The sequence below is a fragment of the Vibrio porteresiae DSM 19223 genome (assembly GCF_024347055.1).
GTDB lineage: Bacteria > Pseudomonadota > Gammaproteobacteria > Enterobacterales > Vibrionaceae > Vibrio > Vibrio porteresiae.
In genome coordinates, this window is sequence record NZ_AP024895.1 from 230,686 (window position 1) to 288,356 (window position 57,671).

At 45.4% G+C, this 57,671-nt stretch carries 44 protein-coding genes and 2 pseudogenes (2 of these 46 only partly in view); 16 read left to right on the top strand and 30 right to left on the bottom strand.

Annotated elements, in window-relative coordinates; all coding sequences use genetic code 11:
- From OCV11_RS01045 to OCV11_RS01075, 7 genes are all read right to left on the bottom strand, one after another.
- Window positions 1-25, bottom strand: partial view of a hypothetical protein gene (locus OCV11_RS01045; RefSeq protein WP_261894443.1) — the 5' portion only. Its footprint begins 158 nt before the window's first position; only the first 25 of its 183 coding nucleotides appear in the window; its start codon is at window positions 23-25; the stop codon falls past the left edge of the window.
- A gap of 52 nt (window positions 26-77) precedes the next feature.
- Window positions 78-1,622, bottom strand: coding sequence for a transglycosylase SLT domain-containing protein (locus OCV11_RS01050; RefSeq protein ID WP_261896201.1), 1,545 nt, complete (start codon window positions 1,620-1,622; stop codon window positions 78-80).
- 162 nt (window positions 1,623-1,784) lie between these two features.
- Entirely contained in the window at window positions 1,785-2,390 is a 606-nt protein-coding gene (locus OCV11_RS01055) for an LPP20 family lipoprotein (protein WP_261894444.1), read from the bottom strand.
- Between the two features lies 1 nt (window position 2,391).
- The gene (locus tag OCV11_RS01060) at window positions 2,392-3,381 is read right to left on the bottom strand and encodes a hypothetical protein (RefSeq protein ID WP_261894445.1); all 990 of its coding nucleotides are present in this window, start codon (window positions 3,379-3,381) and stop codon (window positions 2,392-2,394) included.
- Between the two features lie 66 nt (window positions 3,382-3,447).
- Window positions 3,448-4,395: an LPP20 family lipoprotein gene (locus OCV11_RS01065; RefSeq protein WP_261894446.1), complete on the bottom strand. Its 948-nt coding sequence runs from the start codon at window positions 4,393-4,395 to the stop codon at window positions 3,448-3,450.
- A gap of 277 nt (window positions 4,396-4,672) precedes the next feature.
- A complete protein-coding gene (locus tag OCV11_RS01070) occupies window positions 4,673-5,260 on the bottom strand; it encodes a uracil-DNA glycosylase family protein (RefSeq protein ID WP_261894447.1) in 588 nt (195 codons plus the stop codon).
- Window positions 5,260-6,186, bottom strand: coding sequence for a D-2-hydroxyacid dehydrogenase (locus OCV11_RS01075; RefSeq protein WP_261894448.1), 927 nt, complete (start codon window positions 6,184-6,186; stop codon window positions 5,260-5,262). Before OCV11_RS01075 ends, OCV11_RS01070 begins: the two co-directional genes overlap by 1 nt.
- A gap of 71 nt (window positions 6,187-6,257) precedes the next feature.
- Between OCV11_RS01075 and OCV11_RS01080 the strand changes: the two genes are divergently transcribed.
- Window positions 6,258-6,845 carry a YjaG family protein gene (locus tag OCV11_RS01080; RefSeq protein WP_261894450.1) on the top strand — a complete coding sequence of 196 codons (588 nt, stop codon included), beginning with the start codon at window positions 6,258-6,260 and terminating at the stop codon, window positions 6,843-6,845.
- A 360-nt stretch (window positions 6,846-7,205) separates the two neighbouring features.
- On the opposite strand, the gene OCV11_RS01085 is transcribed toward OCV11_RS01080, so the two are convergent.
- The 4 genes from OCV11_RS01085 to OCV11_RS01100 form a co-directional block, all read right to left on the bottom strand.
- Window positions 7,206-8,582, bottom strand: a complete 1,377-nt coding sequence (locus tag OCV11_RS01085; protein ID WP_261892255.1) for an IS4 family transposase — start codon at window positions 8,580-8,582, stop codon at window positions 7,206-7,208.
- A gap of 283 nt (window positions 8,583-8,865) precedes the next feature.
- Entirely contained in the window at window positions 8,866-10,818 is a 1,953-nt protein-coding gene (locus OCV11_RS01090) for a beta-glucoside-specific PTS transporter subunit IIABC (protein WP_261894452.1), read from the bottom strand.
- Between the two features lie 313 nt (window positions 10,819-11,131).
- Window positions 11,132-11,974, bottom strand: coding sequence for a BglG family transcription antiterminator LicT (gene licT, locus OCV11_RS01095; protein ID WP_261894453.1), 843 nt, complete (start codon window positions 11,972-11,974; stop codon window positions 11,132-11,134).
- A 396-nt stretch (window positions 11,975-12,370) separates the two neighbouring features.
- Window positions 12,371-13,579: an IS4 family transposase gene (locus OCV11_RS01100; RefSeq protein WP_261894455.1), complete on the bottom strand. Its 1,209-nt coding sequence runs from the start codon at window positions 13,577-13,579 to the stop codon at window positions 12,371-12,373.
- Window positions 13,580-13,973: 394 nt separating this feature from the next.
- On the opposite strand from OCV11_RS01100, the gene OCV11_RS01105 reads away from it, so the two are divergent.
- From OCV11_RS01105 to OCV11_RS01120, 4 genes are all read left to right on the top strand, one after another.
- Window positions 13,974-15,395, top strand: a complete 1,422-nt coding sequence (locus tag OCV11_RS01105; RefSeq protein ID WP_261894457.1) for a PTS transporter subunit EIIC — start codon at window positions 13,974-13,976, stop codon at window positions 15,393-15,395.
- A 17-nt stretch (window positions 15,396-15,412) separates the two neighbouring features.
- Window positions 15,413-16,816: a glycoside hydrolase family 1 protein gene (locus OCV11_RS01110; protein ID WP_261894459.1), complete on the top strand. Its 1,404-nt coding sequence runs from the start codon at window positions 15,413-15,415 to the stop codon at window positions 16,814-16,816.
- A gap of 111 nt (window positions 16,817-16,927) precedes the next feature.
- Window positions 16,928-18,499: a carbohydrate porin gene (locus OCV11_RS01115; protein ID WP_261894461.1), complete on the top strand. Its 1,572-nt coding sequence runs from the start codon at window positions 16,928-16,930 to the stop codon at window positions 18,497-18,499.
- Window positions 18,500-18,636: 137 nt separating this feature from the next.
- Window positions 18,637-20,223: a carboxylesterase/lipase family protein gene (locus tag OCV11_RS01120; protein ID WP_261896202.1), complete on the top strand. Its 1,587-nt coding sequence runs from the start codon at window positions 18,637-18,639 to the stop codon at window positions 20,221-20,223.
- Between the two features lie 142 nt (window positions 20,224-20,365).
- Here the strand turns inward: OCV11_RS01120 and OCV11_RS01125 are convergent, their stop codons facing one another.
- On the bottom strand, window positions 20,366-21,502 hold the full coding sequence (locus tag OCV11_RS01125) for a CNNM domain-containing protein (RefSeq protein ID WP_261894463.1): 1,137 nt from the start codon (window positions 21,500-21,502) through the stop codon (window positions 20,366-20,368).
- Between the two features lie 447 nt (window positions 21,503-21,949).
- Here OCV11_RS01125 and hupA point away from each other — a divergent pair, with 447 nt between their 5' ends.
- Window positions 21,950-22,222 carry a nucleoid-associated protein HU-alpha gene (hupA, locus tag OCV11_RS01130; RefSeq protein WP_068711629.1) on the top strand — a complete coding sequence of 91 codons (273 nt, stop codon included), beginning with the start codon at window positions 21,950-21,952 and terminating at the stop codon, window positions 22,220-22,222.
- A gap of 50 nt (window positions 22,223-22,272) precedes the next feature.
- Window positions 22,273-22,965, top strand: a complete 693-nt coding sequence (locus OCV11_RS01135; protein ID WP_261894466.1) for a DUF1481 domain-containing protein — start codon at window positions 22,273-22,275, stop codon at window positions 22,963-22,965.
- 97 nt (window positions 22,966-23,062) lie between these two features.
- On the opposite strand, the gene purD is transcribed toward OCV11_RS01135, so the two are convergent.
- The 3 genes and pseudogenes from purD to OCV11_RS01150 form a co-directional block, all read right to left on the bottom strand.
- Entirely contained in the window at window positions 23,063-24,352 is a 1,290-nt protein-coding gene (gene purD / locus OCV11_RS01140) for a phosphoribosylamine--glycine ligase (protein ID WP_261894468.1), read from the bottom strand.
- 104 nt (window positions 24,353-24,456) lie between these two features.
- Window positions 24,457-26,049, bottom strand: coding sequence for a bifunctional phosphoribosylaminoimidazolecarboxamide formyltransferase/IMP cyclohydrolase (purH, locus tag OCV11_RS01145; RefSeq protein WP_261894470.1), 1,593 nt, complete (start codon window positions 26,047-26,049; stop codon window positions 24,457-24,459).
- A gap of 105 nt (window positions 26,050-26,154) precedes the next feature.
- Window positions 26,155-26,262, bottom strand: a pseudogene (locus OCV11_RS01150) (phosphoribosylamine--glycine ligase); the annotation flags it as partial.
- A gap of 21 nt (window positions 26,263-26,283) precedes the next feature.
- Here OCV11_RS01150 and zntR point away from each other — a divergent pair.
- Window positions 26,284-26,682, top strand: coding sequence for a Zn(2+)-responsive transcriptional regulator (gene zntR, locus OCV11_RS01155; protein WP_261894472.1), 399 nt, complete (start codon window positions 26,284-26,286; stop codon window positions 26,680-26,682).
- A gap of 44 nt (window positions 26,683-26,726) precedes the next feature.
- On the opposite strand, the gene OCV11_RS01160 is transcribed toward zntR, so the two are convergent.
- The gene (locus OCV11_RS01160; protein ID WP_261894473.1) at window positions 26,727-28,376 is read right to left on the bottom strand and encodes a methyl-accepting chemotaxis protein; all 1,650 of its coding nucleotides are present in this window, start codon (window positions 28,374-28,376) and stop codon (window positions 26,727-26,729) included.
- 191 nt (window positions 28,377-28,567) lie between these two features.
- Here OCV11_RS01160 and OCV11_RS01165 point away from each other — a divergent pair, with 191 nt between their 5' ends.
- Together OCV11_RS01165 and OCV11_RS01170 are read left to right on the top strand one after the other, a co-directional pair.
- Window positions 28,568-29,932 carry an ABC transporter substrate-binding protein gene (locus OCV11_RS01165; RefSeq protein ID WP_261894475.1) on the top strand — a complete coding sequence of 455 codons (1,365 nt, stop codon included), beginning with the start codon at window positions 28,568-28,570 and terminating at the stop codon, window positions 29,930-29,932.
- 250 nt (window positions 29,933-30,182) lie between these two features.
- The gene (locus tag OCV11_RS01170) at window positions 30,183-31,604 is read left to right on the top strand and encodes a sugar porter family MFS transporter (protein WP_261894476.1); all 1,422 of its coding nucleotides are present in this window, start codon (window positions 30,183-30,185) and stop codon (window positions 31,602-31,604) included.
- A gap of 81 nt (window positions 31,605-31,685) precedes the next feature.
- On the opposite strand, the gene OCV11_RS01175 is transcribed toward OCV11_RS01170, so the two are convergent.
- The 12 genes from OCV11_RS01175 to OCV11_RS01230 all read right to left on the bottom strand — a co-directional run bounded on the left by OCV11_RS01175 (window position 31,686) and on the right by OCV11_RS01230 (window position 45,962).
- A complete protein-coding gene (locus OCV11_RS01175; RefSeq protein WP_261894478.1) occupies window positions 31,686-33,776 on the bottom strand; it encodes a TonB-dependent receptor domain-containing protein in 2,091 nt (696 codons plus the stop codon).
- A gap of 558 nt (window positions 33,777-34,334) precedes the next feature.
- On the bottom strand, window positions 34,335-34,631 hold the full coding sequence (gene fis / locus OCV11_RS01180; protein ID WP_000462885.1) for a DNA-binding transcriptional regulator Fis: 297 nt from the start codon (window positions 34,629-34,631) through the stop codon (window positions 34,335-34,337).
- Window positions 34,632-34,650: 19 nt separating this feature from the next.
- A complete protein-coding gene (gene dusB, locus OCV11_RS01185) occupies window positions 34,651-35,622 on the bottom strand; it encodes a tRNA dihydrouridine synthase DusB (protein ID WP_261894480.1) in 972 nt (323 codons plus the stop codon).
- 139 nt (window positions 35,623-35,761) lie between these two features.
- Window positions 35,762-36,649 carry a 50S ribosomal protein L11 methyltransferase gene (gene prmA / locus OCV11_RS01190; protein ID WP_261894482.1) on the bottom strand — a complete coding sequence of 296 codons (888 nt, stop codon included), beginning with the start codon at window positions 36,647-36,649 and terminating at the stop codon, window positions 35,762-35,764.
- Between the two features lie 128 nt (window positions 36,650-36,777).
- Complete coding sequence (panF, locus tag OCV11_RS01195) at window positions 36,778-38,238, bottom strand: sodium/pantothenate symporter (RefSeq protein WP_261894484.1); 1,461 nt, start codon at window positions 38,236-38,238, stop codon at window positions 36,778-36,780.
- Entirely contained in the window at window positions 38,231-38,515 is a 285-nt protein-coding gene (locus OCV11_RS01200) for a YhdT family protein (RefSeq protein ID WP_261894486.1), read from the bottom strand. The genes panF and OCV11_RS01200 overlap by 8 nt, the downstream gene beginning before the upstream one ends.
- A gap of 79 nt (window positions 38,516-38,594) precedes the next feature.
- A complete protein-coding gene (accC, locus tag OCV11_RS01205; protein ID WP_261894488.1) occupies window positions 38,595-39,938 on the bottom strand; it encodes an acetyl-CoA carboxylase biotin carboxylase subunit in 1,344 nt (447 codons plus the stop codon).
- A gap of 14 nt (window positions 39,939-39,952) precedes the next feature.
- A complete protein-coding gene (gene accB / locus OCV11_RS01210; protein WP_261894490.1) occupies window positions 39,953-40,417 on the bottom strand; it encodes an acetyl-CoA carboxylase biotin carboxyl carrier protein in 465 nt (154 codons plus the stop codon).
- 60 nt (window positions 40,418-40,477) lie between these two features.
- Window positions 40,478-40,927, bottom strand: a complete 450-nt coding sequence (aroQ, locus tag OCV11_RS01215) for a type II 3-dehydroquinate dehydratase (protein ID WP_261894492.1) — start codon at window positions 40,925-40,927, stop codon at window positions 40,478-40,480.
- A gap of 353 nt (window positions 40,928-41,280) precedes the next feature.
- Window positions 41,281-43,233 (bottom strand): acetate--CoA ligase, encoded by a 1,953-nt coding sequence (gene acs, locus OCV11_RS01220; protein WP_261894494.1) that lies wholly within the window; start codon window positions 43,231-43,233, stop codon window positions 41,281-41,283.
- Window positions 43,234-43,490: 257 nt separating this feature from the next.
- Window positions 43,491-44,141, bottom strand: a complete 651-nt coding sequence (locus OCV11_RS01225; protein ID WP_261894495.1) for a 3'-5' exonuclease — start codon at window positions 44,139-44,141, stop codon at window positions 43,491-43,493.
- A gap of 12 nt (window positions 44,142-44,153) precedes the next feature.
- A complete protein-coding gene (locus OCV11_RS01230; RefSeq protein WP_261894497.1) occupies window positions 44,154-45,962 on the bottom strand; it encodes a DUF294 nucleotidyltransferase-like domain-containing protein in 1,809 nt (602 codons plus the stop codon).
- A 249-nt stretch (window positions 45,963-46,211) separates the two neighbouring features.
- Here OCV11_RS01230 and OCV11_RS01235 point away from each other — a divergent pair, with 249 nt between their 5' ends.
- Together OCV11_RS01235 and OCV11_RS01240 are read left to right on the top strand one after the other, a co-directional pair.
- Window positions 46,212-47,411 (top strand): 3-phenylpropionate MFS transporter, encoded by a 1,200-nt coding sequence (locus OCV11_RS01235; protein WP_261894499.1) that lies wholly within the window; start codon window positions 46,212-46,214, stop codon window positions 47,409-47,411.
- Window positions 47,412-47,553: 142 nt separating this feature from the next.
- Window positions 47,554-50,985, top strand: coding sequence for a hybrid sensor histidine kinase/response regulator (locus tag OCV11_RS01240; RefSeq protein ID WP_261894501.1), 3,432 nt, complete (start codon window positions 47,554-47,556; stop codon window positions 50,983-50,985).
- A 69-nt stretch (window positions 50,986-51,054) separates the two neighbouring features.
- On the opposite strand, the gene gppA is transcribed toward OCV11_RS01240, so the two are convergent.
- Together gppA and rhlB are read right to left on the bottom strand one after the other, a co-directional pair.
- Window positions 51,055-52,548: a guanosine-5'-triphosphate,3'-diphosphate diphosphatase gene (gene gppA / locus OCV11_RS01245; protein WP_261894503.1), complete on the bottom strand. Its 1,494-nt coding sequence runs from the start codon at window positions 52,546-52,548 to the stop codon at window positions 51,055-51,057.
- A 7-nt stretch (window positions 52,549-52,555) separates the two neighbouring features.
- A complete protein-coding gene (gene rhlB / locus OCV11_RS01250; RefSeq protein WP_261894505.1) occupies window positions 52,556-53,857 on the bottom strand; it encodes an ATP-dependent RNA helicase RhlB in 1,302 nt (433 codons plus the stop codon).
- Window positions 53,858-53,968: 111 nt separating this feature from the next.
- On the opposite strand from rhlB, the gene trxA reads away from it, so the two are divergent.
- The 4 genes and pseudogenes from trxA to ubiD all read left to right on the top strand — a co-directional run.
- A complete protein-coding gene (gene trxA / locus OCV11_RS01255; protein WP_261894506.1) occupies window positions 53,969-54,295 on the top strand; it encodes a thioredoxin TrxA in 327 nt (108 codons plus the stop codon).
- Window positions 54,296-54,496: 201 nt separating this feature from the next.
- Window positions 54,497-55,756, top strand: coding sequence for a transcription termination factor Rho (gene rho, locus OCV11_RS01260; RefSeq protein WP_261896203.1), 1,260 nt, complete (start codon window positions 54,497-54,499; stop codon window positions 55,754-55,756).
- Window positions 55,757-55,857: 101 nt separating this feature from the next.
- On the top strand, window positions 55,858-56,841 hold the full coding sequence (locus OCV11_RS01265; RefSeq protein ID WP_261894508.1) for a hypothetical protein: 984 nt from the start codon (window positions 55,858-55,860) through the stop codon (window positions 56,839-56,841).
- Between the two features lie 116 nt (window positions 56,842-56,957).
- Window positions 56,958-57,671: pseudogene (ubiD, locus tag OCV11_RS01270) on the top strand (4-hydroxy-3-polyprenylbenzoate decarboxylase) (its annotated part continues 667 nt past the right edge of the window); the annotation flags it as partial.

The following is a 57,671-nucleotide window of genomic DNA, read 5'->3' on the forward strand; positions in this document are numbered from 1 at the left end:
GAATCAAAGCTATATACTTAAACATAACGTGCTTCCTGTGATGTTAGGCAGAGGCATCACGCCTCTGCATGTCATGATTACTGATAAAGAGCCATGCGAGAGCTGACTTTTTTCAGATAGTTCTTTGTTTCATCATAAGGCAGATTATCAATCAGATGTTGATAAACCTCATCTGAACTCATGGAGTTAATGATGTCCGCCGCTTGACGAATATTTGTTGAGTGATCTGGGTTGAAGGCTCTAGCTACGTTCCCAGCCCCCGTATTGTAAGCCGCGATAGTACAGAAAGTGCGACTCTTATCGTCTTTAATCGCGCTCAGATACTTATCATTCAAAATATGCAGATAAGCCGTACCTGTCTCAACGTTAACTGGTGGTTGATACAATTCATCCGCTTCCATTGGGGCATCGATGTTACGAATGGTGCGGTTCACATCATAACCAGCACTGCTAGGCACTACCTGCATCAAACCATACGCCGGTACATGAGAAGTCGCATCTGGACGGAAGGAAGATTCGCTATGCATAATTGCCATCACCAGCGCTGGGTTGACATCAAATTGCTTACTCTCTGTTTCTGCCATTGGACGATATTGTTCAGCCCGTTTTTTCAATGAACCTTCAGGTAGCTTAATGGTGTAGCTAACCACTTTCATTGGCTTAGGTGTGGTGGTTGGCTTAGGTGCGGCTTGAGCCGTTTGTTTTGGTTCAATCTCTGCAGGTTTAGCAGATTCTTGCTCAGCAGGTGCGGGTATCTTTGCTGTTTGCTCATCAGGTGCGGGTATCTTTGCTGTTTGCTCATCAGTCTGTTCTGCCACTGGGCTTGCTGGAAGTGCTGCCGTTTGTTGCTCTTCAGATGGGCTTACTTGAGCTGGAGCTTGTGCGGTTTGTTCTGTTGTCTCTAGTGCTTGCTCTGAGGCGGTAGATTGAGCTGACTCTGCAACAGGTTCAGGAATACCTAGCTCTGCTCGTTTTGCTTTGTAGAGCGCGCGAAGTTTTTTGACGCGTTCTTGAGCATCGGTAACCAGTGCCATTTTTTTCTTATACGCGCGTTCGTAGATAAAAGAATCTGGAATGCCGGTATTCGTGTGAATCAAGCGTTCTGCTTGGTTATCCAGTTCGTTCATTTGAGCTTCAGTTTGCTCAACGATAAAGTTGTACTCTTTCCGCTCTTGTTCGGCTGAGTAGTCCACTTCTTGTTGCGATATTTGTGCATCTGTCATAGCTAGTTTATCGCCATCGAGATCGACAGAGAGAGTGTCTAGCTGTTTTTCTGCTTCAGCATCTGAGGTATCCGCTGGCACTAAAACGGAAATTGTTGCGGTATTATTTTCGTAGTCGATGACTTTTTTTACTGCATCATTGTCACTGTATTCCACTGATGTGGTTTGGTCTGAAACGTCTCCAGTCCCCCAGTTCTCAATGTGCTTAGCTTTTTCTGCGTCAAGCTTGGCGGTGTATTCATCACGCCACTGTTCATATTCGTCTAGGTATTGATTCACGTAGGCATAAAACTCTTCGAGCTTTTGCTCATGAGTTTGATGCGATTGTGCAACCACTGAGTCTAGTTCAGCGAAAGGATCGGTCGCTGACCATGAAGTCGGGCTGACCATAGCGGTCATAAGTGCAAGAGTGATTGCAGAGAGTTTTGTTTTTTTCACAGTGCTTTCCCAGCCAGAGAGAGTCCAAAGAGAAAGAGACCACGAAATCGCAGTCTCTTTGATACCCAACCTAGAGGAGATCACCTATTCGGCACAACGCATCTAGGTGGGTACACCAGCTAATTACATTTTTTTCAATGAAGTCAGAGCGTTTTGTAGATCTTTAGCTGCTTTGTCATCATTGAATTGTTTCCAAAGGGTGGTGTCGCTATTGGCGGCATCAACTACTTTGTTTACGTTAGCATCGAAGGCTGTCTGGTCCATACCGACTAACACATATAGGCCACCAGCAGGGCTCGCTTGACTAACGATCAAGCGGCTGTTGGTCAGTGAGCGAGTCACGATGTTTTTCGTTGCACTTTCAAACGATTCAACGATATTTTCGTCAGCGCCCGCTTCCGTGGTGGTTTTGGTAGTGCTTTCAATCGCCTGTTTAAACATGTTGTTCACGTCAGTTTGGAACTCTGCCGCTAGGTTAACACGAGCATCATTAATCGCGATTTTACGCATGACGGACATTCCCGCAGCGCTTTTTTTCGCATAACCTGTTGCGCCGATAGCAAGGTCTTTAGGCATGACATCACAGATCCATGATGGAGCTTCAACGGTAGGTGAATCAGGGAAAGTACATGGAGCAAAGTTTTGCGCTTCTTCAGTAGTTTCCGTATTCACTGTTTTACAACCCGCTAGGGCGAGCGTGATTACGCTCAGTGCGATTAATTTTTTCATTTTATAGACCTACATTTTTTGCGGTACATTTGAGATCCCATATTGGGCATGGTTCAAATTTTAGTTTAGCTGAATCACCTTTCTTGATTTTTTGGGCAAGGTCTTCATCGATAGAAACCCATGAATAATCAGGTTTTACAGCATCAGAAGCATTATTTACGACGTAACCTTTACCAATTTCAAAGGTTTCGATACCCGCGTCACTCTTCATTTGACTAGAGAATACGATATCGGCTTTAGGAGTAACGTTACGTTTAGAACCGACACCGATTCGAACCATTGAACCAACTTCACATTGACGTAGTTCTTGAACTGGAGCACTTGCGGCTAGCATTTCTTGAAGTTCATGAGACTCTTTAACTGCTTCTTCAGATGCTTTTACAGCCATGCTGATATAAGTTGCATTATTAATTGGGCAGCGAGAGTTTCCAGTTTCAGTGGATAAGTTGTCATCACCTTTCAGTTCAACACGTTTTACCAACTGCATATCTGGAAGTGAGTACACTTTCATTACACCTTTTACATCAGCTTCAAATTTACATTTAGAAGGAACGTGATGTACTTTTCCTTTCTTGTCTTTATAGCTATACGCTTTTTCGAATTTGTAGCTCAAATCTGAAGAGGTGAGCTGTGTGACTACTGCATAGTCTGCAATTGCGACCCCTTTGCTATTGTAACGGCCGCTTTGTTCTGCCAATTTAATTTCACTAGTTAGTTTCTTCGCAATTTTGCGATCTACGAGAACAGTACCAGTCTCAACAACTTGACCTTCGATGGCATCAAGCATTGTTCCTTGAATACGTTTTACCGCAGGGTCTTTAAAATCAACGTCTACTGGTAGAACTATGACTTTACTTGATGTACTGGTTTTGGTTGGTACATCTGAATTGGTCAAAGGAACAGTAGTATCAGGTGTGCATACCTTATCTACGGTGACACAGCCAGAAAGTAAAGCAACCACACCAAGGGCCACTGCGGTTTGTTTAAACATAATAGACAACTCCATATTGTATTTATTACCCGCTATGCGTCGGGCCATTTGTGTTTTTTAATATTTTTAATTAGTTAGACCAAGCGCCGACCAAATGCCTTTCTCATTGATGATGTCTGAGAAATTGCGTTCGGAGCCTTCATTGGCCAAATCATAGCCAGACATTGAGTTACCCGTAGAGATGATCTCTTGGGTAGCAATGACATGGCGATTTTGATTATTGGTCAGACTCAGAGTGGTAACCTTGGTTGAGATGTACGATGACGCCATAAAGGCACGCCGAAACTCTGAGGTCATTTTTAAGGTGTGAGTGGCCCTGCTATTGGCCCCCATGGTGGTCGCTATCCCTTGTTCATTGAGACTGCGCGCGAGAAATTCAGCGCTCTTTTTATCGTGGGAAGAGTGCACGATACGCACCAATAAACGAGATTGCATGACAGACACTTTTTCGAGCAGTGTTTTTACTGCAGGCGCATTAGGTATGCTTTGCTCTGGAGTAAGGGCTGCTAACATTGCCATACGGACGATAACTGAATCTCGATATTCACTGGCATTTTGGTTGGCCATCCACCAAATAAGTGGATCTTGATGTGTTAGCGCGTCTAGCTGTATTTTCGCTTGCTCATTGGTATTGCGAATATCAGTTTTCAGCTGCTGGATAACGGTTGGTTTTTTAATTCTGGCTTGAACAAAGTAGGCAATATCGTTTTTTTCACTCTTGGTATATTCAATACTAGTAAAGGTAACGTTTGCCGTTTCGCTATTTATGTTGTTATCAATAACAGAATAATTATTGGATTTGTCATTAAAGCTTTTCGCCACTTCACGCATGGAGAAGGACGAATTGACTTGAGTCCAAAGGTCAGAGTTAATTTGGCTTAGGGCTGATTGTTTCGCGGAATTTAAACTGCGCCCTTGTCCAACGGCTTGAATGTAGTCGCTGTTGGTTTCTTCAGGGGCTGAATACCAGCTTGGTGGCGTGGTCGACTGACACGCACTAAGCACTAGCATCATCAATGAAGATGCTATTAACCTTTTGATTTTTTTCATATTGAATAGACAACACTTAAGCCAAATAATAGTTTTATCTGCCCGAACGCTCTTATAACTAGAGTCTTTCCCTGTTCGAACAGTGCGCAGAACGATGGCAAACCCACCAGCTCTTTACATTTATTTACTGGTAGAATGCTAACTATCAATGTAGCCAAATTAAATCTAAATTTTAGATCCATATCTAAAAATATGAACTTGATCAGATAATCGGTGTCTGAAAAGTGGAACTAACCCTAATTTATTTGAAATTTAGGGTTGTTATTCGTTCTGAAATATGACGTCGAATAAATGGCGTCAATTCTTTGTCAAACCAAGAGTTACGTTTTAGCCAAATATTGTTGCGTGGAGAGGGATGAGGTAAGGGAATATAACGAGGTGCCCAACGTTGCCACTGTTTTACTGTCTCCGTTAGAGTGGCGGGTTTGTTGGGTAAATAATAACCTTGCGCATAATTTCCCACTAATAAAGTCATTTCTATATTAGGAAGGTAATTAAGGATCTTCTCGTGCCACAAGGGAGCACACTCTTTACGTGGTGGTTTATCGCCACTGTAGCCTTTCCCTGGGTAACAAAAGCCCATGGGCATAATCGCGATTTGTGTTTCGTCGTAAAAGGTCTCTTTATTCAGTCCCATCCACATGCGTAAACGTTCACCACTGGGGTCATTCCAAGGAATAGAGGTTGCGTGTACGCGAGTCCCTGGCGCCTGACCAATAATTAAAATCCGAGCACTAGAGTGTGCCCGAATCACAGGATTTGCACCTAAAGGTAGGTGAGGTTCGCAAACACGACATTGGCGAACCTCTTGTAATATCTGCTCTAACATCAGTAGCCTTTGCTAAAGTCGACCGTGTTATCCAGTTGAAAGCCGTCATTCCATAGCGCATAGTTGTGAGCAAATTGCTCGACCACTTGGCTTGGGAAACTTAAGGCAGCAATGTGTGGAGTCACGGTTATCGAGTGGTGATGCCAGAATGGATGTTCTGGATCTAACGGCTCTTTATCAAACACATCCAAGAACGCATGCTGAATATGACCTTGTGCAATCGCATCGATTAAGTCTGGCTCAACCAAGGTTTTGCCACGCCCCACGTTAAACAGCAACGCATTTTGGCAATTCGACAAGGTATCGAGATTGAGTAAGCCGCGAGTGTGTTCGGTGTTTGGTAGGGTGTTGACCACGATATCGGCGTTGGCAAATGCCGTCGCTAACTCACTACGATGATAAATCTGACTAAATTGCCCCTCTTTCGGTGGAATGCCGGTGCTGTTTACTCCCACCACTTTGAGACCCATGCTGGTGGCGACACGACTTAAGTATCCACCGATAGAACCCGTACCCAAAATCACCATCTCTTTACCTATGATGGAGTCGTAGAGATGCGGAGTCCACTGTGCCGCTTCTTGCTGTTGACGATAGAGTGGAAAATGGCGGTAGTGGCTGATGAGGTAACCGATCACATATTCGGAAATTAATTGACCAAAAATACCTTTGATATTGGTGAGCACATAATCACTGCGTTTAGGCTCGATAACCAGTGCATCAACACCGGCATATACTGACTGTAACCACTCAAGTTTAGGAAACTCATCAAGACAACGCGCTGCCATTGGTGGGGCTGCAAGCAGAATGGTCGCTTGCGATCTGTCATCGGTGATGTGTAGATCTTCAAGTTGCAAACGCTCGACCGATTGACGGTACATTTCGTCGTGCTCAGTCAAAATATAGAGTTGATGTTGAAAATTGTTCATAAGCGTGACTTTTTTCCCTGCTGGTTATCCAGTACACTTCCGCTGTCTTTTTCTGCAACGATTGAGTGACTATGCTACAAAACCCTCTACAGCTTCGCCTTGAGAAGTTTGAACCTTGGCAACAGATTACCTTTATGGCGTGCTTATGTGAACGTATGTATCCTAATTACGCTGTTTTTTGTGAACACACTGAGTTTGCCGAGGCTCGTGGCTATCGTGAAATTCTCGATAGCGTGTGGGAGTTAATGACGGTAAAAAATGCCAAAATTAACTTTGAGCGTCAGTTAGAAAAGTTGGAGGAGCTGATTCCTAGTTCTCAAGACTATGAATTCTATGGCGTCTATCCAGCAATCGATGCATGTGAAGCATTAGCCACATTGCTCCATGGCTTACTTGACCGTGAAGGTCTATTTGAATCGATGATTGATGTTAGCCAAGTGTCTGTTCGTACTGTCGCTCAACTTGAAGAAGCGCAAGGTGCAGAAGAGATCACGAACGCCAATCAAAAAGAGAATGAAGCTGTTTGTGCTGAATGGGATGTGCAGTGGGCTATCTACCGTCCATTAAAAGACGCGCAAGAGCGTGACATTCAATTGATTAAAGATTTGCGCCAAGAGCTGCGTGAAGAAGCGATCAGTAATATCGGCATGAGCCTATAAACTCAGCGATGTTTAAGGCATGCATTGCCGTGAACATGATAAAAACGGCCTCAGATAATCTTCTGAGGCCGTTTTTTTATGTTTTAAAACTATTAACTAGATGATTGTATTGGCATCTGCGCGCGCGAGCTCCCTCCCCCCCCCTCCCTCTAAAGAAGGAGGGGGCCGATCGAGATCGTTGTGGCCTATGCGCTGGAGTCGTGGGTTTTATCGCGGTGGTCGAACATGCAGCAAATACAAAAATAACCGCGAGCTCGATCCGGTCTTCGAGCATGCGGTGATCACCAAAATCACGGCGCACGCGGTCTGGTTCTCCCCCTTGTTTTTTAGGGGGAGTTAGAGCTGTCTCTTGATCACATCTCAAAGATCTAGAGACTTGGCAAGCAAGTAACCTTCAAGGATGGTTTGCAAAATAAACCATCCTTCCCAAAGCCGTTCCCAGCCAACTCGCCCGTTGCGTTTAGAATCATACCAACCGGCTAATTTCCCAAGATTAATGTATGCCCAATAGAGACTCGGTGCTTTCTTTGGCGGCTTTCTCTTTTCCTGTTTTGACCACAGGATCTTCCAGCTTTGAGGACTCAATATCATTTCACAACTCTGTTTCTCGGCTTCTTCTTTGTTCAGCCCAAGATAACGAAGTTGGTGCAACCGAACGGCAATGAAAGCCAGTATGACAACCATTCGCTCCAAGTTTTCTTTGCTTTGCATTCGTAAGTTTTCAACCTGAGTTCCACCACTCTTCCACGCTTTGTGGAACTCCTCAATTAGCCACCGCTTTTCGTAATAATCTAATATTCGTTCGGCCTCTTCTTTTGAGCGGACTGGCTCTGATGTGAGAATATGCCAGTTGAGACCTTTTTCCTGTTCACGCTCCTGACAGCCTACATAATAAAGCTCTACAGGTTCTCCCTTTTTGTTGGATGGAACCTTCACTGTAATGGGGGCGTAGCGAACTTCACACACAGCTCGTCGTGCCTTACGGCCGCCTTTTTGTCTGACCTGAACTGTTCTCATACCTGCATCAGTTAAGGACGCGCTGTACTGATAAAGTTTATCTTCACTCTCCAATATGCAGCGACTTTGCATCGAACGAACGACAAAACGTTGTTGATTAGATGTTTTGTAAGCCAAATATTCAATAAGGTCGGCTTCTCGGTCACACACGGAGATAATCTTGCTCATCCCTTCGCCAAGGCGAGTTTCCATAGCTCGAGATGCGCGTTCCCATTTGTAGCTCTCTTTTTCAAGATACGGTCTTTTCGCATGATTCTGACTCTTGCCGTAATCTTTGATATTTCGAGTCCAGCGCTCTTGTTCAATAAGACCAACGACATGCTGCTCGTGTGGTGCAAAAAGAAGGACGGAGTGGGCGAACATCCCTCGGGAGTAATTATTCGAGGTCGTATGCCCCATGTCTCCCCGGACAGTTGAATGGGAAAATTCAAGTGAAGTGGTATCTTCCAACGCCAGTAAGCACTCATAGTGCTTCGTATTTTCGACCGTTGCGGCAAAACCAGCCTCGGCAATGGCTTGAGGGTCAATGGCTTGATTGCGAGTAAAGCGATAAGCAGCTTCAATATCAGCGGGAGATTTCAAAGATTGCACAAGTGATTGTCCTAAATGATTAGCCAAAGAAGAGGCAAGTTGTACTAGGCGCTTGGAGCGACGGCGATCGCCTAACTCGGAGTGGTGAAAGGTATCTCTGGCCCATTGCTCTGTATCTGCTGAAAACATAGTAACCTACCTCAACTTGTCAGTTTTTGTTGAGATCAATCAGTGAGATAAAAGTTCAAAAAAATCCCTCAATTTTTATCGAGGGATTTGTGTAGGAAAGTCAGGAGTTAGAGGGGGATCATACGCAGAAGTCAGAGATGACCACCAAAATCACCAAACCAAAAAATAGAAAATATATTCACTACAATGAGTTAATTAAAAAAGCCCCCAACCTCTAAAGAGTAAGGGAGCCGATCGAGATCGTTGTGGCTTATGCGCTCAAGCCGCTGACCCGTAGAGCGTCTTACACCAATGACAACACTGGTGCTTGCGCATTCGCGTGATGCTCTTTACTTGATGGCAACACATCCAAGTAATCTTCTGTATTGGTGATGATCATTGGTGTTGTCACGTCATAGCCTTTAGCGCGGATAGCATCGATATCAAAGTTCATCAAAATGTCGCCTTTGTGAACCTTTTGACCTTCCTCAACCACAGGAGAGAAGAACTCACCATTCAGTTGTACGGTATCAATACCAACGTGAATCAACACTTCTGCACCATGGTCGCTTTTCAAACCGAAAGCATGTTTGGTTTTAAAGATAGACTCAACCACACCGTCAACAGGGGAATAGAGAACGCCATTATCAGGGACAAAAGCAATACCTTTCCCCATTAACTCACTGGCAAAGGTTTCGTCTGGAACTTGGCTAAGTGCCAACACCTCGCCATTAAATGGGCTGCCTAATGTCTCTTTTTCGGGTTTGCTTGAGGTCGTACTGGTTGCCGCTGGTGTATCAGAGGCTGGCGTTGCAGAAGGTGTACCTACTTGAGGTGCTGTGCTTTCCGCTTCCACATTTTCTTCCACTTCACGGTAGAACATCACCACGAGAATCGCTGGTACAACGATACCGATTAATGCACCAATCATCGCACCGTATACCGTCATATCAATGCCTGTGCTTGGTATGTACTGTGCAATACTAAAGATGGCAGGGATACCCATTGAAAAGACTTTAGTACCGAAGAAACCAATGACCGCGCCACCGACTGCACCACCGATACAAGCGAAGATGAAAGGCTTCTTACGTGGAAGGTTTAAACCATATACCGCAGGTTCCGTGATACCGAAGAAGCCACTGATGGCCACTGAGCCTGCCAAAGCACGTGTTTTTTGGCTTTTTGCAATCAACAAGATACCGATAGCTGCACCGACTTGACCAAATACCGCAGGCAGTGTCATTGGCGAGAACACATCGAAGCCATTTACACTTAGGTTATTGATGAATACAGGTGCCATCGCCCAGTGTAGACCGAAGATAACCAGAACTTGCCAAAATGCGCCCATGACCGCACCAGCCAAAATAGGACTCATGTTGTAAACGAACATAAAGGCAGCTGAAAGACCGTGACCAATCATGGTTGCAATAGGGCCGATCACTAAGAATGTGAGTGGGACGGTAATCAGTAAACATAGGAATGGGGTAAATAGGTTTTTCACTGCATCAGGTAACCAGCGATCAAAACGTTTTTCTAAGATAACGTTGAACCAGGCAGCCAAAATAATAGGAATAACGGATGAGGTGTAGTTCATGTAGCTGATTGGAATGCCCAAGAAGTATTCAGGCGCAACCGCTGGGCCACCTAAACTTGCCGCGAAGATAGCATTGAAGTGGTTAGCCACATCTGGGTGTACGAGTGCTGCACCAATCACCATACCGATGAAGGGTTTACCACCAAATTTTTTCGCTGATGTATAGCCAAGGAAAATAGGCAGGAAGTAGAACATACCATCGGCCGCCGCATTAATGATGCGGTGTGTACCACTGGCGGTATCTAACCACCCCATTGCGACACAGAGAGCGATTAAGCCTTTTAAAATACCAGCGCCGGCCATAATGCCAAGTATTGGCGCGAAGATACTGGAGATAGCATCGATAACGCGGTTTAAAATAGTTTGGTCAGTGTTGTCGACACTGTCAGCGCTGGCATTGGTTGCCCCGCCTACAAAAGGAGTGATTGCGTCAAAAACTTGGCCAACATGGTTACCGATCACCACTTGGAACTGACCACCACTTTTGACCACCGTAATGACTTCTGGGTTTTTCTTTAGTGTTTCCACTTGACCCAAAGACATGTCTTTTAACTGGAAGCGTAGGCGAGTAGCGCAGTGAATTACACTGTTGACGTTATCGGCGCCACCGACTTTTTCAACGATCTCTTTGGCTAATTCGTCGTAGTTTTTCGTTTTGCTCATATAGATTGTCCTTTATGGCAGCATATATCGATTCATTGACATGGATCGAGCGCAGCATGTTTGGCATGTCTACTATGCTAGGAGGCTGTAAAGCGCATCCTTGAAGCAGGTCCCTAGTAAGTGAATGCCATTATGACGTTGCGCCGCATAATGATTTTCATAAGTCCGGGTCTTGCCTGCTTCACCAGTAACAATCCTCATTAAAATAAGAAAGAGTAGAAGTAGAAATTAAATAGATACTCTTATTGGTTTCAACACCAACATTTGGCCTTGAAACATGTCATACCCCGAGTGAGTCGCTCGGAGTATGACCTCAAATCGCACGTCGTAAACGTTCGATGTGAATAGTTAAAAACATCATCTCTTCCTGCGTCATGTTGTGACGGAATTTTTCTTCCACATAGAGATAGATCTTTTGTGTGCAGGAAAATGATTGTGGGTACTGCAAACGTACCGATTGAAACAGAGCGTCATCATCACTGGTGACCGATGAACTATGCATTAAACGGTGCGCAAAAAATTTTAAATGCGTCACTAAACGTTGGTAATTTAAACTCTCTTCGTCCATCTCAATGCGCAATTGGTATTTGATGATCTGAATAATGTCGCGAATCAGATTAGTGATACCAATGGTGTTGTGCATGTCTTCACTCAGTTGAGCATTAACTAAGTGCAGCGCGATAAACCCAGCTTCATCTTCAGGAAAAGTAATCCCAGACGCTTTCTTGATGATCTCTAAGGCTTCCAAACCTAATACATACTCTTGTGGGTAAAGTTTTTTAATTTCCCACAGCATGGCGTTTTGAATTTCTTTACCTTGCACACAACGTTCGAGAGCAAAAAACAGGTGATCCGCTAAAGAGATACGAATACTGGGGTGCAGTTCACCGGGCAATTTTTTCTGCGCTGTTTCCACAATGGTTTCTGTTGCAAGCAACAGATCGATTGGGATTTCAGCAAGGAGCTGATGGTAACGAGCATCAATGTTGCCATCGTTGGTTCTTTCTAAGCTGAATACCTTCTCTACTTTCGTTTGATCAATTGGCATCCCCGGCTTCATTTGAAAACCGAGCCCTTTCCCCATGACAACAATTTCATTGTTATCCGTGTCTTTGGAGATGATGACGTTATTGTTTAGGACTTTTTCAATTAGCATGATCACGCACTTTTATTCTTAAATGAATGGATACAAAAAAACCTAGCTCGTGAAAGCTTCTGGAGGCTCTCATCGTCTAGGTTTCGCCTGCTTATTTGCAGTAACAATCCAAATACGAGCCTATTAAACTGAAACCGCTTTCACTGTGCAAGTACCAAAGCGTTTAAGTGTGAGTTCGCTCTCTTTCGTTTTTGTTACGCGAGTGAACTTAAATAACCTTTTACTAAATAACCCATACATATCAATTGGATATGTCCAAATGATACTGATGTTCTAAAAAAACCTTGGTGATGATTATCACAGCTTTTTATATTTTTTATTGCGCCGACTCTAAGCGTTGCTTTACAGTTTGCGCCAGACAAGCGGATTGTTACTGCTTAGCACTGAGGGATCCCCTCATAATTTCCCCAAGGCGCAACCATATTTGAATAGATTTTGAGCAAGCAGGGTTGCAGCTGCGAGCAAGTCTTCCCTCGTTATTGTGTAGCCAGAATGCCGCAATACTTCCATGCCTAAGCGTACTGTTGAGAGTACATTTCGATTTTTAACAGTGTTCGCTTGGAAGTGCTTATCCCAACCTTGTTTCTGAGCATGAACTCCAGCAAGCCAAGAGGTCAGTTGAAGCATTAGGGTGATTAGCAGCATGATATCAAAGCGCTCTGAGCTGCTAGTTCGGCTATGACGGAGGCCTAATCCATACGCAGGGCTTTTCAAGTCTCGGAATGTTTCTTCAATCTGCATACGCTTCGAGTAGAGCCTAACAAGTTGCTTTGGCGTTCGAGTGTCAGCGGGTAAGTTAGTGGCAAGAACCCATGCTTCTTTTGCCGAAGCAGAGTAAACTTTATGAGACGGATGATGACAATTCGTCCGTGTCGAACGCTGATTTTTTCGGCCTTTAGAACGAGATTTATACAGTGTAATTTGACATGAGATTGGATTGCTCTTGGTCAACCTCTTATAGCCTAACGTCTTTGAACGACTTGAGGATGTGTCATGTAAGTTACTGATAGGTTGCCAGTTTTCTGCGCCAATATCGGCATATTGCACTTTCCCTCTTACTCGACTTAACCAGTACCAACCCAATTTCTCAACGGATTTATACCATGGCACTTTAAAGCCTGCATCACTGACAATGAGCGGTGTAGTGTTACTCGGTAGAATGCTTGCAAGGTCGGCTAGAAATTGGTCATGAGCCTTCTTTGAACATTGCTCTGAAAGCGGAAACGCTTTCTCATAAAGAGTAATAGAACGGCCCTGTAGCGCCACTGAAGCTCGCAATACCATAAGCCGTTTTTGCTCACGAATATCAGACCAGTCAACAAGAACAATGGGCATCGAATTACCCGAACAGATAAAGCTAGCATGCCAACGGTATACCGCGAGTCGCTCTTTGTGCAAGTGACGATTAGCTAACAATCGGTCGATTCGTTTGATGTTATGTTTTGTTCTAGCTTTCGTTGGCAGGTTACGACCAAGCTCGGTAAGAGTGAGCGTTTTACATTCAAGTAATGCGTGGCAAGCTAGCGTTAAACTGTTAAGTCGTTTTAAGTGCAATTCAGGGCAGAATTGGTAAAGAGAGTCGTGTAAAATATCGAGTTCGCACATCTTGTTGTCTGGTTATTGATTTTTCGCAGAACCATTTGATCACATGACAAGATGTGCATCTACCTTAACTTAATGATTTTTATCAAAATCATTAGGGGATTCCTCAGTGCTTAGCAGGCAAGACCTTATATCTATGATGAAATTATCGAGTTTCGTTATGGATATAAGGTTTTTTTTTTGGGTTTTTTTTTAGTCCTTTTTTATTGACTAATTTGATGTTTTTTTAGTTTAGGATTGTTACCGCTGCTGCGGGCAAAACCTAGATAAGATTTCCAACGTGTGGGGGAATTTTGTCTAGGTTTTTTTTTACTCAAAAATCAGTTCCTTTAACGAATATTTTGAACATGAGTGTGGTGCAGCCACGAGATTGAGTTTGGCATTCAGAGTAATCACTATGGCGTATGAACAGTTAGCAAAAGAGATTCTTGGTGGAGTGGGCGGCAAAGCAAACGTCCAAAGTTTGGTGCATTGTGCAACACGTCTGCGTTTCAAATTGAATAGCATAGAAAAGGCTGATAAAGAGCAAGTCAAAGCGCTTGATGGGGTGATTGCTGCGGTGGAAAGTGGTGGTCAATTCCAAGTGGTGATTGGTAACCACGTAGGCCAAGTATTCCAAGCCGTACAAGCTGAAATGGGTGGGCTAGTTGCCGCTAAAGAGGCTGATGCACTTAAAGATAAACAAAATGCACTGAGTGTATTTATCGACATCATCTCCGGAATTTTCACCCCGATGATCGGCATTATGGCGGCGACCGGTATTTTAAAAGGGTTGCTAGCACTCTCTTTAGCCTGTGGTTGGTTAACGGCTCAATCGGGCACTTATCAAATCTTGTTTGCTACCAGTGACTCGCTGTTCTATTTCTTCCCACTGGCTTTGGGCTACACAGCGGGGACTAAGTTTGGTTGTAATCCATTTTTGTCTCTCGCGATTGGTGGTGCGTTGGTACATCCAACGATGATGGCCGCGTTTAATGCTTCGCATGCTGCGGATTATCAAGGTCTGGATTTCTTCGGTATTCCTGTGACCTTCATGAATTATGCGTCATCCGTTATTCCTATTATTTTCGCGACTTGGCTGTGCTCGATTCTGGAAAAACGTTTCAACCAATGGCTACCAAGTGCCATTCGTAATTTCGTGACTCCACTGATTTGTTTGGTGATTGTGGTGCCTTTGACCTTCTTGGTGATCGGTCCTATCTCTACTGACATCAGTGAAATGTTAGCGAGTGCATATCAATTTGTTTATGGTGCTAGCCCTGTTATAGCTGGTGTCGTCATGGGGGCGTGTTGGCAAATCTTTGTTATTTTTGGTTTGCATTGGGGCTTTGTACCTATTTTTATGAATAACCTGAGCGTGTTAGGTGCTGACTCTATGGTTCCATTGCTGCTACCTGCTGTATTTGGACAAGCAGGGGCGGCACTGGGTGTGTTCCTTTACATCCGCGATCAGAAAGCAAAAGCGATTGCTGGTTCTGCCTTTATCGCAGGCCTATTTGGTATCACTGAACCTGCTATTTACGGGGTGAACTTACCACGTAAAAAACCGTTCGCGATTGGCTGTATCAGCGGTGCAATCGGTGGGGCGGTGGTCGGCTTCTATCAAGCGCATGTCTACTCTTTTGGTTTCCCAAGTGTTTTGGCTTTCCCGCAATTTATTCCACCAACAGGTGTTGATGTGTCTGTATGGGCGGTTATTGGCGGCGGCTTCTTAGCCATGATCTTGGCAACCGTGTTGACCTTCCTGTTTGCTCGGGATAAGTCGGCAAATCAAGCCGTTCATTCTTCACAACGCACCGCTGGTGTAACAGCAAAATAAGCAACAGGAGTTTTAGTATGAGTTTTCAATTTCCCAAGTCATTTTTATGGGGTGGTGCCATTGCTGCGAACCAGGTTGAAGGTGCGTATTTAACCGATGGTAAAGGGCTGTCTACATCAGATGTTCAACCACATGGCGCGTTTGGCGAACTAGTAGAACGCCAAGCGGGTGACTTCAATATCAAAGACGTGGCGATCGATTTTTACCATCGCTACCCAGAAGATATCGCACTGTTCTCTGAAATGGGCTTTACCTGTTTGCGTCTGTCTATTGCATGGTCACGTATTTACCCGAATGGTAATGATGCAGAGCCAAACGAGGCGGGTCTTGCCTATTACGACAAAGTGTTTGATGAGTTAGAAAAACACAACATCACCCCATTAGTGACGCTTTCCCACTATGAAATGCCGCTGAATTTGGCGCAAAAATACCATGGTTGGGCAAGTCGTGAGGTGATTGGTTTCTTTACTCAATACGCCGAAACCGTATTCAAACGTTTCGGTCATCGTGTGAAACGTTGGCTGACGTTTAACGAAATCAACGTGACATTACATGAACCCTTTACTGGTTCTGGCTTACCTCGTGATTGTACTGAACAAACGCGTTTCCAAGCCATTCACCACCAATTGGTTGCCAGTGCGAAAGCGGTGAAATTATGTCATGACATGATTCCAGATGCGCAAATCGGCAACATGATTTTGGGGGCGATGCTTTACCCATTGACTTGTAACCCGAATGACATGATGCAAACACTGAAACAAAACCGCGAATGGTTGATGTTTGGTGATATTCAAACTCGTGGTTACTACCCAAGTTACATGACTCGTAAATTTAAGGAGATGGGCGTAGAGCTCAACATCACTGAAGATGACAAAGAGTCACTCAAAGAAACCATCGACTTTGTTTCTTTCAGCTACTACATGACGGGTTGTGCGAGTGCCGATCCAGCTGAAGCAGCGAAAGCAGATGCAAACATGCTGCAAATGCTATCGAACCCTTATCTAAAAGCATCGGAATGGGGCTGGCAAATCGACCCTGTCGGTTTGCGCTACCTACTGAACTTCCTCTATGACCGTTACCAAAAACCACTATTTATTGTGGAAAACGGTTTAGGTGCAAAAGACGTGGTAAATGCAAATGGTGACATTGAAGATGATTACCGCATCGCTTACCTAAATGATCACTTATATCAAGTGGGTGAAGCGATTCAAGATGGTGTCGAAGTGATGGGGTACACCTCTTGGGGACCTATCGATTTAGTCAGCGCTTCTACTGCTCAATTATCAAAACGTTATGGTTTCATCTATGTCGATCGTAACGATGACAATGAAGGAACTTTGGCCCGCAAACCGAAGAAAAGTTTCTACTGGTACAAAGACGTGATTCAGTCTCGTGGCGCAAATTTAGCGGCACCTGAATAAAAGATAAAAAGGTCAGAAAGGCCTTACCTTAACACCCTACAAACGAACATCCCCCATTAAGTTTTCCTGAGCTTAATGTGGGTTTGTTCGTCCCTAATAAGGATAATAATCATGAAAAGCGTGACTCATAGAAACAGTGGTAGAACAATTAAACCCCTATGTCTTGCTGTATTATTAGCGTTGAGTGGGGCTGCAAATGCAGAAGATCTAACTGTTCAACAGCAGATCAAACAATTGCAGCAACAAATACAGCAAGCTCAGGATTTACTCAAACAACTCGCCGCACAAAATCCAAGTGCGATAGACCCTAAAACAGCGCATACCACACCGGAATTGGATGCCACTCAATCTGTCGCACAGACGGTTGCAGATGATGGTAAACAGAACAAAGCAGATTTGCCTACCTATACCAAACAAGTTCCTGTGGAGAGTGGTTTTACTTTCACCGGTTATTTCCGTGGTGGCTGGGCTACCGGGGGAGAAGGTTCTCCTGAGTCTTATGCCATTGGTTCATTGGGTCGTTTTGGTAACGAATTCGGTGGTTGGTACGATCTGAACTTGAATCAGCGTGTATATCAGGAAAATGGCCGTGAGGTCAGTGCACATATTCAATTGGATGGTAACGAAACACAAAGTCGTACATCAGGCTTATTTGGTGAAGATGACAGTTATCTGCAATTCTCTGAGTTGTATGTTCGTACCAAAGGTTTTATCCCTGGTGCGCCTGATGCTGAATTTTGGGTCGGTCGTCATGCCATTCCTGTGTATGAAATTCAAATGCTGGACTGGAAAGGATACAAAGCTGCTTCTGCTGCAGGGGTTGGTTTTGACAAGCTTGCGTTGGGTAAAGGGAACGTGAGTATCGCTTTGCTGCGTGAAGACTTTGACTATCTGACTAAAACCAGAACCGATAGTGATGTTGATATGAACAGCAACACTTTGGATGTTCGTTATAAGAACATTCCAGTAACGGATGGTTTAACTCTTGAGTTGGATGGTAAATACCAGTTTGCAAATAAATCTTCTAGTGTCGATGATGCCGAAGACTCAAGTGATTACTACAAGATTAAAGACGCTTACATGCTAGGTGCTCGCTTGCATCAAGCTTATGGTGACGGTGGCTTTGACGATATTAGCTTGCAGTATGCGAATAACTCATTTGCGAGTAACTTTGCCAACATCAGTGGTGCAAACGCCGATTATGGTCATGGGACCAACTCTTACTATGGTCACCACACCGATGGTTATGCATTCCGTGTGATGACTCAAGGTGAGAACTACTTCTTTGATAAGAACATGATCATGGCGCACGCGTTTGTCTATGCACAAGGTGATGATCTGTATGACTATCAACTTAATGATGATCATATGGACTTTAAATCAATGCGTGCAGTGGTTCGTCCTGCCTATATTTGGGACCAATACAACCAGACCGGTGTTGAGCTAGGTTACTTTACTCAAACCAACACGATTGATTCGAAAGACTACGATGAGAGCGGCTATAAAGCGACGCTGTTCCACAGCTTTAAAGTGGCAACGAGTATGCTGCAATCTCGTCCAGAAATTCGTTTCTACAGCACCTACATTAAAGCCGAAGACAATGATATTACTGATTTCACCTTCGATAGTAATCGTAAAGATCAATGGAGCTTTGGTGTTCAAGCCGAACTGTGGTGGCTGTAATCCACAACAAGGGATGGCTTAGCCATCCCTTTTTTGTATTTGCCAGATCTTATCGAGAGTTTTTATTTTTCAATGGATTATTCTTGAGCCAAGGATAAACGTCTTCCTATTAAACCCCAAAAAAGAGGGCCGTTGTGATGAAACAGAAGTTGCTCAGTCGTTGTATTGTCGGTTTGTTATGTTCACTTGGTAGCTATGCCGTATTCGCGGGGCCAGTGGTCCAGACCGCTGCTGGCGAAGTTGAAGGTGTTAGCGCGAATAAAATCGATTCGTTTAAGGGAATTCCGTTTGCTAAGCCGCCAGTGGGCGAATTACGTTGGCGTGCACCACAACCTGTTTCGCCTTGGAAAGGTGTTTTTCAAGCTAATCAATATGGTCATGACTGTATGCAAAAGCCTTTTCCAAGCGATGCTGCGCCACTAGGTACAACACCAGCAGAGGATTGTTTGGTGCTTAATGTGTGGAAACCCACTCAAGCTTCAGAGCAATTACGACCTGTCATGGTGTGGATTTATGGTGGTGGTTTTGTCAATGGTGGGGCATCTCCTGCTGTTTACGATGCCAGTGAGTTTGCTCAACAAGGGATTGTGGCGGTGAGCTTTAACTATCGCCTCGGACGATTTGGCTTTTTTGCACACCCGGCATTGGTGGCCGAAGGGAAACTGCATCCGCAAGAAGCTTTAGGCAACTATGGTTTTATGGATCAAATTGCCGCGCTTAAATGGGTGAAAGAGAACATTAAGCAGTTTGGTGGCGACCCTGAGAAAGTAACTATTGTGGGGGAATCTGCTGGTGGTTTTTCTAATCATGTCTTACTCAATTCTCCTTTAGCGAAGGGATTATTTAGCCAAGCCATTATTCAATCCGGTTTGGGTCGACAATGGGAAAATTCGAAACGCCTAGATGCTCCTTTAACCGATGTTGCTCACTCTGCTCAAGCCAATGGTGTCGCTTTTGCTGAGAAATGGCACATCAAAGGGGACGACAGTAAGGCACTGGCTCAGTTGCGAGCTTTACCCGCATCAAGCGTGGTGGATGACATGAACATGATGAACATGAACAATCCCACATATTCAGGTCCAATGATTGATGGCAAAGTGATGGTTAAGCAGCCGCAGTCCTATTATTCAGCGGGTCAAAATTTGGATGTGCCGATTATGGTCGGCGCGAACAATGCGGATATCGGCTTTGCTCCAGTCGTGAAAACCACGCAAGAAGCACTCGCTGCTTTTGGCTCAGACCACTATCAAGCTGCCCTCGCTGCTTATGAATCCAATGGAATCAAAGCACCACAGGCGATAGCTCAAGCATTAGCGAGCGACAAATTGATGGTTGAACCTGCTCGTTACGTCGCTCAGCAGGCCGCGAATCAAGGTGGTCGTGCCTATCTTTATCGTTTCTCTTATGTCGCAGACGAGATGAAGTCACAGTGGCCAGGGGCGTTTCATGCCACCGATATCCCTTATACATTCAATACAGTGAAAGCGAAATATGGTGATCAACTGACCGCGAACGACCAAGCGATGGCGAAAATGGTGAATCACTACTGGGTTAATTTTATAAAAACCGGTTCACCCAATAGTGCCGATCTCCCTACGTGGGATGCTTTCGATCCTAATATCGATAATTTAATGGTCTTTTCAGGTAAAGGTGTTAAGCAGACTCAAATGATGATTGACCCTTGGAAAGCGCGTCTAGATTTGGTGCAAGCGATTCAGCCATAAGCTGCGTTTCTTCTGCCGTAAGCACACACAATCACAGCGTGCTCGATCTGGTTCTCCCCCTTGGTGTTAAGGGGGAGTTAGCGCGCAATCGCCGCGGCTAATATGCTCGAGCTCGCGGTGCGCCTACAGCATGAGTTCGATGTTATGGACTCTCGTCACTGCCTTCCAATATCGGCTGTTTTGGTTTCTCAGGTTTGGTTTTATCTGTAGCTGGCTCGGCTTCTGGTTCATCGTCACGACTTTCAATCACGCCGTGAGTTTTCTTCCACGCTTCCCATTTTTCTGAGGCGAGCTTTTGCATATCCATGGTGTTGTCGGCTTCATCGACAATCTCTTCACCGAGTAAGTATTCGAAGATATCTTCTACGGTCACAATCCCGACCACTGTCCCGTATTCATCGACAACTAAAGAGAGCTGCTGACGGCGTTTGATCATTTGCTCGAAGGTTTTTGGCAAGCTGAAGGTTTTTAGCACCGTATAGATAGGGCGCATCACCGAACCTAAAGTTTTACCGCCAAGCCCTGATTGTTGCAGTTTAAACAGCTCTAAGCGATGGACAAAACCAACGATGTTTTCGCGTGTTTCGCTATAAACCAAGGGCCTTGAGAACGGGGTGTCTTTGTGGAGTTTAAGAAACTCATCAATGGTTAGGGATTCATTAACTCGAAACAGTACCGTTCTTGGCGTGATCACATGAGTAATTGGCACGCTCTGTAGCGCAAGCAAGTTATTAAGAATACGAGACTCACCTTCATCCATTTCACCACTTTCGTTGGCGAGTAACGCCATAGCGGACATCTCTTCACGGTATTTAGGATGTTCCGCTTTACGTGATAAGCGGCTGGTGATCTGCTGTGAGAACCAAACAAATGGGGTAAGAAACCACACCATCCATTTGAGAATTCGAGCGGTTGTTGGAGCGAGTTCGCGCCAATATGAGGCACCGATGGTTTTTGGCAATATTTCAGACAGCACCAAAATACCAAAAGTGAGGGCAGCAGAAAACACACCTAACCATTCACTGCCAAATACCACTGCAGCTTGCGCGCCTGCACTGGCTGCACCTATGGTGTGGGCTATGGTATTGAGCGTTAAAATCGATGCAAGTGGACGGTCAATGTCCGCTTTGAGATCGGTAAGGCGCTGGGCAGCTGGGTCGCCTTTTTGACGTAGCTGGGCAATGTAGCTTGGGGTAATACAAAGTAGAACGGCTTCAAGTACCGAACAGATGAATGAAACGCCAATCGCTACACTAATGTAGACGGTAAGCAGAAACATGGTGGATCCTTATGATGTGTCCAATCTTAGCTGATGGCCCATTGCCATGCACCGATTGTAACTGAGTTAAAGTATAACCAAATAACTTCAAAGCAGAGGTGCTTAATTGCTCACTCGTTAACCGACAAAGTTATTTGGGTATCACTTTTTAGCTGTTTCTCTTTATGGTTGAGTTGGTTGCTTTTTGCCAAAAACTCCCATAAAAGCAGGGACAAACACCGTTTGTGCTCTGTATTTAAGCGTCTCTCTCGCTATAAAATGAGGCCATTTTAGTGTCAAAACAAGCGTGAATAACCGGTCAAAGAGTAACAAATTGTGAGCTCTTACTCATATTATGGTTAAAAGTGCGTCAGAGTAACTCATCTTGCACGACAAACCTTTGCCATACGGACTATTTATGCTTTAGAGTGAAGTGAATTCGATAACCTATTTAAGAAGGGAAACCTAATGAACAAGACCCAATTGATCGACTTTATCGCAGAGAAAGCTGACCTATCAAAAGCTCAAGCTAAAGCTGCTCTTGAAGCTACTCTAGGTGCGGTAGAAGGCGCGCTAAAAGAGGGTGACCAAGTTCAACTAATTGGTTTTGGTACATTTAAAGTAAATCATCGTGCAGCTCGCACTGGCCGTAACCCTAAAACTGGTGACGAGATCCAAATCGCAGCAGCAAATGTACCAGCATTCGTCGCTGGTAAAGCTCTGAAAGATTCAGTGAAATAAGTGTTCTGTAACGCCGGGTTCGCCCGGCGTTCTTTATTCAAGCCATAATTATGAAGTTACGTATCGTTCCTTTTCTTCTGGCCGCTGTTCTTGCTGGCTGTTCTTCTTCTATTCCAACGCCTAAATTGGTGAATACCCATCATTACACTGGTGGTGAACGCATTGGTGATGAAGCGCGTTATTATTGGTTTACTGAGAAAAACAACGTACCAGAGCAAGCATCGGATTACGTGGTCGCAGGCGCTTATAACTGGTACAAAACCACCTATCGTTGGGAAGATGGTTTTGTACGAGAAATTTCTCGCGTAGGGGAACGCCTACAAAATGAGGAAGTTGCCCCCTTTGAAACCTTGCTGCGTTTTGATAGCCATGGGGAAGCCATCTATCAACGTTATCGACTGGACGGTAAGGTGCTGCCTTTGTCGACCGAGCAGATCGATCAATACGTCAAACAAGCGCGTTATGCCACTAAAGTGACTCAAGATCAGCAGAAACAAGGTTTGGAGTTGATTCAAGGTGTTTGGAATGGGCAGGAGTTCGAGAGCTGCAACGATACCAAATATCAAAAACTGCAATTTAATGACACCTTGCCGAGTTTGGTTATTAACCGCTTAGCGTCCTTAGATAGTTATATCGCGTTTATCGGTAAAGTGAACAAAGACACCGTCTACATCGATACGCTGCTGACGTTAGCCGAAGGTTCTCACGACTGTATGCAAGCCCCCGATTTATTGGCTAAGTAATTCGGATGTGACCATTTCAATGGCTGCAAAATAGATATAAATAAAAAAAGCGCTGAATCATCAGCGCTTTTTCAATTTTGTTTATCGCAAAGAGCGATTATTTTTCTGCTTGTTCACGAGCAATCGCACGGTAGCCGATGTCGTTGCGGTAGAACATGCCGTTCCAGCTGACTTGTTTAGCAAGCGCATAAGCACGTTGCTGTGCTTCAGAAACCGTGTTGCCTAGTGCGGTTGCACACAGTACACGACCACCGTTAGTCACAACGTTGCCTTGTTTTTCAGAAGTACCTGCGTGGAAGATTTTTTGACCTTCAGCTTCAGCTGTAGGTAGAGTGATTACGTCGCCTTTGTTGTAGTCGCCAGGGTAACCACCCGCCGCTAGAACGATACCGATAGACGCACGAGGATCCCATTTCGATTCTACTTGGTCTAGCTTGCCTTCTAGCGCTGCTTGGCAAAGTTCAACCAAATCTGATTGCATGCGCATCATGATAGGTTGAGTTTCTGGATCACCAAAGCGGCAGTTGTACTCGATCACTTTTGGTGTGCCTTCGCTGTCGATCATCAGACCTGCGTATAGGAAACCAGTGTAAGGGTGACCTTCTGCTTCCATACCGCGCACAGTAGGGTAGATCACTTCTTCCATAATGCGATTATGGATGTCTGGAGTCACTACAGGTGCTGGAGAGTAAGCACCCATACCGCCAGTGTTAGGGCCAGTATCCTTGTCACCAACACGTTTGTGGTCTTGGCTAGTTGCCATAGGCAGAACGTTTTTACCGTCAACCATCACGATGAAGCTGGCTTCTTCGCCATCAAGGAACTCTTCGATAACCACGCGGCTACCTGCATCGCCAAAGGCATTGCCTGCTAGCATGTCTTTGATCGCGTCTTCTGCTTCTTCAAGAGTCATCGCAACGATAACGCCTTTACCTGCAGCAAGACCGTCAGCTTTAACTACGATTGGTGCACCTTGTTCACGAACGTAAGCAAGCGCTGCGTCCATATCAGTGAAGTTCGCGTAAGCCGCCGTTGGAATGTTGTGGCGCGCAAGGAAATCTTTCGTAAACGCTTTTGAGCCTTCAAGCTGCGCAGCGCCTTTGGTTGGGCCAAAGATTGGCAGATTAGCTTCACGGAACGCGTCAACCACACCAATAACTAGTGGGACTTCTGGGCCGACAATAGTCAGTTCAATCGCATTATCTTTCGCAAAAGCAACTAAGCCTGCAATATCTTCAACAGCGATATTCACGTTTTCTAGTTTTGGTTCTAGAGCGGTACCTGCATTACCTGGAGCAATAAAAACTTTTGCTACATCAGGGTTTTGTGCAACTTTCCAACCTAGAGCGTGTTCACGACCACCGGAACCGATTACCAATACATTCATCTTTGAATCCTTGTAACTATGAGGACTTTCTATGAGTAGATAAAGGACATCCTAAAGGATGTAAAAATAAACCAGCCCACAGGAGTGGACTGGTTGAGCATATCTTAGTGACGGAAGTGGCGCATACCGGTAAATACCATTGCCATGCCGTGTTCGTCAGCTGCTGCGATAACTTCGTCATCACGCATTGAACCGCCAGGTTGGATAACACAAGTCACGCCCGCTTCTGCCGCCGCATCGATACCGTCGCGGAATGGGAAGAATGCATCAGACGCCATCACAGTGCCTTGCACTTCCAAACCTTCGTCAGCAGCTTTGATACCTGCAATTTTAGCAGAGTAAACGCGGCTCATTTGGCCTGCACCAACGCCGATAGTCATGTCGCCTTTGGCGTATACAATGGCGTTAGACTTAACAAATTTTGCTACTTTCCAGCAGAATAGAGCGTCTTTTAGCTCTGCTTCAGTTGGTTGACGTTTGGTAACGACTTTCAGATCGTCAATAGTCACCATACCGTGGTCACGGTCTTGAACTAGCAGGCCGCCATTCACGCGTTTCACGTCAAAACCAGTCGATTGCGCAGTCCATTCGCCACACTCAAGTAGGCGTAGGTTTTTCTTCGCTGCAATCACTTCAACCGCTTCTGCAGTCACTTTAGGAGCGATGATCACTTCCGCAAATTGACGGTCGATGATCGCTTGTGCAGTCGCTGCATCTAATTCGCGGTTGAACGCGATGATGCCACCGAAGGCTGAAGTTGGGTCAGTTTTGAATGCACGATCGTAAGCTTCTAGGATGTTTGCACCTAGTGCTACACCACATGGGTTAGCGTGTTTTACGATAACACAGGCTGGTTCGTCGAACTCTTTCACACACTCTAGCGCTGCATCAGTGTCAGCGATGTTGTTGTAAGAAAGCGCTTTACCTTGCAGTTGTTTAGCTGAAGAGACAGAACCGTTTTGTGCGTCGCTTTCTACGTAGAAAGCCGCAGCTTGGTGGCTGTTTTCGCCGTAACGCATGTCTTGTTTTTTCTCGAACTGCATGTTGAAAGTACGAGGGAATTTAGACTCTGCGTCGCCTTCTTTGTTTTCGCCGTAAGAAGGAACCATAGTACCGAAGTAGTTTGCGATCATACCGTCGTAAGCCGCAGTGTGTTCAAATGCAGCAATCGCTAAGTCGAAACGAGTCTCTAGAGTAAGAGATTTGTCGTTTGCGTCCATTTCAGCAATAACGCGGTCGTAATCAGAAGCATTCACTACGATAGTCACATCTTTGTGGTTTTTCGCTGCAGAGCGAACCATAGTTGGACCACCGATATCGATGTTTTCCACTGCGTCTGCAAGCGTGCAGTCTGGTTTTGCTACTGTTTGAGCAAATGGGTAGAGGTTCACTACGACCATATCGATAGGTTTGATACCGTGCTCAGCCATAATAGCGTCGTCTTGACCACGACGGCCTAGGACACCACCATGAACTTTAGGGTGAAGCGTTTTTACGCGTCCATCCATCATTTCTGGAAAACCTGTGTAATCAGAAACTTCGGTTACAGCAATACCTTGCTCTGCTAGTAGGCGAGCTGTGCCACCTGTAGACAGAATGTCGACACCGCGCTCTGTAAGCGCTTTTGCAAACTCAACAATACCGGTTTTATCTGATACGCTGATGAGTGCGCGACGGATTGGACGAGCGTTATTCATGCTTCCCTTTTCCTCAAATTCTTGGAGTTAATGACGAAAGATACTTGCTCAACTCAACCTAAACTGTGTAAACAGTGGATTGTGTTTGGTAAGGACCTTACGTCGAATTTTGATGGCGCGTATTCTAACTAATTTATTACATAAAAGCTCGCGCAATCGTTTGGCATGCGAAAAATAATCGCTAAAACGACCTTTTTCAAGTGAAAAATTTAACTAACAAACAATGAGGCATCCATGTTTCAGATTGGTGAATTGGCAAAACGTTGCGGTGTTTCGACCGATACGCTGCGATTTTATGAGAAAAATGGGCTAATTATTCCGGCTGGACGCAGTGAGTCTGGCTATCGACTTTACGATGAAAGCAACCAAAAACAGGTGCGTTTTATTCTCAAAGCGAAAGAGGTCGGATTGAGTTTAGAAGAGATCAAAGAGCTGCTTGAGATTCGCTTAGAAGCCAACATTCACAGTTGCGCTGAGGTAAAAGCTATTACGACAGCGAAATTGAGTCTGATCGATGAAAAAATTGCTGAATTAAAACGTATTCGTAGCGCTTTAAGAAAAATCAATGATGCCTGTTGCGGGGATATTGATGACGACGCAAGTCACTGCTCGATTTTGGCCGCACTAGAATAGAGCACAGGAGGCGTACACCTCCTGTGGTATTAAGCCTCAGTTAACTAGACTTTAAAACTGTTTATCGTCTGGGTGAGATTGTGTCCGGTGTTGAGTAAGGTTTCACTTGCTGCCGACACTTTTTTCGCCCGTTCAGAAGCGCGCGCACTGATTTGCGTAATGCGATTTAAGCTGTCGGCCATATGATGGGTCGCATTGGATTGATGACCAATAGCCGTGACGATTTGGCCGTTCACACTCAAGATGGTTTGAATTTGGTCGTCGACCATAGTGAGTGCTTGCTGGGCTTCTTCGGCTTTTTTCAAGGTGGCAATAGACTGCTGCTGAGTCTGCTCCATTGATTGGCTCACCTCTTTAGCGCGTTGTTGTAAGCCCGTAACAATTTGTTCAATTTCATCAGTGCTTTGTTGAGTTCGGGTCGCGAGAGTACGCACCTCATCAGCAACCACCGCAAAACCGCGTCCTTGCTCGCCAGCACGTGCTGCTTCAATGGCGGCGTTTAGCGCTAAGAGGTTGGTTTGCTCTGCTACGCCGCGAATCACTTCCAATACCGATCCCACGTTTTCTGTCTCACGCGCTAACGCTTGGGTATTGGTGTCGGTATGAGTTAAGGATTTTGAAAGTGCGGACATGTAGTGTGAAGCTTCTTCAATCAAATGCCGTCCTTCGCGCCCTTTTTCACTGGCGTTTTGTGCTGACTCAGCCGCATTCTCGGCAGCATCCGTGACATCACGATTGCTATTGACTAACTCTTGCATCGCATTCGATACATCATCAACCGATTGTTTTTGCTCATGAGCTTTACTTGAGGCGTCTTGGGCTAAGCCGTTCAGTTCGTTAGCTGAAGTGGTTACCTCTTGCGCCATCGGTTTTATTTCGATGATGGTGGAACGCAACTTGTTCGTAAATAAGTTAAAGGCGCTAGCAATTTCTGATAGCTCATCTTTGCCATCGTCATTGAGTTTGCGGGACAGATCCCCATCACCTTGCGCTATTTCACGTAGAGCGGCTAAGGTATCGCGGCAAGGGCGAACGATGCTTGAGCTGATGCGCAGGGAAAAAATCAGCATGATGAGCACTGCCACTCCAAGGCCAATCAAGATGGTACGTGTGCGAGAGGCGATCAGTGCATCGACGTCATCGACGTCATCGACATATACGCCAGAACCGACAATCCATCCCCAAGGTTGAAACAGTTTAATATAGGAGACTTTTTCGATATCCACGGTAGCCCCTGGCTTGGGCCACATGTAGTGCACCACGCCTTCTTGGGCGCGTTTTGCCACATCCACCATTTCCACAAAAAGCGCTTTACCCGTTGGGTCTTTAATCGCAGAGAGGTCTTTACCCTCTAATTGCGGTTTGATGGGATGCATCACCATGACTGGCGTCATGTCATTAATCCAAAAATAGTCATTTTGGTCGTAGCGTAATTGATTGATCACGCTTTTCGCTTGCTGTTTGGCTTCCGCTTCCGTGAGCTTTCCTTCACTTTGTAGCTTGTGGAAATGCACCAGAATTGAGGTGGCACTTTCGACTAAGTGGCGAGTTTTGGTTTTCTTCGCCTCCATCAAGTCAGTTTGATAATGGCTAAGCATCAACATGAATGGGATCAGCAGTAGCACTGTGGTTATCCCAATCATCAAATATTGTCTTATTCCAATAGGAAAATTGCGTAACACACCGGACGACATATCGTGGCCTCCCTCTATCGATAGTTTCAACTTTAGTCGAAGGTGTTGAGTTCGCTACTAATTCCTTAGAGGTATTTGTTTTTTGCATACTTTAGCAACAGAGCACTATACTTTTTTGACCACATATTCTTCTTACGATAGGCGCTAAAGTTTGCGCCACCTATGTACATTTGGCCGCAAAGGAGACGTTCATGTTTCAGCTGTGTCGCTATTGGGTAGCGTTAGGAACGCTGCTGAGTCTGGTTTTTTCGGGGCAAGTTAACGCTGTCTCTTCGGTGTTTTATTGGCAGCAGGCTTCGCAGCAGCAGATCAACGTCATGTTGAACAAACATCCTTATTCAGATGCGATGATTCAAAGGCTAGGGGAGTTTGAGAAGTTAACCGGGATTAAGGTTAACTATAAAGTGACATCAGAAGAGACTTACTTTGAAGATCTGACCGCAGCGCTACGCTCAAAAAATCCACCAGATGTCTTTATGACCGGCTCTTATCAACTGTGGGATTACGCTCCTGCAGGCTACATTCAAAGTTTGGATGACATTCTAAGGGATCGGCATTTAACCGATCCTCAGTTTGTGTTGGATGATTTTTTTGAAGGGGTACTTAACGGTAACCGATGGGATTTAATTCCGGGTCATCCGGTTGGTACGGGTAGGTTATGGGCTTTGCCTTTGGGGTTTGAAGCCAATGTTTTAATTTACAATAAACGAGCGATTGCGATGGCTGGCGGCAAAGTACCGTACACCTTTGATGAATTGATGAGTACGGCGAAGCAATTAAAAGATTGGAATGGTTCTGGTTCTTACGGGGTAGCGGTGCGAGGTACGTTGTCTTGGGCTACGATTCATCCCGGTTACATGACCGCATTTAGCAATTACGGAGCGCATGATTTTACCATTAAGCAGCAGCGTTTAGTGTCACAGCTAGGCTCGCCTGCAGCCATTGAAGTGACCCAGAAATATACCGATCTGATTAAACAGAGCGGTCCTGCCAACTGGCAAGATTACACATGGTACCAAGTGGCAAAAGATATTGGTTCGGGTAAGGCTGCTATGGCATTGGATGCAGATATTATTGGTTATTTCCAGAGCCGTGATCAACAAGCTGCCGAGAAAGACAATCTCGGTTTTGCTCCTATCCCAGTCTTTAGTAATGGCGTTACGGGAGCAAATGAGTGGATTTGGTCGTTAGCCATGTCCAATGCGTCTAATCACAAACAAGCGGCGTGGATTTTCATGCAGTATTTTACTGGGCAAGAGCACATGCTGTGGGGAGCGACTCATGCCAATGTGGTTAACCCAGTACGTAAATCGATTTGGGATAGCCAACAGTGGCAATCGGCGATTAAGGGATTAACTGGGTATGAAGATACTTTTCGAACCATCATCGATAACACCAGTATTAAATTTACCCCGCAACCCCGTTTTTTTGAGACGACGACAGACTGGGCAGCTGCTTTGCAAGATATCGTGGTAAAAGACATGCCGGTAAAAATTCGGATGCAAAAAGCGGCCGATACCATCAACAAAAAGATGATGAACGTCGAAGTGAAATAAACCTAGAAATGTTAAAAACATGTATAGAAAAGCCGCACTATTTTGGTGGGGCTTTTTTATTAAGCACAATAAAACATGGGGTTAGATAAAAACCTAAGTCCTAAAGGTTATATATGCACCGTTTATATGTACTTTTTTGCTAAAAAAATACATAAAAGCGCTCACTTTGTCATCGTGCGATTTCCTCAAACGTTTCCGATCTGACGGTACGTATTATTGGGTGACCCTACTCATGAGGAATAACACTCAAATGTTTAATTACAATACTCTTATCTCTGTCGCCGCGTCTCTAGCGGGCCTTTTGTTTGGCTTAGACATCGGACTGATTTCAGGCGCATTGCCTTTCATCACTAACGAGTGGAGCATTACCATTCACCAGCAAGAATGGATTGTGAGCACCATGATGCTTGGCGCCACTTTGGGCTCAATCTCTAACAACTGGTTATCAGCAAGTTTGGGGCGTAAACGGAGCTTGATGTGGGGCGGGATCATTTTCGCCATCGGCACCATAGGTTGTACTTTCTCGAGCAATATTGACGTCATGCTGTTTTTCCGCGTGATTCAAGGTTTTGCGATTGGTATTGCTTCGTTTGCTGCACCTCTTTATCTATCTGAAATGTCAGATAAAGCCGTGCGTGGTCGTCGTATCGCCACCTATCAATTGATGGTGACCGTGGGTATTTTGTTAGCATTCCTTTCTGATACTTGGTTTGCTCAAACTGGTAACTGGCGCATGATGTTTGCCGTATTACTCATCCCCACTCTTGTGTTGGTTATTGCTGTTTATTTCATGCCTCGTTCTCCTCGTTGGTTAGCGTCTCGTGGTTATGTGCAAGAAGCGCAAGAAGTGTTGCTCTCTTTGCGTATGGACGAACGTGCAGCGAGCACTGAATTCCAAGAAATTGTGGCCAGCTTGAAAGTAAAACAATCTGGTTTTGCATTGTTTAAAGCGAATAAAAACTTCCGTCGTAGTGTTGGTTTAGGTCTGGTACTGCAGTTTATGCAGCAATTTACGGGTATGAACATCCTGATGTACTACGCGCCTAAGATTTTTGAAATGGCCGGTTTTACCACCAATATGGAACAGATGTTTGGTACGGTATTAGTCGGTGTCGCTTTTGTGGCTGCGACCTTTATCGCAATTGGTATGGCAGACAGTTGGGGCCGTAAACCAGCGTTAAAAATTGGCTTTACCGTCATGGGGATTGGCATGTTCTGCCTAGGCCTACTGCTTAAATTTGTTCTTGCCGGAGAGGCGCCAGTTTACTTCTCATACCTTGCTGTGCTGACTTCTATCGTTTGTATCTGCGGTTATGCGATGAGTGCTGCACCTATGGTGTGGGTATTGTGTTCAGAAGTTCAGCCGCTAAAAGGTCGTGATTTTGGTATCGCTTGTTCAACCACCATGAACTGGATTTCTAACATGGTGTTAGGCGCCACTTTCTTGTCGCTATTGAATGGTATTGGTACAGCACCAACCTTCTGGCTGTATGCCGTGTTTAACATCGTGTTCGTGGCTGTGACGATTCTGTTTGTTCCAGAAACCAAAGGTGTAACACTCGAATCGATTGAAGCTAACTTGATGGCGGGTAAAAAACTACGTGATATTGGTATCCCTCATGACCAATTAGCGGGGAATGCTCAACCATTGCGTTCGCGTCATGCTCAATAACGAGTAGCGTTAAAAAAAGAGCCAGAATTTTCTGGCTCTTTTCGATCAATACACTGTCTGTTGTAGATTTAGAAACCGTGTTTAGAAATCATAGTTCAAGGATACCCAGTAGTTACGTCCTGGCGTGACATAACCTGAGGTTGAGCGAGATGTATCGAAGTAATCACCCGCATATTCTGAACCAAACAGTTCCATCTTAGTGAAGTCTTTATCCAATAGGTTGTACACCGCACCGTTGATCTTAAGATCTTTAGTGATGAGGTAGGTTGCACCCATGTTGATGACTGTCCACGCTTTTAGGTCGCCTTTCGCATCGTAGATAGCTTGTTGTGTCGTGCTTAGGTTGTCATAGTTGCTGGTGTAACGAGGCGTTTTGCCATGATATTCAGCACTTAACCAAGTATCCAACTCTTCTGTTGCTTGCCAACGAACCTTCGCATTCGCCATGTGTTTGGCCGTATTGCCAAATGGCGCGCCATCATTATCACCACCCACCTGCTCGCTATGAGTGTAGGTGTAGTTTAGGTTCATCGATACGCTATCGATAAAGAGAGGGAAGGACGTACCCACTTCAACGCCTTCAATTTTCGCTTTGCCCACGTTTTCATAGGAGCTTGTGCTACTGTCGATGGTGTAGGAGGAGATCGCATTTTTATAGTGGTTAACAAACAGGGTTACGTTTGCTTTGAAGTTGCTTTCATTTTCGTAGTACAAGCCGGTTTCGTAGTTAGTACTCTCTTCAGGTTTTAGGTCTGGATTACCGACCACACTGATTGAGCCACGACCACCCACGCCGCTGATACCATTGTGTAGGTTGCTTAGACTTGGTGTGCGATAACCTGTGCTGACCCCTCCTTTGACTGTCCAGTTGTCATTGGCCGTCCACACCACGTAGGCGCGCGGGCTAACGTGACTGCCAAATGAATCGTGATGCTCGTAACGGGCACCTAACGTCAACACAACCGGATCAAGAATTTGCCAATCGTCTTCTGCAAACAGTGAGTAAGAGGTTTGCTCGAAGGTTTCCCCCGTGGTGTTTAACACGATGCCATCTTTCATCTTAGCATTCCAATATTGGGCACCAAAGGTTGCGGCATGGTCTTCGCCAATATCGGTTAACAACTTGGTGTTAACAATGGTGTTAGTGTTTTCGAGTTTGCGGTCTTTACCTAAGTCACTGCCGCTAAAACCAGTACGAGAGGTAAGAATGCGTCCTTTCGCTTCGGTTGTCATGTACGAAGCGTCTGACATCCAACGACCCAATCCCAGTTGTGATTCGTGACCAATGATCACTTGGTCTTCGTTGTACTTCATTTCGTCTTTATAGCCGCCACCGCTCGTACCAATGTCACCAAGCTGCTCTTTGCTGTTATCGAATGTCTGACGTGCGATGTGTCCGTCAATGAATACGGTATGGTCTTCATTGACGTTGTAACTCAGTTTCCCGCCGACATTGTAGTTGTCGCTTTCTGTCGGGTAAGGGGTGCGTGTTACGCTGCCTGAGTCGCTTAACGAGGTAATGCTGGAACCTTGGCGATGTTTAAATGTGCCGCGCAGATTGAGATTCAGTTTATCCTGTATGAGAGGACCTGAGGTGTTAATACTGATAGTTGAGGTGTCACCCCATTTGTCATGCTCTTGCAGATTGTGTCCGGCATTGATGGTGCCCGCCCACTCTTTTTGATTCTTCTTCGTGATGATATTGACCACACCGCCAATCGCGTCAGAACCGTATAACGTCGACATTGGGCCGCGAATTACTTCGATATGATCGATGGCTGATAGTGGTGGGACAAACCCATTGCCCATTTCGCCAAAGCCGTTTGGTGTCGTGTCTGAGCTGGCTGTTTGACGAATGCCGTCAATCAACACTAAGGTGTGGCTACTGCCCATTCCGCGGATACTGATGTTCAGGCCGCCGGTTTTACCTGTGGTACTTCGAACATCGACCCCCTCTAAACCGCTCAGAGCTTCGCCTAAATCCATATAGTTTTTTTCGGCCAAATCTTGCTGACTAATAACGGAAATAGAAGCAGGGGCGTCAGTGATTTTTTTCTCTAAACCGGCGTTGGCAGTGACCACCATGGTTTCTGTTGCTGTTGCTGCCACACTAGGTAGCGAGCAAAGCCCAGAGAATACAGCGAGGGTAAGCGTTGAGTATTGAAATTTCACAAACGTAAATCCTTGTAAAGAAACCGTAAAGGAATGCATTATATTTGCAAATAAAAATAATTATCAATACCGTTAAGTTTTGTCTCTGTGCTATTTGGTTCTAAGCGTGATGATTTACCTGTGTTATTAACTGTGTTTACTTATTTTTAAAATAAATAACTTGTTAATTATTATTTTTATTTTGAATATATGTAACTAGGTTTTTATATGGAAAATACGGGGATAAATAGTCTCTATATGATGCCTTTTACATTGTAATGCATTGTTATTTTGAGGTTTTATTTATATCACTTGTGTGTTTGATATAAAGATGAGCGGGGAAGTGATGAAGGTGTATTTTGCATTAGTAGTGATTGAATCGTTCCAATGGAGAAAAGATTTTTGGTACTGCAAAAAGGAAAAGAGTTCCATTTACTGGCAGAACTGTTCCACGGATAGAACAATTTTTTTTACGCGCGTTATGAGATGAAGTGCGGGGTACAATTGTGGGTACAGGAAAAAATAAAAGCCACGCTGTTGATGGCGTGGCTTTTAAAATCAATGAATTAGAATTTCTTCTTAGTTCATGCCGTATTTTTTTAGTTTCTTACGAAGAGTACCGCGGTTGATACCCATCATAGTTGCTGCGCGAGTTTGGTTACCGCGAGTGTACTGCATGATGGTATCTAGTAGTGGCTGTTCAACTTCAGCTAGAACTAATTCGTAAAGTTCTGTTACTTCTTGGCCATTCAATTGAGCAAGATAGTTTTTAAGAGATGCTTTAACTGAATCACGTAGTGGCTTTTGCGTGATTTGGTCTTGTGAAGTTACTGTTGTTACTGTTAAAGCTTCTGAAGTCAGATTTTGTTCGAACATATTCGGTCTAGCTCTTCTCTTAATATTGTGCAACGTTATCAAAATAACCTTCGAGCGCCTCTAGTTGCAGCGGCGCTGACTCGATGGCGTTAAAGGTCCGACGAAACTCACTCGCCTGTTCATGTTCTTTGAGATACCACCCGACATGCTTACGCGCGATACGAGGGCCAAGATATTCACCATAAAATTGGTGCAGAGCTTGTACATGACCAAGCATGATGTCCTTCACTTCCGAATTCGGGAGCTCTGGCATCGTGGTGCCGGTTTCCAAAAAGTGTCGGATTTCCTGAAAAATCCATGGGCGTCCCTGGGCCGGACGTCCGATCATTAAAGCGTCTGCACCGGTGTACTCCAGTACTTGCTTGGCCTTCTCCGGACTATCGATATCACCATTAGCGATAACCGGTATATTGATGGCTGCCTTGACCGCTTTAATGCTGTCGTATTCCGCCTCACCTTTGTACATACAAGCGCGGGTTCTCCCGTGAAGGGCCAGAGCTTGGATGCCGCAGTCTTCGGCTAGTTTAGCGATATAGATACAGTTTTTATTGTCTGTATCCCAGCCCGTTCTGGTTTTCAGTGTTACAGGAACATTGACTGCATTCACTACCGTTTCCAAGATATCTTTAATGATCTCTGGGTAACGAAGCAAAGCAGAGCCAGCGAGCTTCTTATTCACCTTTTTTGCAGGGCAGCCCATGTTGATATCAATGATTTGCGCACCGTTTTCAACACTGAATTGAGCTGCTTCGGCCATAAGCTGTGGGTCACTTCCAGCAATCTGCACTGAGCGAATGCCCGATTCACCTTCATGCACCATGCGATTTTTTGACTTCGACGTTTTCCATAGTTCAGGATTTGAGGACATCATTTCACTGACGGCCATTCCTGCACCATAGCGTAGACACAACTCTCGAAACGGTCTGTCTGTAACTCCTGCCATAGGGGCAACGATGAGATTGTTCTTAAGTTGATAATTTCCGATTTTCAAAACGTCTTCACAGTTCTGTACCAGCAAGGGCGCGCATTTTACGCATTTTTTTACTGCGTGAAAAGACTAATATTTGAGCATTTACAAATTGTTTTTGTAAATTGCCGATTTTTCAGTCAATTAGCGTGCAAACCTTTCTCTAGCTGCGTTTGCGGCCAGTGATGCGACACCACTCTTGCATCTCAACAATTGGGTCGATATCCAGTTCATCGCGGTAAAAATCAGCAACACCTTCAGCTTGTACGTCTAGAACACCAGACATCGCAAGCTGACCTTGAGGTTTCATCAGGCTCTTAATGACTGGTGATAGCTCGCGCAATGGGCCAGCAAGAATGTTAGCGACAACCACATCAGCCACTAAACCTTCTGGTTGGTTCTGCGGTAGGTAGACTTCAATTTGGTCTGCTACGCCGTTGCGAGCAGCATTATCGCGAGAGGCTTGCAGTGCTTGTGGGTCGATATCGATACCCACGACTTTTGCTGCGCCAAGTTTAATTGCTGCAATCGCAAGGATGCCTGAACCACAACCGAAGTCGATAACGGTTTTACCCGCCAAATCCAAACTGTCTAGCCATTGTAGGCAGAGAGCTGTGGTTGGGTGAGTACCAGTACCGAACGCAAGACCTGGGTCAAGCATAACGTTGACGGCGGTTGGATCTGGGATTTCACGCCAGCTTGGACAAATCCACAGACGCTCACCAAATTTCATTGGGTGGAAGTTGTCCATCCACTCACGTTCCCAGTCTTTGTCTTCAATTTGTTCAACTTTGTAAGCAAAGTCTTTCGCTAGAAGAGGGCTTGCTTGGATCTGTGCCAGAACCGCTGCCGTATCGATTTCAGCATCGTAAAGTGCCAATACGTCAGTGTCGCCCCATAGGCGTGTTTCACCCGGAAGAGGCTCAAATACAGGCGTATCTTTCGCATCTAGAAACGTAATAGACAGTGCACCTGTCTCATCCATCAACATATCGCCAATGGCTTCGGCATTTTCATTCGTGGCATTCAGCTTAATTTGAATCCAAGGCATCTTACATGACTCTCATTAGGAATTTAGGGGCGAAGTTTAGCAGATCCCCTGCGTGATGACATCTTATCCACATCAAGAGTGATGAAGAAAAGAAAACGGAGCCAGTTGGCTCCGTTTGATTCAAGGTGTTAGGCGACTTCTGGTGTCGCTATTTTATTGGCATTCGGTTTTAGTAGACTACCGATAACAAAGACGATGAGACTGATGATTTGCGTTGGCACAATCGGATGCACTCCGCCGATATTCGGTTTTAGCCAGCTCAGTAAAATGAAGGTGACAAGGCCAACGACCATGGAACTTAATGCACCCGTTGCAGAGGCTTTTTTCCAGTATAGGCCAAGAACGAGCGGCCATAAGAAAGCGGCTTGTAATGCACCAAAAGCCATTAAGTTCAACCAAATAATCATATCTGGCGGGTTGGTAGCCGCACAAAATACTAATAGAGCAAAGATAGCGGTAACCCAAAGCGATAGGCGGTTTAAGCGTCGTTCACCATCACTTTTTTCAATCACTTGCGGATTGATGTAGTTGATATACAAATCCTTCAGTAGCGTCGCCGATGCTTGAATGAGCTGTGAATCAATAGTCGACATAATCGCCGCCATTGGCCCCGCTAAAAAGATACCTGCCACCAATGGCGGTAATACGGTCATCATCAATGTCGGCATGATTTGGTCTGGGCTGCCCACTTCCGGCACAATGGCCCTGCCGAGCGCGCCTGCTAGCGACGTCCCTAACATCAATAGTGCAACGACAATCGTGCCAATGATCATGCCCTTATGTACTGAGCGACTATCGCGATACGACATGCAGCGCACTGCAGCATGCGGTAACCCAATCACACCAAAGCAGACCAAGACCCAGAAACTCAGAATGAACGGTTGGCTAATAAAGTGATGAGGACCATAAGGCGTTACGAGTGAGGGGTCAATGTCATGCAACTTAGTCACCAATTCGCCAACACTACCACCGGCATGAATCACCCCCCAAAGGAGCGCTACGGTGCCAATTAACATCATGATCCCTTGCATCGCATCGGTAAGGACTACGGCACGGAAACCACCAATAGTGGTGTAAAGGCCAACGGTAAAGGCGAAGATGAAAAGGCCCTGCTCATAGGGCAGTCCCGTCACTGTTTGCAGCAAGCGAGCACCGCCAACAAACTGCACCACCATAGTGCCAAAGAAAGCAAGCAGCAGAGAGAGCGACGCTAAGATAACCACCGGGCGGCTTTTAAAGCGCGCGTACAAAATGTCGTTTACCGTAACGGCATTATGAATACGAGCTTCAATGGCGAATTTTTTCCCCAACACCCCTAAGGTTAACCACGCCACTGGCAATTGGATCATGGTAAGTAAAACCCAACCCAACCCCATCTTGTAGGCTGCGCCAGGGCCACCGATGAAACTACTGGCGCTGGCATAAGTGGCGGAAAGGGTCATGGCAAGCACAAAGCCACCCATGCTTCGGCCACCAACAAAATATTCATTTAAAAAGTGATTTTTGCTTTTGAAACGTCGAGTAAACGCCGCCAAAGCAAATACCGCTATTAGGTAAATAACGAGTGGAATCAGCAGTTCGCTATTCATGATTATCCTCATCAGCAGCGATATCCAGAGGGACGTCTTTATAGAACACTTTCACCATCACAAAACACAAAATGGTGAACAGCAGTGGACCTATGATGCATGAGAGCAGGAACCACAAAGGAAAGCCCCAATATAGCGTGGGCATGGCGTGATCGTCTGTCGTAGGCGACAATCCATAGGCAGTGGCATACCACCAGAGGAAGTACAGGACAGCAAGAGCAAAAGCCAAAAAGGCTTCTTTATGCGCCTGACGATAAATGCCTGAAAGCTTAGACATGCAGTCTCCCTTGTCTATTTACATAAATGAAAAGGCCACCCTTAGGTGACCTTTCTTATTTAGAGCTTCAACTGGAGGATTATTGCAGACCCAGTTTTTTCTCCAAATAGTGGATGTTAGTACCGCCATTCTGGAAGTTTTCATCCAGCATGATTGACTGTTGTAGAGGGATGTTGGTTTTAATCCCTTCAACAATCATCTCGTTAAGTGCGTTACGCATACGAGCGATAGCCACATCGCGGTTTTCACCGTAAGTGATCAATTTACCGATCATTGAATCGTAATATGCAGGAACGGTATAACCAGAGTAGATGTGCGATTCCCAACGAACGCCCATGCCGCCTGGAGCATGGAACATATCGATCTTACCAGGACATGGTAGGAAGCGCTCTGGATCTTCTGCGTTAATACGACATTCCATAGCATGGCCACGAATCTTAATATCATCTTGAGTAAATGACAAAGGTTGACCAGCAGCGATACGCAACTGTTCTTTGATGATGTCAACGCCAGTCACCATTTCAGTTACTGGGTGCTCAACTTGAACACGGGTGTTCATTTCGATGAAGTAGAATTCGCCGTTTTCGTATAGGAACTCAAAAGTACCTGCACCACGGTAGCCGATTTCCACACAAGCACGAGTACAACGTTCGCCGATGTACTTACGCATCTCTTCAGTGATGCCTGGTGCTGGAGCTTCTTCAACCACTTTTTGGTGACGACGTTGCATAGAACAGTCACGTTCACCAAGGTGAATTGCATTACCTTGACCATCAGCCAACACTTGCACTTCAACGTGACGAGGGTTTTCTAGGTATTTCTCCATGTAAACCATGTCGTTGTTGAATGCTGCTTTCGCTTCTGCACGAGTCATTGCGATAGCGTTAACCAATTCGCCTTCGTTACGAACCACACGCATACCACGACCGCCGCCGCCACCAGAGGCTTTGATGATCACTGGGTAGCCGATGCGTTTCGCATGAGCTTTGTTTTTCACTTCGTCGTTATCAAGTGGACCATCTGAACCAGGTACACAAGGAACGCCTGCTTTTTTCATCGCGTTGATTGCAGAAACTTTATCACCCATCATACGGATGGTATCTGCTTTCGGACCGATGAAGATAAAACCAGATTTTTCAACTTGTTCAGCGAAGTCTGCGTTTTCTGATAGGAAACCGTAGCCTGGGTGAACTGCCACTGCGCCAGTCACTTCTGCAGCAGAAATGATGCGAGGGATGTTTAGGTAGCTGTCGATACTGCGAGCAGGACCGATACAGATGGTTTCATCTGCTAATAGAACGTGTTTTAAATCACGGTCAGCTGTTGAGTGAACAGCGACAGTTTTAATACCAAGTTCTTTACAAGCGCGAAGGATACGAAGCGCAATTTCGCCTCGGTTCGCGATGACAATTTTGTCTAACATGATCTCAACTCCACTTATTCGATGATAACAAGTGGCTGGTCAAATTCTACAGGTTGGCCGTCGCTTAGAAGGATTGCAGTAACCACGCCTGCTTTATCAGCTTCGATTTGGTTCATCATTTTCATTGCTTCAACGATACATAGAGTGTCGCCAACTTTTACTGATTGACCCACTTCTACGAATGGTTTCGCTTCTGGGCTAGATGAACGGTAGAAAGTACCAACCATTGGAGAAAGTACTTTATGACCCGCAGGCTCTTGAGAAGCTGGAGCCGCTGCTGGTGCAGGAGCTGCTACTGGAGCCGCTGGTGCAGGAGCTGCTACTGGCGCTGGTGCTGCTGCGTATTGAATTGGAGCAGCAAATTGCGCAGGGCTGTTACGGCTGATACGTACCGATTCTTCGCCTTCAGAGATTTCTAGCTCAGCAATGCCAGACTCTTCAACTAGTTCGATAAGCTTCTTGATTTTACGAATATCCATTGTTTCTTTCTCTTTTATCTGTGAGTAAGACAGCCCCCAAAGGGACTGCAGAGTGATTTATTACTTCGCCTGCAGGTAATTCAGCGCTGCCGACAAAGCGAATTGATAACCTTGTGCTCCTAATCCGCAGATCACCCCTTGTGCTTTATCAGACAAGTATGAATGGTGACGGAATGGCTCACGTGCATGAATATTTGACAAGTGCACTTCAATAAACGGAATAGCTACACCAAGTAGCGCATCACGCAGAGCAACACTGGTATGAGTAAATGCTGCTGGGTTAATGACGATAAAATCTACTTTCCCGTAAGCTTGGTGAATGGCTTCTACCAATTCATATTCACGGTTGGACTGAAGATGTTCCAGCTCAATACCTGCGGTTGTTGCTTGTTCACGTAACATCGTGACAATTTGTTCTAAAGTCTGTGAACCGTAGTGTGCCGGTTCACGTAAACCTAATAAATTTAGGTTTGGTCCGTTGAGAACAAGAATGCGTGATTTTGCAGTCATTGTGCGGTTATCTTCCTTTATAGTAGATGAAATCGAAAATGTACCCTCATCATAGTGCATTTGACGCCAAATTTTTGTCAAAATTCCGCTGATTTTAAAAATTGCCCAAGATTATAGCTAATTCACAACAAATGGCAGCAATTTACTGGTCTAATCAGCTAGTTTAATTTTGAACGGGGAAATGTACGCCATACTAATTGTGGGGGTACTACTGAATAGAGTATTTTCTAAACGCACTTTAATACTATTGTTCATAATCTAGAAGAGTAAAGCCAATAAAAAACTCCGATTACAGGGTATTCGGAGTTTTTATGCGATCGACATAACTTTATTGATGAATGACTAAACGTAGTTTATTGAGAGTATTTGGCTTTCTCGGTAATCAAACGATCAACAACACTTGGGTCGGCAAGGGTAGAGGTGTCGCCCAGATTACCCGTGTCACCGGTGGCAATTTTACGCAAAATTCGCCGCATAATCTTACCTGAGCGGGTTTTAGGTAGCGCGTCTGTCCAATGTAATACATCGGGTGTCGCAATCGGGCCAATCTCTTTTCGTACCCAATCTTTCACTTCTTTGTGCAGCTGCGCATCGGGGTAGATCCCGTCATTTAGCGTGATATAGGCATAAATTGCTTGGCCTTTGATATCGTGAGGTACGCCAACCACTGCAGCTTCGGCAATTTTGTCAAACGCCACCAGTGCAGATTCAATCTCCGCCGTGCCCATGCGGTGTCCAGAGACGTTTAAGACATCGTCGACACGTCCGGTGATCCAGTAGTAACCATCTTCATCACGTCGTGCACCATCTCCGGTGAAATACATGCCTTTGAAGGTGGAAAAGTAAGTCTGTTCAAAACGCTCATGGTCGCCATACACAGTACGCATTTGCCCTGGCCATGAATCTAGGATGACCAAATTACCTTCGGTCGCACCGGAAAGAAGTTGTCCTTCGTTATCAACCAAGGCGGGTTGTACACCAAAGAATGGGCGAGTGGCCGAGCCTGGTTTGAGGTCAGTTGCTCCAGGTAACGGGGTGATCAATATGCCGCCTGTTTCGGTTTGCCACCAGGTGTCGACAATCGGTGACTGACTGTTACCGATGGTTTTGTAGTACCACTCCCACGCCTCTGGGTTAATGGGTTCCCCAACCGAGCCCATGATGCGTAAGCTGGAACGGGAAGTCCCTTTCACCGCTTCATCACCTTTCGCCATCAAGGCACGAATCGCAGTGGGAGCCGTATACAGTATGGTCACCTGATGTTTATCGACGACCTGGCTCATGCGATTAGTCGCTGGGTAATTGGGCACACCTTCAAACAAGATGGTCTGGGCACCATTCGATAATGGGCCATAAATCAGATAGGTATGTCCGGTAATCCAACCGACGTCAGCAGTACACCAGAACACGTCATTGGGTTGATAATCAAACACATACTTGAAGGTCATAGTCGCGTAAACCAGATAACCGCCAGTGGTATGTAACACGCCTTTAGGTTTACCCGTTGAACCGGAGGTATATAAGATGAAGAGTGGGTCTTCGGCATTCATTGGCTCTGGTGGACAAATATCACTGACTTTGGACACTGCGTCATGCCACCAAATATCACGTTGATTGTTCCATGCGACTTTTCCGCCAGTACGTTGAAATACGATTACGCTGTTAATCCCTTTGACGCTTGGGTTCGCCAGCGCTTCGTCGACGTTTTTCTTAAGTGGCACTGGACGTCCCGCGCGAATACCTTCATCGGCAGTGATCACTATTTTGGCGTTGGAATCAACGATACGCCCTGCTAGCGCTTCAGGAGAGAAACCACCGAACACCACAGTGTGTACGGCGCCGATACGTGTACAAGCGAGCATGGCGACTGCCGCTTCCGGCACCATTGGCATATATAGGCAAACCACATCGCCTTTTTTCACGCCATGTTCTTTCAGCGCATTAGCGAAACAACACACCTTTTGGTGCAGTTGGCTAAAGGTGATCTTTTCATCTTGGGTTGGATCATCTCCTTCCCAAATGATCGCGACGTCATCGCCACGATCCGCTAAATGACGATCGAGGCAGTTAGCTGAAACGTTAAGTTGGCCATCATCAAACCAACGAATATCAACATGGCCTGTATCAAATGAGGTGTGTTTGACTCGGGTGTAAGGTTTTATCCAATCAACAATTTTCCCATGTTCAGCCCAGAAAGCGTCCGGATTTTCTACGGATTGCTGATACATGTTCAAATAGGTGTCGTTATCGGCATGGGTATGCGCTTTTATTGTACTTTTGACGGGATAAACGTGCGATTCACTCATTGTCTTTCTCCTTGTGAAATCGTCAAATTTCCTTGTGGGCGTAGGGTGTAAAAGAAAATTTGTTCTGCCTATAACCTTTAGCCACAGGCCTTGATTGCACAATTAGACTTTAGGAGTAATCACGGCGAGTAAGGAATTGAACACACAGAGATGAAAGTACTGACGGCAGTTTATGGTTAAGGCTTAGCGAGCAAATCTGCCTTGGTCTAACGCTATCTTATTGAAATGTCGGAAGAGAGAGTTAGCTCACACATGCATCAAGTGGAGTAATGGACATCCACAGCATCGGGAGACTTAAGTGGAGGTAAATCACCGTGGGTTAAGCGCACAAAAATCAGTGCTGCAGCGATGGCGTCTTGTAATGCATCATGCTTTTCCTGCTGTGGTAGTTCAAGATGGCGGCAGATGGCATCTAGGCTCAAGTCGATGTACGCATTGGGTAACAGCTTTTCGAGTTGCTCTTGATAGAGTTGACTCACTTCAATTAGCGGATTGGGGAGTGGAAACCCCAGTTGTTTACGGCAGGCAATATCAAGAATTTTCTTGTCATAGCGAATGTGATAGCCCACTAGAGGTCGATTACCAATAAAAGCGATCAATTGCTTTAAGGCTTCTTTTTCGTTGAGTCCATCGTGAAGATCTTGATGGCGTAGTTGATGTATTTTGATGGATGTCGAATCAAGAGAGTGTGGGGCGGCTAGCCGAATTTCAAAGGGTTGGCTCAGTAATACTCGGTTGTCGTTGACTCTTACTGCAGCAATACTCACTAACTCTGCCCGTTCGGGATCAAGACTGGTGGTCTCGCAGTCGAGTGAGACGAACTCCTGCTTCGCTGGGGTAGTAAAGAGGTATTGATACGCTGACCCTTCTAATTTGTATGACCAGTAATTCCTAAGTAGCCAATTCATTTTGAGTTCCTTTTAATCACGAATTTGATAGTGATATGCGAGCCATTGTTTAAACTTTTTCACCACATGCAGGCTATGACGTAATAGGTCACGTTCGGCGCGATCGAGTTGTTTCACATCCAATTGATTGGAGTTTTGATGTTGCTGCAGCTGTTGGGCTAAACGCAGTTTAAAAAACAGTTTTAAGGCTTCGGATAAGTTATCGGCAGTCTGTTTTTCAAGAACTCTTCTTTGTTGGAGTGCGCTAATTCGTTCAAAGGTATTGGTCACTGTGATGCCATATTCCAAACTGAGCGTACGAATGCCATGTACGACAGGGAATATCCCGCCTTGTTTGATATCAAGACCATTTTTCCCCTGTTTCACTTGGCCAAAGAGTGTCAGTGGTGACGAGAATGCCAGTGCTGGGCGAACAAAGTCGGCCAAGAGCGCTTCTTGATGGAGCGTCAGACGGCTTAGGGTGTGTTTGATTGGGTCCATTAATGTGGCATCACCAGCAACACAGTGGGCATCAGCAACAATCGCCAATAGCATCAGATTGTCAGCACTACGGCTACGGCACCAGTGCTGTAAAGTGCTGTCCCAATCGTGCTGTGATTTTACCCATTGGCTGTTTTGCACCATTACTCCACCGGGGCAGAGTGGGTAACCCAATTGCACTAAGGTTTGGGTGAGTTGATGCATGGTTTGTCCATACTCAGGCCAATCGACATTATTGGCGATGATCAGCGCATTATCTTGATCGGTCTTGAGGATTTGTTCATGCCGGCCCTCTGAGCCGAGTACCATCAAACAGCACTGCTTTTGGCGCTCTGGTGGTACGAGTAGAGAGAAAGCTTTCTCCATAATCTGTTCATTGACTGCGGAGATAAGTTCCATGATAAAACGGGTTCTAACTCCTCGGTTATAGAGACTTTCCACCAAAATTCGTTGTTTGCTTGCTGCCTCGGCGAGGGCGTCTAAATTATCTGCTCGGGCAATCGCTAAGGTAATCACATGGGAATGGGTGGAAAAGACACTGAGAATCTGTGTCATATCCAACATACCCACCGCAGCACCATGATGAGTCACCATCAAGCGTTTCACTTTACGCCGAGTCATTTGCACCATGGCATCAAACAGATAGTCACCTTGTTCAACCGAAAGAACTGGCGCAGTAGCGATAGTATTAATTGGGGTGTTGAGGTCGTAACGTTGTAAAACCAACGCATGGAGCAGGTTGGTTTGCGTGACAATCGCATAGTGCTCGGATTCTTTATTATTTGGTGATAACAGTACTAAGGCGCAATCAACCGAGCGTTCGGTCATGGCAATGGTCGCCTCTTCAATGGTGGTCTCAGGCAACAATTGCAATGCAGGTTGAACAATCGAACTGTCTACTTTAGTCAGAATAAGTTCGGCGATGTTTTTCTGTTGATGCGCTTTTTCCAATAGGGCGCGTCGGGTGACAAGGCTGGTATCAAAGTAGGAAGCAAACTCTTCATTTTGTTGATATAGCTGTAAAAATACTGCTTTAGGTAAGAGATAGGTGAGCGTGTCTTCTAGTGCGATATAACGATGTTTTGTTAGTGGATCAAACAAGGCGCGCACATCGAATAGATCATCCTGAGTATAGTGCGCATAAATCTCGCCGCTCTCCGCTGATTTTTCTTCGACCAGCCCTTTGATTACGATGTAGAGCGAGTGGCTGGGTTGCTGCGCTTCAATCACCACTTGTTGGCCGCGGAAATAGGCAACATCAAGGGCGTTACGTAAGGTTTTTTGTTGACCTGTCGTTAAGCAAGCAAAGGGTGGGGACTGCATATCAAATTTGTCTGGCATGGTGATATCGTCCGAACTGAGGAAGGTTAGTACTAAGTGTGGCGTGTTTCTTTGCTCGCTCCAGACGACTTTGGTCTAATTCTTTGTCAAATGAGTCGGTGGTTTGCATGGCTGCTGGTGAATTTGCCTTAGTGAAGTGGTGGATTGTTCCTATTTGGACACAATAAGTTGAGGAAACATCACTTTAGCTACTATAGGGTTAGCGGCATAATAGGCGCTCTTTACATCGCCAAGACAAGGATTGCTACGTTGAACACTTCTCCCTACGGATGGATTTCGCAATATCTATTCGGCTTTTTCTTTGCTTATGGAGTTTATCTACCCTTTTGGGCTTTATGGTTTTCTTCACAAGGTATTCCAACGGCAGATATTGGTACATTAGTCGGGATTGGGTTTGCAACGCGATGTTTGTCCAACTTAGTGATTACCCCGCGGGTGCACAAAGTTGAGTTATTTATTCCGGTGTTACGTTGGCTCGCATTTGGCGGCATGGTGGCGGTCTCGCTCTACTTTGCCGCTGGTGGTAGTTTCTGGTTAATGGCGTTAATGACCGTCTTGTTTAACATCTGTATGGGGCCGATGATGCCGTTGCCCGATGCGATGGCCAATTATTACGCTAAACAGAAAATGCTCGATTATGGTTCGACGCGAGTGTGGGGTTCTATCTCGTTTATTGTCGGCTCGACTTTAGTGGGTTATTTGGCCTCTTCTTTTGGTAGTAATTGGATTTTGTATACCGCACTACTCGGTTTTGCTGGCACTTGGCTGGTCAGTTTGCGCCGTCCCAATCCAATGCCTGTGACCTTAGTAGAGGAAACCAAAACTGAGCGGCCGAAGCTGTTTGGCTTATTGCGTGAATGGTCGGTGGTGAAGTTTTTGCTGCTGGTAGCGTTAATCCAAGGCAGTCACGCGGCCTACTACAGCGTGAGTTCGCTCTATTGGAAAGAGTCGGGCTACTCTGAAAATATTATTGGCTACTTATGGAGCCTAGGTGTCGTTGCTGAAGTATTGCTGTTCGCCTTTAGTAAAAAGGCCTTCTCAGGTTTTGGTGTAAAAACCTTGTTCTACGTTTCTGCTGTGGCGGTTATTGTGCGTTGGAGTATTACTGCATCCACAACGGCTTTGATTCCTTTGGTGATCGTTCAACTGCTTCATAGTTTGACTTACGCGTTAGCTCATTTAGCTGCGATTCATTATATCCAATATGCTAATCAAAGCCGGATGGTCGCGTTGCAAGCGCTCTACAATGCCTTAGCGCAAGGGGCGAGTATCGCCATTATGACTTCGTTTAGTGGGTGGGGATTCTCTCATTGGGGAGCAAATGTATTTTGGGTGATGGCGGCGATGGGAGTGTTGGCGTTGTTCATTCGCTTAGATGTACCGCGCTCCCAAATTCACACAGTAGATGCAGAGAAAGAGACTGCTGTCGCACAGAAATCACTCTCTTAGATTGAGAGATAAAAATATCCTCGGTTTAATGAAAGCCTCTTCTACTCTTAGAAGAGGCTTTCTTTTAACTATCGGTTTTCTCTGGATTTGTTGGTTAAGTGGATTAACTAAGACGTGAGAATAGAGCGAGACAGGATGTGATATGCAAGATTGGTTAGTGATTCCAGTATCGTTGCTGTATCTCGGCACGCTGTTTTTGATTGCGTGGTATGGCGATCGGCAAGCTCACTGGTTAGCAAACTGGCGGCCTTGGATTTACAGTTTATCCATTTCAGTTTACTGCACGTCATGGACTTTCTACGGCACGGTAGGACAGGCCAGTGCCAATCCGTGGTCTTTTATCCCAATCTATCTCGCTCCTATCTTGGTTTTTGTGTTTGGTTGGCGCGTATTGGCGCGGCTGATTTTGATTGCTAAACGTGAGCATATTACGTCGATTGCCGATTTTATTGGGGCAAGATATGGCAAATCTCAGGGCTTGTCTGTCGTGGTGACTCTTATTGCGGTAGTGGGCATTTTGCCTTACATCGCTTTACAACTGCGCGCGATTACTACTGGGTTAAATGTAGTTGCTCCCAATCTCTTTTCCGAGTTTGGTTATGAAAACCAAAATGTCTCTTGGTTTGTGGTTCTCGCGCTAGCGCTTTTTACCATGCTATTTGGCACTCGACAGGTAGATAACACTGAACATCATCGTGGGATGATGATGGCCGTGGCTTTTGAATCGATAGTCAAACTCGGCTGCTTTTTATTGGTGGGCGTGTTTATCTGTTATCTCTCGTGGAAAGAGCCTGACTTTTCGATGGGAGAGATAGCAGCGCAGAATTATCAGTCGCCGAACTGGCCAACACTTTTTATTCATTTGGTCATGACCATGGTCGCGGTGATTTGTTTGCCACGCCAGTTTCACACCGCGGTCGTAGAAAACGAGCAAGGACAAGATCTCCACACGGCGCGTTGGATGTTTCCTTGTTATTTATTGTTGATGAGCCTGTTTGTCTTGCCGATTGCTTGGGTTGGGCAGGGGCTCTTAACTGGCGTCTCTGCAGATACTTACCTTATTAGTATTCCCAAATTTGCTGGTGCTGATTTCATGGCACTACTGGCTTTTTTAGGTGGAACGTCTGCTGCTTCGGGCATGGTGATTGTCTCGACGATAGCATTAGCGATCATGGTGTCGAACGATTTGGTCATGCCGTTAATGCTACGCCGAATGAAGCTAAGCCAACGCAATCATCGGCATATCTCGAATGTGTTAGTCAATGTCCGCCGTACTCTGATTTTACTACTGCTGATCGGTGCATGGCTTTTCTACAAAGCACTGGATGCGATTCCTTCGTTATCTGCCATCGGTTTTCTCTCGTTTGCTGCGGTCACACAGTTTGCCCCCGCACTGCTAGGAGGCATGTATTGGCGAGAAGGAAATCGTAAAGGGGTTTATTCAGGCTTAGCCGTTGGGTTTATCTTGTGGCTGCTGACCTTGATGAGTGCGTCTGGTTTGCTGGCAGGGAATGAACAAAATAACGTCCTCATCTGGCTTATTACGCCACCACAATGGTTGCAAAGTATTGGCGTGGCAGCACCCGATTGGGGGATGTTGTTGAGTATCGTGCTCAATACCTTGTGTTATGTGGTGATCTCTTTACTCACTCGTTCGAGTTTAAGTGAGCGATTGCAATCAGCAGCGTTTGTAGGCACGCCATTACCAGATAATGACAACATGAGCATTTACCAAAGCCGAGTGACGGTCAGTGAATTAGAAATGCTGGCGTCACGGTTTGTGGGAAGGGCACGAGTTCGGACTGCGTTTAATCAGTATTGGAATTCGCAAGGCGAAACCTTACTGCCTGGGCAGCAAGCTCCGGCATCATTAATTCGCCATACCGAACGTGTATTGGCTGGGGTGTTTGGTGCTTCTTCCGCTAAGTTAGTGCTGACCTCTGCCTTACAGGGACGCAACATGTATTTGGAGGATGTTGCCACCATAGTGGATGAAGCTTCTGAACTCTATGATTTCAGCCGAGGTTTGTTGCAAGGCGCGATAGAGCACATCAGTCAAGGGTTAGCGGTAGTCGATAAACATCTGCGGCTGGTGGCGTGGAATCAACGTTACTTGGAGTTATTTAATTTTCCGCCAGGTTTGGTTCAAGTCGGTCGTCCTATCGAAAATATTATTCGGCATAACGCTCAGCAGGGGCTTTGTGGTCCTGGGGATGTGGAAGAGCATGTAGAAAAACGCTTACGCCATTTGGAAAAAGGCACTGCGCATACTTCAGCACGAGAAAGGCCTGATGGTCGAGTGATTGAAGTGCAAGGTAACCCGATGCCCGGCGGTGGGTTTGTGATGAGCTTTAACGATATCACGGCATTTCGCAGCGTAGAACAGAGCTTAAAAGAGGCAAATGAGCATCTAGAAGAGCGCGTTTTGCAACGTACTCATGAGTTGGAAACGTTGAACCGCCAGTTGGTCACCGCGACGCAACGCTCGGAGCATGAGTCGCAATCTAAGTCGCGCTTTTTAGCAGCGGTGAGTCATGACTTAATGCAACCACTTAATGCCGCACGCCTATTTTCCTCCTCTCTTGGTGAGTTGACGTTAGATGCAGAATCGAAACGTTTGGCACATCATATCGAGAGTGCTCTTGGCGCTGCAGAAGATCTGATTGGCGATTTGCTCGATATTTCACGATTGGAATCCGGTAAGTTGGAAGTCTATCCTCAACCTTTTGCCGTGCGCGATATTCTGGATAACTTAGCCGCTGAATTTCGTGCGTTAGCTAAGCAGCAACATATTGAGTTTCGCGTGGTGCCTTCTTCTCTCTACATTATTTCAGACCCTAAACTGCTACGTCGTGTTATCCAAAACTTTCTTACTAATGCGTTTCGTTACTGCCCGAATGGCAAAGTAGTGCTCGGCGTTCGGCATGTACATGACAGTGTGCGAGTTGAAGTTTGGGATAATGGTGTTGGTATTGAAGAAGAGAAACAGCAGGAGATTTTTGAGGAATTTACTCGAGGTTCGCAAGTTCGCTCTGATCAAGGTTTGGGATTAGGATTGGCCATATCCAAAGGGATTGCGCAAGTTCTCGGCCATGAGATAGGCATGCGATCTTGGCATGGTGAGGGGAGTGTTTTTTCGGTCTCCATTCCTAGAGCGAATAAGCCTGTTGCGGCAATGATTTATTCTCCGGTCAGTGAAACTGTTCATCAAGTAGAGCATCTACGGGTGCTGTGCGTCGATAACGAGGAGAGCATCTTGGTTGGCATGCGAGAATTGCTCGAGCGTTGGGGCTGTGATGTGCAGACGTCGGTTGACCTTGTTTCTAGCTTGAAAGTTCTAGAACAAGGGTGGCGTCCGGATGTGATCTTATCCGACTATCGTCTAGAACAAGGGCGCACTGGATTAGAAGTCCTGCAACAATTTCGCTTACGGATGCAAGATGACTTCATCGGTGTGATCATCAGTGCGGATAGAACCGCGGAAATTGTCGATGCGGTGAAATCGAATGGTTTTCGCTTTTTACCTAAGCCAGTTAAACCCCTTAAGCTGCGCGCAATGTTGCAGCAGTCATAATAGAAACGCCCTCAATGAGGGCGTTAACATTCACTTATTATCCACTTCGCATCGTGGGACTTGGTTGCTTTACTTAGCCACCACAGTCAATGGCCAGCCGATATCCGTTTGACGGTTCGCTTCTAGCTCTAATTCGGTGCGAGTTAATGGATTGTCGTGTAACCACTGAGCATCAAGTGTTAACGTCAGTACATCTCCATCGGCTTCGAGCGTGAATTCAGGTTCCAGCTCAGCTTGACGACGATGACTAAGTAGCACAGCTAAACGCAATATCCGCAAAATTCGTTTGGCACTCGTGCCAGACAAAGCATGCTGCTCTGGTAATGAGGTTAACTGCTCACGATAACGTCGTGCTAATTCACCCAGATAGAATTTTTGCGCTCGGGTATAGCCGGGTAAGTCCAGATGTTGCAATAGATATGCACTATGCTCTCCGCCTTTTTTGAAATCGATACTCAGCCCGATTTCATGCAGTTGGGCTGCGCTGCACAGCAACATTTCAGCTTGGCTCTCTTCAACCCACTTGTGCCCCCCACATTGTTGGAGCAATTTGCTCGCAAGATTGGCGACTTGCAGAGCATAGTGTTGATCAATTTGATAACGGCGTTGAATGCTGCACAGGGTTCGTGCGCGGATATCATCTTGACGTAACCCTTCGACCATCTCATACACGAGACCTTCACGCAAAGCGCCACCGGCTAATGTCATCTCTTCAATCTGGAAGGATTCGAAAATCGCGATAAGAATCGATAGTCCACTTGGGAATACCAATGCTCGCTCGAGAGTTAACCCCTCGATTTCCAACTCTTCCAGATGATCTGACATCATCGCCTGCTTTTGCAGGCGTTTTAGCTTTGGCAGAGTGATGATTTCATCCATCCCTTGAGCCAGCATGATCTCTTGTAATGCCTGTACGGTACCACTTGCACCTACACAGACGTTCCAACCCAGTTCGCAATACTGTTTTAAAATCGGCTCAAGGGTCTGTTTGGCTGCCGCAATCGCATTATTGAAGTTGGTGGTGTTGAGTTGACGATCTCTAAAGTGTCGTTCAAGCCAAGTCACACAACCCATTTTGAGACTGGTTAACGCTTTGGCTTCGAAACCTTCACCAATAATAAACTCTGTACTTGCTCCACCGATATCGACGACTAAGCGACGTCCCATTCCGCCCGAAGTATGCGCCACACCTTTATATATAGTGGCTGCTTCTTCTTCTCCGGGAATCACTTCTATGGGGTGTCCTAGGATCTGATTAGCTTTAACAAGAAACTCATTAACGTTGGTCGCTGTCCGTAAAGTTGCGGTACCAACGATGCGGATATTCTCTTTAGGAATATCTTGAAGTCGCTCGGCAAAGAGGCTCAAACAGTCCCAGCCGCGCTGCATCGCTTCTAGACTCAATGCGTTGTTCTCATCAAGTCCAGCGGCTAAGCGCACTTTGCGCTTAATTTTCGCCATCGTTTGCACGCTACCGTCGATGTGCCGAACCACCAACATATGGAAGCTGTTGGAGCCCAAATCGATTGCAGCGTATAGCGGTGAAGATACATCGTGACTCATGAGTGAATTACGAATCCTTTTTCTGATTAGGATGTGAACGACGTTGTGGTTTACGTTTACCCGAGTTGCGTGCGCCGCCGGTGTTGGTACGACGTTGTTGTGGGTTCTTACGTAGAATAATCGGTTTTGGCAAATCAGTGAGCAGGGCAGTTGCATCATACTCAGACATAGGAATTGAGTGCTCGATGTACTCTTCGATGCCTGGTAGGTTTACTGCGTATTGTTCACAAGCAAAACTGATTGAGTTACCACTTGCGCCTGCGCGACCTGTACGACCAATGCGGTGTACGTAATCTTCACAATCGTCAGGTAAGTCATAGTTAAAGACGTGAGTTACTTGTGGAATGTGCAGGCCACGAGCAGCAACGTCGGTTGCAACCAAAATGTCCAATTCGCCGCGAGTGAATTCTTCAAGAATACGCTCACGTTTCTTCTGTGGTACATCGCCAGTTAATAGGCCAACACGGTGTTGGTCTGCTGCAAGATGACCCCAAATTTTTTCGCATTGGTGTTTGGTATTCGCAAAAATAATCGCGCGATCTGGCCACTCTTCTTCGATAAGAGTTTGTAGTAGCGCCATTTTGTGTTCGTTAGACGGATAGAACAATTCTTCTTTAATCAGAGCACCGGTTTTTTGCGATGGTTCCACCACCACATGTTCAGGGGTGTTCATGTGTTCAAACGCCAATTCTTGCACTCGGTAAGACAGAGTGGCTGAAAACAGCATATTGAGACGATCTTTCGGCTCCGGCATACGACGGAATAGGAAACGGATGTCTTTAATAAAGCCAAGGTCAAACATACGGTCTGCTTCATCCAATACAACCGCTTGAATGTTGTTTAGATTAAACGCACGTTGTTTGTAAAAATCGATGATACGACCGGTGGTACCGATCAGAACATCAACACCTTCTTGAAGCTTGGCTAACTGTTTATCGTAGCTTTCACCTCCATAGGCGAGCGCTGCTTTGAGGCCTGTGCTCTCAATTAGACACTCTGCGTCATGATAGATCTGAATCGCCAATTCGCGGGTCGGAGCCATAATGATGGCGCGAGGTTGAGTTGGCTGACGACCTTCATGTTCAGGTGTCACTAGCAAATGGTTAAAGGTAGCAGTAAGAAACGCAAGCGTCTTACCAGTCCCCGTTTGGGCCTGGCCTGCAATGTCTTGGCCGGCGAGCAGTACCGGCAACGCCATGGCCTGAATCGGGGTGCAATATTCGAACCCTTTTTTATTCAGTCCATCAATGACTTGCGGGTGTAAACCGAAGTCGGCGAATTTTTGCTCTGTGATATGCGTCTTTTTCATAGCTATAGAATATCAGCCTAGGCTTGCAATATGGAAGTAAATACATTCCAATAGAGCATCTATTTACTGGTTAGTATGCAACCAGTTCAGAAAAACACAGTGGAGTGGAAGATGAGTGATAAATTTTTGCAGCTAACAGATGATAGTTTTGAAGCTGATGTAATCAATGCTGCAGGCCCTGTTCTTGTTGATTTTTGGGCAGAATGGTGTGGTCCTTGTAAAATGATTGCTCCAATTCTTGACGAAGTCGCAGAAGAATACGAAGGCAAGCTCACTATCGGTAAACTAAACATCGACCAAAACGCAGGTACACCACCTAAATATGGTATTCGTGGTATTCCAACGCTTCTTTTGTTTAAAGATGGTAGTGTTGCTGCAACAAAAGTAGGTGCATTGTCGAAGACTCAACTTAAAGAATTCCTAGACGCAAACCTATAATTCACATTTACATAAACCGTACATAGAAATATGTGCGGTTTGTTTTTTGAAAAAAACAATTTCTAGACTAGGCTATGTTTTAGTGCTAGTTTATCGCACGTTAATTAAACAAGTGTTCACTTCTTGGTCAATCCTGAGACCAAATCCTTCTTACTTAACTAGAAAACAGATCCTATTTTGACTAAACAAGTATCCACCACAATGAATCTAACTGAATTGAAGAACAGACCTGTGTCTGATCTTGTGAAACTTGGTGAAAGCCTAGGCCTTGAAAATCTAGCACGCCTGAGAAAACAAGATATCATCTTCGCCATCCTTAAAGCGCACGCAAAAAGTGGTGAAGATATCTTTGGCGACGGGGTGCTGGAAATTCTGCAAGACGGTTTTGGTTTCCTACGCAGCGCAGACAGCTCATATCTGGCCGGTCCAGATGATATTTATGTGTCTCCAAGCCAGATCCGCCGCTTTAACTTGCGTACAGGCGACTCAATCGCTGGGAAAATCCGTCCGCCTAAAGAAGGTGAGCGTTACTTTGCACTTCTAAAAGTGAACACTGTTAACGATGACAAACCTGATAACGCCCGCAATAAAATCCTCTTTGAAAACTTAACTCCTCTACATGCCAATGAACGTATGGTTATGGAACGTGGTAACGGTTCAACAGAAGATATTACTGCGCGTGTTCTTGATTTAGCTGCTCCAATTGGTAAAGGTCAACGTGGTCTAATCGTTGCTCCGCCAAAAGCAGGTAAAACAATGCTGTTGCAAAACATTGCACAAAGCATTGCCAGCAACCATCCTGAATGTGTGCTTATGGTACTTCTTATCGACGAACGTCCTGAAGAAGTAACTGAGATGCAACGCCTAGTTAAAGGTGAAGTCGTTGCGTCTACATTCGATGAGCCAGCTTCTCGTCACGTACAAGTGGCTGAAATGGTTATCGAAAAAGCTAAGCGTTTAGTAGAGCACAAAAAAGACGTTGTTATTCTTCTCGACTCTATCACTCGTCTTGCTCGTGCATACAACACCGTTGTGCCTTCTTCAGGTAAAGTCCTGACCGGTGGTGTGGATGCCAACGCGTTACATCGTCCAAAACGTTTCTTCGGTGCTGCTCGTAATGTTGAAGAAGGTGGTAGCTTAACTATCATCGCAACAGCACTAGTAGATACGGGTTCTAAAATGGATGAAGTTATTTACGAAGAGTTCAAAGGTACAGGTAACATGGAACTGCACTTGAACCGTAAGATTGCTGAGAAACGTGTTTTCCCTGCAATTGACTTCAACCGTTCTGGTACTCGTCGCGAAGAGTTGTTGACTAAGACTGATGAGCTACAAAAAATGTGGATTCTACGTAAGATCGTGCACCCAATGGGCGAATCTGATGCAATGGAATTCCTCATCGACAAATTGGCGATGACTAAAACCAACGACGAATTCTTCGACGCGATGCGTCGTCAATAAGTCAGATTGGTAGAAAAACACCACCTTTTAGGGTGGTGTTTTTGTTTGCATTCTGGTGAGTGTCCAGCCACACTTAACGAGAATGAAAATAAGGAGTAATTATGCAACAAGGAATGTTGTGCTCGCTTCTTTTATCGTTAGCGCTTTACACTGGCTCCGCCTCTGCGGTGGACATGTCGACTACTGAGCAGCAGTATTTACTACAGGACGTAACACTGCAGCATAAAGTGGATCAGTTGTATGACTACGCGATTCAAGACAATATAGATGCACTTAATTTTGCTTTGCAGCGTCTCGCGTTGCCTCAGCAAGAAGCCGCTCGTTTTTTGCTATTTCAAAAAATGGAGCAGCAAGGTTTGTCGCTCTCATCCTCTTTAGTTGATTTTGTTCAACTGCAAAACCGTATTCTTCCTGTTTACCAAATCACAGAAAAAGGCGATGGCTATGAGTTTTCTGTGCCTGCATTTAACTATTCTTCAATTGGTTTAAGGCTGCTAAAACATTGGAAACAAGATCAGCGTGCTGTCGATTTTGTATTAAGGGCAGAATTGAAAGAGCTGAATTTGAAAGAGTGGTTGTCTGGGTCAGAGAGTTTGTCACACGAAAAACTGTTGATTCAGGAGTTGGATCGATTGTCTGTCGGGGCTATTCAAGCGTTAGTGAACCAACTGACCAATGTTAAGGTGACGAGTTGGTTACCTTCTTCTGCTGTCATGGTGCGTTTGGCTCAAATTAGCCAAAACCAAGAGATCTATAAGTTGTTATGGTTGATGCGAGCGGATTCGGCGATTGAATCAGAACTGGATAGATTATCTAAGCGTCATGATAAATTCGCCATTTCTCAATTAATGCTCGCAGCTCAAAATCCTCGTTTAAAGGATCAAGCCATTCGTGATTTAGCACAAATTAATCCGATGAGTGAAGAAGTCAAAACCTTCCTAGTTGGCCGACTGTCTGACGATGATGATGTAGTGAGCGTCGCTAGTACGTTAGTCGAGCAGGGACAGCAATCGTGGTTACAAGAGTTGCTCGACTCCAATAAGCAAGTAAAAGCCAATGCAATTATGCAGGTGTTAAATCGTTAGTAATGAAACGCGAAGGCAAGATCTTCTAATCCAGTTTGGGTTTTTGTGAAAAAGAAGAAACGAGCAATCGGACTTTTTGTTATACTGCTTTCATCCTAAATAGCGTTGAAACACCCATGATTTTTAAGGACTTACCCGAATTTATAGCTTATTTGGAAAAAAATCGGCTATTAAAACGCATAGCTCATCCTATTGATCCTCATTATGAAATGACAGAGATCAGCGATCGCACCTTGCGTGCTGGTGGCCCTGCTTTGTTATTTGAAAATCCTATTGGTTATGATATGCCGGTACTCACCAACCTCTTTGGTACACCAGAGCGTGTGGCGTTAGGTATGGGAAGAGAGGATGTGCAAGGCTTGCGTGAAGTGGGTAAGTGGCTTGCTTATCTAAAAGAGCCTGAGCCACCACGTGGTTTAAAAGAGGCATTTGAAAAATTACCTGTATTTAAACAGGTACTGAATATGCCGGCTAAGCGTGTGCGTCGTGCTCCATGTCAGGAAGTGATCTGGCAAGGTGACGAAGTCGATCTCGATAAAATCCCGGTAATGAGCTGTTGGGCTGATGATGTCGCACCGTTAATGACTTGGGGGCTCACCGTCACCAAGGGACCAACTAAAAAGCGACAAAACATCGGCATTTATCGCCAGCAAAAAATTGGGAAGAATAAAATCATAATGCGTTGGCTTGCTCATCGCGGTGGGGCATTGGATTTTCAAGACTGGCAAGAAGCAAACCCCGGTAAGCCATTTCCTGTTTCTGTCGCGTTTGGTGCTGACCCTGCTACGATTCTTGCTGCCGTCACGCCTATTCCTGATACCTTGTCTGAA

What these genes read in the sequence shown, in the direction of transcription:
- OCV11_RS01135 (WP_261894466.1), top strand. Translation starts at nt 22,273, where the DNA reads ATGAAGTTACGTATCGTTCCTTTTCTTCTGGCCGCTGTTCTTGCTGGC.
- zntR (WP_261894472.1), top strand. Translation starts at nt 26,284, where the DNA reads ATGTTTCAGATTGGTGAATTGGCAAAACGTTGCGGTGTTTCGACCGAT.
- rho (WP_261896203.1), top strand. Translation starts at nt 54,497, where the DNA reads ATGAATCTAACTGAATTGAAGAACAGACCTGTGTCTGATCTTGTGAAA.
- OCV11_RS01105 (WP_261894457.1), top strand. Translation starts at nt 13,974, where the DNA reads ATGGCGTATGAACAGTTAGCAAAAGAGATTCTTGGTGGAGTGGGCGGC.
- purH (WP_261894470.1), bottom strand. Translation starts at nt 26,049, where the DNA reads ATGAATAACGCTCGTCCAATCCGTCGCGCACTCATCAGCGTATCAGAT.
- prmA (WP_261894482.1), bottom strand. Translation starts at nt 36,649, where the DNA reads ATGCCTTGGATTCAAATTAAGCTGAATGCCACGAATGAAAATGCCGAA.
- OCV11_RS01165 (WP_261894475.1), top strand. Translation starts at nt 28,568, where the DNA reads ATGTTTCAGCTGTGTCGCTATTGGGTAGCGTTAGGAACGCTGCTGAGT.
- gppA (WP_261894503.1), bottom strand. Translation starts at nt 52,548, where the DNA reads ATGAGTCACGATGTATCTTCACCGCTATACGCTGCAATCGATTTGGGC.
- OCV11_RS01115 (WP_261894461.1), top strand. Translation starts at nt 16,928, where the DNA reads ATGAAAAGCGTGACTCATAGAAACAGTGGTAGAACAATTAAACCCCTA.
- OCV11_RS01200 (WP_261894486.1), bottom strand. Translation starts at nt 38,515, where the DNA reads ATGTCTAAGCTTTCAGGCATTTATCGTCAGGCGCATAAAGAAGCCTTT.
- OCV11_RS01170 (WP_261894476.1), top strand. Translation starts at nt 30,183, where the DNA reads ATGTTTAATTACAATACTCTTATCTCTGTCGCCGCGTCTCTAGCGGGC.
- OCV11_RS01100 (WP_261894455.1), bottom strand. Translation starts at nt 13,579, where the DNA reads ATGTGCGAACTCGATATTTTACACGACTCTCTTTACCAATTCTGCCCT.
- acs (WP_261894494.1), bottom strand. Translation starts at nt 43,233, where the DNA reads ATGAGTGAATCGCACGTTTATCCCGTCAAAAGTACAATAAAAGCGCAT.
- OCV11_RS01080 (WP_261894450.1), top strand. Translation starts at nt 6,258, where the DNA reads ATGCTACAAAACCCTCTACAGCTTCGCCTTGAGAAGTTTGAACCTTGG.
- OCV11_RS01050 (WP_261896201.1), bottom strand. Translation starts at nt 1,622, where the DNA reads ATGACCGCTATGGTCAGCCCGACTTCATGGTCAGCGACCGATCCTTTC.
- OCV11_RS01110 (WP_261894459.1), top strand. Translation starts at nt 15,413, where the DNA reads ATGAGTTTTCAATTTCCCAAGTCATTTTTATGGGGTGGTGCCATTGCT.
- OCV11_RS01070 (WP_261894447.1), bottom strand. Translation starts at nt 5,260, where the DNA reads ATGTTAGAGCAGATATTACAAGAGGTTCGCCAATGTCGTGTTTGCGAA.
- trxA (WP_261894506.1), top strand. Translation starts at nt 53,969, where the DNA reads ATGAGTGATAAATTTTTGCAGCTAACAGATGATAGTTTTGAAGCTGAT.
- licT (WP_261894453.1), bottom strand. Translation starts at nt 11,974, where the DNA reads ATGCTAATTGAAAAAGTCCTAAACAATAACGTCATCATCTCCAAAGAC.
- OCV11_RS01265 (WP_261894508.1), top strand. Translation starts at nt 55,858, where the DNA reads ATGCAACAAGGAATGTTGTGCTCGCTTCTTTTATCGTTAGCGCTTTAC.
- aroQ (WP_261894492.1), bottom strand. Translation starts at nt 40,927, where the DNA reads ATGACTGCAAAATCACGCATTCTTGTTCTCAACGGACCAAACCTAAAT.
- OCV11_RS01060 (WP_261894445.1), bottom strand. Translation starts at nt 3,381, where the DNA reads ATGTTTAAACAAACCGCAGTGGCCCTTGGTGTGGTTGCTTTACTTTCT.
- OCV11_RS01085 (WP_261892255.1), bottom strand. Translation starts at nt 8,582, where the DNA reads ATGTTTTCAGCAGATACAGAGCAATGGGCCAGAGATACCTTTCACCAC.
- OCV11_RS01120 (WP_261896202.1), top strand. Translation starts at nt 18,637, where the DNA reads ATGAAACAGAAGTTGCTCAGTCGTTGTATTGTCGGTTTGTTATGTTCA.
- panF (WP_261894484.1), bottom strand. Translation starts at nt 38,238, where the DNA reads ATGAATAGCGAACTGCTGATTCCACTCGTTATTTACCTAATAGCGGTA.
- OCV11_RS01230 (WP_261894497.1), bottom strand. Translation starts at nt 45,962, where the DNA reads ATGCCAGACAAATTTGATATGCAGTCCCCACCCTTTGCTTGCTTAACG.
- rhlB (WP_261894505.1), bottom strand. Translation starts at nt 53,857, where the DNA reads ATGAAAAAGACGCATATCACAGAGCAAAAATTCGCCGACTTCGGTTTA.
- OCV11_RS01065 (WP_261894446.1), bottom strand. Translation starts at nt 4,395, where the DNA reads ATGATGCTAGTGCTTAGTGCGTGTCAGTCGACCACGCCACCAAGCTGG.
- OCV11_RS01160 (WP_261894473.1), bottom strand. Translation starts at nt 28,376, where the DNA reads ATGTCGTCCGGTGTGTTACGCAATTTTCCTATTGGAATAAGACAATAT.
- OCV11_RS01240 (WP_261894501.1), top strand. Translation starts at nt 47,554, where the DNA reads ATGCAAGATTGGTTAGTGATTCCAGTATCGTTGCTGTATCTCGGCACG.
- OCV11_RS01055 (WP_261894444.1), bottom strand. Translation starts at nt 2,390, where the DNA reads ATGAAAAAATTAATCGCACTGAGCGTAATCACGCTCGCCCTAGCGGGT.
- OCV11_RS01125 (WP_261894463.1), bottom strand. Translation starts at nt 21,502, where the DNA reads ATGTTTCTGCTTACCGTCTACATTAGTGTAGCGATTGGCGTTTCATTC.
- OCV11_RS01090 (WP_261894452.1), bottom strand. Translation starts at nt 10,818, where the DNA reads ATGAGCAAAACGAAAAACTACGACGAATTAGCCAAAGAGATCGTTGAA.
- purD (WP_261894468.1), bottom strand. Translation starts at nt 24,352, where the DNA reads ATGAATGTATTGGTAATCGGTTCCGGTGGTCGTGAACACGCTCTAGGT.
- OCV11_RS01225 (WP_261894495.1), bottom strand. Translation starts at nt 44,141, where the DNA reads ATGAATTGGCTACTTAGGAATTACTGGTCATACAAATTAGAAGGGTCA.
- fis (WP_000462885.1), bottom strand. Translation starts at nt 34,631, where the DNA reads ATGTTCGAACAAAATCTGACTTCAGAAGCTTTAACAGTAACAACAGTA.
- accC (WP_261894488.1), bottom strand. Translation starts at nt 39,938, where the DNA reads ATGTTAGACAAAATTGTCATCGCGAACCGAGGCGAAATTGCGCTTCGT.
- OCV11_RS01075 (WP_261894448.1), bottom strand. Translation starts at nt 6,186, where the DNA reads ATGAACAATTTTCAACATCAACTCTATATTTTGACTGAGCACGACGAA.
- hupA (WP_068711629.1), top strand. Translation starts at nt 21,950, where the DNA reads ATGAACAAGACCCAATTGATCGACTTTATCGCAGAGAAAGCTGACCTA.
- accB (WP_261894490.1), bottom strand. Translation starts at nt 40,417, where the DNA reads ATGGATATTCGTAAAATCAAGAAGCTTATCGAACTAGTTGAAGAGTCT.